The organism is Maribacter sp. 6B07 (assembly GCF_002700155.1).
Lineage (GTDB): Bacteria > Bacteroidota > Bacteroidia > Flavobacteriales > Flavobacteriaceae > Maribacter > Maribacter dokdonensis.
In genome coordinates this window covers 316,751-374,421 of the sequence record NZ_PDUT01000001.1, presented here as the reverse complement: position 1 = coordinate 374,421, position 57,671 = coordinate 316,751, and the positions used below count along the sequence as shown (strand labels likewise).

Below are 57,671 nucleotides of genomic sequence, written 5' to 3'. Positions count from 1 at the left end.
AATATACTTTCAAGATAAAATCAAGCAACAGTGATGGTTATTGGAGTAATGTAAATTCGTATAACATTATCATAAAGCCTCCTTTTTGGTTAACCTATCAAGCTTTGATCCTATTTATTGCATTTTTGGTCTTGGTAATTTATTTGATAAGAAAAGAAATGAAAAATAGGCTACGCTTAAAGCAAGAATTGGTTACCGAAAAGGTAAATAGAGAGCGTGATATTAAACTGAACAATGAAAAACTTAGATTCTTCACCAATATATCTCATGAGTTAAGAACACCGTTGACATTAATCTTAGGGCCAGCAAAACAATTGTTGGAAGAAAGTAATGAGAACAGTAGTGACTATCAAAAAAGTAGATTTAATTTAATTCATCAAAATGCCAGTAGACTTTTAAATTTAGTCAATCAGGTATTAGATTTTAGAAAAGCGCAAACAGGTGAACTAAAGCTTAAAGTTTCTAAAACGGACATATTATTGTTCACCACAAATACATTCGATTCTTTTAAAGAGTTCGCTTTTAACAAGCAAATAGATTTTAATATAATTAGCGAAGTAGAACATCTTTTTGGTTGGATAGACCGAGATAAATTTGATAAGATTTTATATAACTTATTGTCCAATGCCATCAAATTCACCAACAAATATGGTCATGTGGATTTGTTTGTTAAGCTTAAAGAGAACGATGAAAATACATTGGTAATTGAAGTAAGTGATGATGGTATAGGTATTCCACTAAAAAGTCAAGAAAAAATATTTACAAGATTTTATCAAGCCACAAATAGTAAAGAAAATAATACGGGTTCCGGTATTGGTCTTTCTCTTGTAAAATCTTTGGTTGAATTACATAAGGGTACCATAGTTGTTGAGAGTAAACCCAATGAGGGTAGTACGTTTACAGTTGAAATTCCTATACATAGAGAGAGTTATTCTAAAAAGGAAGTGTTCGAGTTTATTTCTAACAAAGAAATTAGTGAACCAGAAACGTTTGTTCCTATTAAAAGAAAGACGACCAATACTGATATTAAAGATAAAATTTTGGTCATTGAAGATAATACCGAGCTAAGAAAATATCTTATTGATTACTTATCTGCCTATTATAAGGTGTACGAGGCAGAGAATGGAGAAGAAGGCTTGCAGCTTTGTAGAAAAATAAAACCAATGTTATGTGTTGCAGATGTAATGATGCCGGTAATGGACGGATTAGAATTTTGCAATGAACTAAAGAATGATGAGTTTATTAGTCATATACCTGTAATCTTATTGACGGCATTATCTGAGAATGAAGATAAAGTCAAAGGCTATGATGTGGGTGCAGATTCATACCTGGTTAAGCCGTTTGATCCTTCGTTGTTAAAATCTGTCATTGTAAATACGATTAAAACCCGTTTAGAGCTCAAAGCAAAGTTCTCTGATGAAGTTGAAAGTGAGGTAGGTTTACTTACCCATTCTCCAATTGATAGGGAACTAATGGACCAGGTAACCAATATCATTGAAGAACATATTGATGATGTTGACTTAACTACTAATGTTTTATGTCAAGAATTAGGTATGAGCTCTTCAAAACTATACCGAAAAATAAAAGAGCTTACGGATTTGGCACCTAATGAATTTATACGAACTATTAGATTAAAGAAATCTGCTAAGCTGTTAAGATCAAAGAAATACAATGTGTCTGAAGTCACCAATTTAGTAGGGTTCAATGATCCCCTTTATTTTAGTAGGTGTTTTAAGAAGCAATTTGGTTTCCCTCCTAGTAAATTGTTGAAATAGAATCTTTTATATTTTTATTGTTTGGCATGTAATCCATATTTATGATGGTATTATCCATCTAATTATTGTATTAATATGATAAATTGCATGTAGATAGTGGTACTATCATTACAACAAATCAACTTATTCAAAAACTTTAATATCGACTTTTATGAAAAAAGCGTTGAACAACAATCAAGATCATCCTATGGATAATATTGATGATTGGGAAGATAACTTATTAGAGAGATATCCTGATCCAGAAGAAACCACAAAAGAAAAAGAGGAGTTTAGAAATTATGTAGACTCAGAAAGATTAGATACGGTCAAAGAATTTTATAGGATAAATCATCAATTTCAAACCTATGATTTTGTAGTTGAAAAGGAGAAAGAATTTTTACAGTTCAATAAGAAGGAAATGTCTATTTGGGAGGCTGTTGATTTTCTAAATACATTGGTAGACGATAGTGATCCAGATATAGATTTGGACCAACTACAGCATTTATTACAGACATCTGAAGCAATAAGGGCAGATGGGCATCCAGATTGGTTTGTGCTTACTGGTTTTATTCATGATTTAGGAAAAATTCTTTGTTTGTTCGGTGAACCACAATGGGCTGTAGTAGGTGATACCTTCCCTGTTGGGTGTGCTTATTCCTATAAAATAGTATATCCGGAATTTTTTAACGCAAATCCTGATGCTACTGATAGTAGATATAATACAAAATACGGTATCTACGAGCCAAATTGTGGCTTGGACAATGTAAAGATGAGTTGGGGACATGATGAGTATCTTTATCAAATAATGAAAGATTACTTGCCGGAACCTGCCCTTTATATGATCAGGTACCATTCTTTTTATTCTCAACATAGAGAAAATGATTACACGCACTTAATGACCGCAAAGGACATTGAAATGTTCGAGTGGGTCAAAAAATTTAATCCCTACGATCTATATTCAAAAGCGCCTGTGCCACCGGATGCTAAAAAATTACTGCCTTATTACAAAGAGTTGGTAGCAAAGTACTTACCTGAAAAGTTGAGTTTTTAATTTCATTATTATTTGAGTTTGCCAATGCTCTAGCATTTTTTACTAGAGCATTTTTTTTGCTTTCCATTTTAATTTTAAACCTAACCAAATTCATATGTACACCACTATTACTTTTATTGCCTTTACAGCTTTTGTAGCAATTTATTCATGGTATAAACTGAGAAAAGAAAAATTAGATTCTAAAGATGGTTATTTTCTCGGCGGAAGAAGTTTAACCGGTGTTGTTATTGCCGGTTCAATGTTATTGACCAATATTTCTACCGAGCATTTAATTGGTATGAACGGATCGTCTTATAAGAATGGATTTATAATTATTGCTTGGGAGGTAACTTCGGCATTGGCTTTAGTTGCTGCTGCCATCTATTTTGTTCCAAAGTATTTAAAAATGGGACTGACTACAATACCAGAATATCTTGAGAAGAGGTTTGATAGTACTACCAGAACTTTGGTTGCTTTATTTCTAATGATATCATTTGTGGTTACATTACTACCAATTGTTCTTTACACGGGAGCAATTAACATTGAGAGTATTTTTAATATATCCGAAGTTTTAGATGTATCAAAAGAAGAGGGGCTCTGGATAACTGTTGTGTGTATTGGTGTTTTAGGATCCATATATGCCATATTTGGAGGGTTGAAAGCGGTAGCTGTTTCAGATACAATTAATGGATACGGATTGTTAATTGGAGGTCTGGCAATACCAATAATAGCACTGGTAGGTATTGGTGATGGTAATCCGTTTTTAGGTTTGTCAAAGGTGTTTAACCATAGTCCAGAGAAATTCAATGTCATTGGAGCTAAAGATTCAGTTCTGCCGTTTGAGGTGCTTTTTACAGGTTTGATCATTAATCAGTTATACTTCTGGAGCATGAACCAAACGATAATTCAGCGTGCATTAGGCGCCAAGAATTTGGTCGAAGCTCAAAAAGGATTGCTTTTTACAGGGGTTTTAAAGATTTTAGTTCCCATTATCATAATTCTACCTGGAGTAATTGCCTTCTATTATTTTGGAGATTCTATGTACAATAATCAAGATATGATATATCCGGAATTAGTAAAAAAAGTACTGCCTATTGGTTTTGTTGGTGTATTTGCGGCAATAATAATGGGAGCCGTATTAAGTACTTTCAATAGTGTGTTAAATAGTGCTGCAACCATATTCAGTATAGATGTTTTTAAAAGACATTTTGGTAAAAAAAGCAGTGATAAAAAATTGGTTAGGATAGGGAAACTGACATCGACCGTTCTTGCGGTATTTGCCATCTTAGTAGCGCCAATGGTAGCAAATGCTCCAGATGGATTATATCAACTTTTACAGCAGCTTAATGGTATTTTCTTTATACCAATAGCGTCAATAATGTTGGCAGGTTTCTTTTTGAAGAAAATCTCCGCTACAGCAGCAAAAGTGGCTTTGGTCATAGGTTTGACTTTCTATATTTTAACAACCTTTATCTTAAAAGTAGATATTCATTTTGTGCATATTTGGGGAATAGAATTTGTCTTGAATATGTTGGTAATGTTCATTGTCTCCTATTTCTATCCTAATAGGCAACCATTTAAAGAAGAAGATCATGATTATGTGGAAATGAAAGAATGGCAGTACACAAGACCAATGGCAATAATATTGTGTATAATTACAGTAGTAATTTATGTGCTACTAGGTACTAATTAATATGTGCTATGGGTAAAATATGGTGTAAAGGCTTTTGTATTTTAATTGCTTTAGCTTCGTTATCTTGCAAAGAAACACCTCATGAAAAAGAAGGTATACTGCGTATATCGGCAGATTCACTCCTGCAAATTCGATATCAGAAATTTTTAGATTATGCAGTAGATTCCATTTCCATCCCAAGAAGTTATGACCCCAAAACCAAAAAAATATTCAAAGTAACTTCAAAAGACTGGACAAGTGGGTTCTACCCAGGTAATCTTTGGCAATTGTATAAATTAACCGGTAATCCAGCCTTTAAATCTAAGGCAATGGAGTCAACAGATTATATTGAACAAGAAAAATATAATGATGCTACCCATGATATGGGGTTTAAAATGTATTGTAGTTTTGGAGAAGGTTTTGAAGTAACAAAAAATGACCATTACAAATCTGTTTTAATACAAAGTGCAACTACTTTGAGCACTAGGTTTAATAAAAAAGTAGGCAGTATACGTTCATGGGATTTTAATAAGGATATTTGGGAGTATCCCGTTATTATTGATAATATGATGAACCTAGAATTGTTGTTTGAGGCTACTAAAATATCGGGTGATAGCACATTTCATAACATTGCTGTGCAGCATGCCAATACCACTTTAAAAAATCATTTTAGGGAAAACAATAGTAGTTTTCACGTAGTTGTCTATGATACGGTTACCGGTAGGGTTAAAGATAAAGTTACGCACCAAGGTTTTAATCATAATTCTTCATGGGCTAGGGGGCAGGCGTGGGGTATCTATGGTTTTACAATGTGTTATAGATATACTGGCAATTCGGTTTATTTAGAGCAGGCAAGGAAATCGGCGGAATTCTATTTAGAACATAATAGTTTACCGGAGGACGGAATTCCGTTTTGGGATTTTAATGATCCAAGTATACCAAATACTATTAAGGATGTTTCCGCTGCAACCATTGTAGCTTCTGCATTGGTAGAACTTACAAATTTCACTAATGAAAAAGCTTATTTGGAATATTCAAAAAAGGTGTTGAAAACTTTAAAAAGTGAAGCATATCTTTTGCCATCTGAAATAGAAGCTCCTTTTATCTTAAAACATAGTACGGGTAATTGGCCTAAAAAGGATGAGATGGATGTGTCTATCAACTACGCAGATTACTACTTTTTAGAATTGATGCTTAGGATTAAGAACAAAAAATAAAAAAAAGCTCCATGAGAATGGAGCTTTTTGTAGTGACCTCGACAGGATTCAAACCTAATGTTGAAAATGCCTGAATACAGAGGGTTCTGCGAAATTTTATTTTTTCTGTTGTCGATTTGTTATCGACATTATTTTTAAAAGAGGTTGAATAACTAATCTCAAGATGTAAAGATAAAGAATTCAAAGTTGAAGTACAGTAAAGTCGATTTATAAAATCATTTGTTTAGATTATGAGTGTTAAAAAATCAAATAGTTTACTTTAAAATTTTAAAACAGCTATTCTTCGATTAATAGACTGGATTAACCCACGTTTTTGTAGAGATTCCTCATTTTGTTTTATAGCTTTTTTAAAAATAATTCAACAACAATCTTTTTTTATAAGATATTAGTTGTTCTTCAATAGTAAATATAAAATCGTTCATCATAATATTCTATAAGTTATAAAAAGAATAAATAGGTTATATGGGTTTTTAATTCATAAATTTTCTTAAGAAAAATCAATACTTTTTAAGAATAGATAGTGTTAACTGAAGTCTTTTTTTAAAATCAACTTATAGTATAATATTAACTCTAATATTGCAATTTTACTTTTTTATTGTGAATATATTATTATATTAGTAATTCTCAATTTCTATTATACCTTATTCAAAAATTAATCTATATGATTTTTATGATTTAAAGAAGAGCCTTTTATAACGACAAAATGAAACTAACCTATAAGCAAACCGATAGAAAACCGGAAAATTCTTTTTTAGCAAGACAGGATACAATACCATGTATTGAACAAGACTGGCATTTTCATCCAGAAATAGAACTTATCTATTTTTTAAAAAGTTCAGGTACCCGTTATGTGGGTAATTCAATAGGAAATTTTAATGAAGGTGAATTGTATTTAATAGGTAGTAATGTTCCACACTTATTTAGAAATCATAGAGAGTATTATGAGGATATGGGTGAGAATGAAGCGGCTGATTTAATAGTGGTAAAATTTGATATTGATTTTTTAGGTGAGACCTTTAGAGAGTTGCCAGAAGCAAAAAGGTTGCAAAAGTTGTTTGAGAATGCAAATAGAGGACTTAAATTTTCAAAGGCAGCAACCTATCTAGTACATACACATATGATGGGGCTGGTGTGTTCAACCGGACTATCTAGAATTGTAGGTCTTTTAAAAATTTTAGATATTTTATCAGTGAGTGAGAACTACAGCTTTTTATGTTCTAATGGATTTGATAATTCATATAAGAAAAGTGAGAAGGAACGTATGGCGAGAATAATTTCTTATCTAAATGAAAATTTTGAGAATAAAATAGAATTGGAGACAGTTGCATCAATTGCCCATATGGCACCCAATGCGTTTTGTAGATACTTTAAAAAAAGAACACAGAAGTCTTTTGTCCAGTTTTTAAATGAAATTAGGATCGGACATGCATGCAAGCTGTTAATTGAGGGAAAACTACAGATTACGACTATTTGTTATCAATCTGGATTTAATACCATTACTAATTTTAACCGCCAATTTAAAGCACTAATGAAAATGACCCCTACAGAATACATGGAGCCATATCTTTCTGAGCAACAGGCGGAATTAGAGGAGGTTTAAAATAGAAGTAATTCTAAAATCTAGTTCCTTACTCTTTTAGTTTCATGATTTTATATATAAATGGTAAAATTGTGTTCTAACATGAAAAAATGCAACTACATTTTAAAGGCATTTTCCTTTAAGTTTGTATGGTAGCTTAACATTTTATTTACATGTTAAGTCTGGTAATTAAATGGTTCCTCCTGTGAATTAAAATACTATGACTGCTTTTTTAGTTTTAATTTTCTGTATTGTTTTACTTATAGTAGCGGTTACTGTATTTAAAATACACCCAATTCCTGCGTTATTAATTTCGGGATTAATTTTAGGTTTGGCTACAGGTAATTCTGTTCAAATGGTAACAGAAAGTCTTTTGAATGGTTTTGGAAACACTTTAAAGTGGATAGGCCTTGTAATTCTCTTTGGCACTTTATTAGGGGAAATTTTGGCAGAAACCGGTGGGGCAGATGTAATTGCAGAAAGTATTATTAAGTTTTTTGGTATTAATCGTCTACCCTTAGGAATGGCTGTTATCGGGTTTCTGGTGGGTATACCGGTTTTTATGGATGTTGCCTATTTAACTTTATTACCAACAATGGTAGCGCTTTCTAGAAAATCTGGTGTATCTGTTTTGGTTTTAGGTCTTTCTCTTGCCATGAGTTTAACAGTTGCACATGCTCTAATACCACCTACTCCTGGACCTTTGGCAGTGGCTGCCTTATTGGAAATTAATATAGGAGCTATGGTACCATATAATGTAATGGTAGCATTGGCAGCAGTAATAGGTGGTTTAATTTGGATAAAACTGAATACCAGCAAACTGGCATTGCCAAACTTTACTAAAGACGGAGATGACAACTTAAAATCTAAAAAGAAAGAATTAAAAGGGTATAAACTAATATTACCTTTTGCATCATTACTTGTTCCTTTGCTTTTAATGTCTATTGGTAATATATTTCCAGGAAATAATCCGTTACTGGAATTTATAAAAAATCCAGTATGGGCACTAATGATCGGTGTTTGTTTTGCACTTCCTCTAATTGGTAAAGATAACTTTTCTACGTATCTAAATACTTATTTTCAATCTGCGGGAGCTAAATGTGCAATAGTAATTTTAATTACTGGTACAGGAGGAGCTTTCGGTCAGGTTATAAAGGATACCGAAATTGTTGGTGCTTTATTTTCTGAAGTAGAGATGGGCGGTCTTTCAATTTTAGGTATTATAATTCCGTTTTTACTTAGCTTTTTATTTACCACAGTTACCGGTTCAATAACCGTTTCTTTGATTACAACGGCTTCTATAACAGCTCCTTTGGTAACAGGTGGTATTTTGCATCCAGAATTAACGGCAGCAGCTATAGGTGCAGGGTCTTTAGGTGTGGTTCATGTAAATAGTAGTTTCTTTTGGCTGTTTAAAGAAGTGCATAATGTTTCAGTATCTAAGCTTTTAAGATCATTTAGTGTATTGTCCGGTGTTGTGGCTATTTGTGGAGGTCTCTTTCTATGCCTCTTATTCTGGTTAATGTATTAACGAAAGTTCAGTTAAGTTGCGCTGTATCTATTAATTACGCTTAAAATTTCAATTTTATTAGAGAAAATATCTTTTTGTAGCTGTTGTTTTTGTCAAATTGATAAAATTGTGCAGTCTATAGGTAATAAATGCATGTTTGGTATTCCTAATAACCTCGATCTTTGAATTGTTAGTTGAATTAATACGATTAATAATCGTTGAGTTAGTTGTTGAATTTAAGCACGGTAATATTGGAGACATATTACCGTGCTTTGTGTAAAGGGTTTGCAATTATAAAAATTCATGAAAGAATATTTAGATGCTAACGGGTTTTTCAAATCCTCTTATAATTATATCAGAAAAATTAGGGTAATATAGTGTGTGTGCATGGTAATTTATTGCAGTTTCTATGCACGGTTATACACTTGTTTTGTATAAAGTTAAATTATGAATATTGAATTTCTTCCTTTAGTATTAGTGCTTTTGGCAAGTTTCTTTCAAGGAACTTTTGGCCTGGGTATGAAGTATATGGCTCCATTAAAATGGGAGGCATGGTGGCTGGTACACGCTTTTGTAGCTATGATTTTTGTTCCAATGTTATGGGCTTTTTTAGTTATTCCTGATTTGATAGGGGTAATATCCAGTACCGAAAGTAGTGTTTTATTCGTCGCAGCTTTCTACGGGTTCTTATGGGGTATTGGGGGGATTCTGTTTGGTGTTAGCGTTGAAAAAACGGGTATTTCAATTACTTATGGTATAGTAATGGGGCTTGCAGCTTCTATGGGCTCGATCATACCTTTATTTCAAATTGAAGGTGCTATGTCTCAGCCCACTTTTCCAATAATACTGTTAGGTGTAGCTCTTTTATTGGTAGGTGTTGCAATTACTGCGGTTGCCGGGGTTAAAAGAGATCAATTGAATATTTCTGAAAACTCTAAGAAAGGAGCTATAAAAATAGGGGTGTTAATAGCCGTAACATCGGGTGTGCTTTCTGCATTTTTGAATGTTGGTTTTGCTAATGCGGCACCTGTTGCAAGTATGGCTACCGATTTTTATGGGGTAGGTGCTCAGAATGCAAGTTTAGCATCATGGGTGGTTGTTTTGATTGGCGCCTTTGTAATGAATGGCGGGTATGCCCTTTTTAAATTATCGAGAAATAATTCTTGGTCTTCCTTTAAAACACTAAATAGTCGCAAAGCATATACTTGGGCTATTGTATCCGGTATTTTTTGGTTTTGTGCCTTAGGTGTATATGGGCAGGGTGCAGCATTAATGGGTAAGATGGGACCAGTTATTGGCTGGCCAATTTTATTGGGCTTAGCTTTAATAATCAGTAATATATGGGCATTTAGAGCTGGTGAATGGAAGAATGCGAAAAAACCTTTTTCCATCCTTCTAATAGGTTTGTTCGTTTTAATATTGGCCATTTGCATATTAGGTTATGCCAATTATTAAATAGTAGAGGTAGGATTATAATATCAATAGATTTCAAGAAGTAAATAATATATATAATGAGAATAGCGAAAATCGAACCTTATATCATAGTACATAAGTTAGACACTCCTTTCTATTTTTCTCAATGGCAATATGATACTCGTAGAATTTGTATTGTTAAAGTAATATTGGAAGATGGCACCTATGGTTGGGGAGAAGGTTATGGTCCCGCAGGTGTTATTAAGGCAGGTATAGAATTTTTCACTCCTTTTTTAATGGGAAAAGATGCTTTGGGGCATGAGATTTTATGGCAAGAGATGTATCGCCGCTCATTGGATTATGCTCGTAGCGGCAGTCTTCAGGCGGCAATAAGTGCAATAGACGTTGCTCTGTGGGATATTAAAGGCAAGTTATTGGGGCAACCTGTATCTATGTTATTGGGCGGTGTTAAAAATCCGGTCATTCAACCTTACGCCACCGGCCTTTATTTTACAAGAGTTGATAATCTTGAAGAAACATTGGTAAAAGAATCATTGCTATATAAAAGCCAGGGTTTTAAAGCTATAAAAATGAAAGTTGGGCTTGGTGTCAAAGAAGATATCAAATATATTTCTGCGATAAGAAAGGCTATAGGACCAGATATTAGATTAATGATAGACTCTAACCATGCCTATAATTTTCAAGAATCGGTTAAGCTGGCACAACAAGTGGAAAAATTTGATATTTCATGGTTTGAAGAGCCGGTTTCTCCAGAAGATTACGAGGGCTATCGTAGATTAAGGGAAAGTACTACAATTCCTATAGCAGGCGGAGAGTGTGAGTATCTAAAATTCGGGTTTAAACGCTTGTTCGAAAATGAATGTGTTGATATTGCCCAGCCAGATATTTGTGCGACAGGTGGTTTGACCGAGGCTAAGCGAATTGCTACTTTGGCCCAGGCGTATAGTAAAGATGTAGTTCCGCACACATGGGGAACTTGGATAGCCATTAGTGCTGCCGTTCATTTTGTCGGTAATTTAGATATGAACCCTGGGCGTATGTACTGTGAATTACCTACAATGGAATTAGATCGTACCGAGAATGCCCTTAGAGATGTGGTTACGAAAAGTGATATTGAGGTTGTAAATGGTTTTATAAATGTGCCAGATTCTCCTGGTCTAGGAGTGGACGTAAATATTGACGTTTTAGAAAAATTTAGCGAGAAAGAAACAAATACAGATAATGAAAGCATTGAAATTCGGTCATAAAAAATTATATATAAACGGGGAGTTAACAGATTCTTCCAATGGAAAGACCTATGAAGTTATTTGCCCTGCGGATGAAGAGACCACAGCAACTATTGCATGGGCAAGTAAAGAAGATACAAAATGGGCTTTAGAATCTGCTCAAAATGGTTTTGAAACCTGGTCAGTAATGCCCTTGGACACAAGACTTGAGTGGATAGATAAACTTAGAAATAAAATAATTGAGAATAGTGACCTTTTACGTGAAAGTATCATGTATGAAATGGGTAAGACGTGGGAAGGTTCAGAAGAAGATCTTACAAGTATAGTAAATTCTTTAAAATACTATTCTGAAGAAATTCAACTTAGAAAAGACCTGCCTATTGAGGATAAAGAAGGCAGTCATGAACATCGTATGGTTTTTCAGCCTCTTGGGGTAGCGGTCGCCTTTTTGGCATATAATTTTCCGTTGCTGAACTTAGGGTTTAAATTGGGTCCTGCTCTGGCATCTGGATCTAGTATCATTTTAAAACCATCTGAATTTTCACCATTATCAGCCTACATTATAGGTGAGCTATGTGCAGAAATTAATTTTCCGGCCGGCGTTATAAATATTCTTTGTGGTGATGTGCAAGATGTTGGAATACCATTGTGCGAAAGTAAGATTCCGCGTCTTATTACTATGATAGGTTCTACTGAAACTGCTCAAAAGCTCATTGTACAAAGTGCAGGTACTTCAATAAAGAGGTATAGTATGGAGTGTGGTGGCAACGCCCCGTTCATTGTAATGGGCGATGCCAATTTAAATGCAGCAATTGAACTGGGAGCGGCGTTAAAAATTGGTAATACAGGTCAAATCTGTGTAGCACCAAACCGTTTCTTTGTTCATGAATCTATGATTGATGAATTTACTGCAGGAATAGCAAAAATATTTGAAAATGCAAAAATAGGATTCGGTCGTGAAATCAAACCTGATATGGGACCTTTGGCTAATAAAGCCTCAGTTAAAAAGGTGCAAAAAATAGTTGATGAAGCTATACGACAAGGTGGTGAGCTTATTTATGGTGGCAGTGCCTTGCAAGGTAAGGGCTACTATTTTCAGCCTACAGCTATTCGCTTAAAGGACAATAATGCGGAAATACTTCAGCATGAAATTTTTGGTCCTGTAGCTATTATAGTTCCATTTAAAACCAAGGAAGAGGTCATTGATCTGGCAAATAATACCGATGCCGGTTTGGCTTCTTATGTCTTTTCCGAAAATGAGGATACCTTAAATTATTTTGCTGATAAGTTAGAATTTGGTGAGGTTCAGCTGAACGGGGTAAAATATGATATTTACCTGCCTCATGGGGGAGTAAAAAATAGTGGTATTGGTGCAGATTGTTCAACATATGCATTAGATGATTATTTGATTAAAAAGAGAGTCTCGCTAGCTTTGGATAAATGAAAATACCAGATTATTTTATTAGTTGCGATTGGGGTACCTCTAACTTTAGGCTTAGGTTGGTAGAAACCAAAACCTTAAATGTTTTGGTTGAACATAAAACTGATCAAGGTGTAAAAAATGTATATCAAAAATTCTTGCAGCAAAATCAAATTGATCAAACTCAATTTTTCAAGAATTATCTTGAAAACCAAATTAATAATCTTGATGAGCATCATAAAGCGGATTTAGTCTTAGCTGCAGGTATGGCTTCTTCAAATATTGGGATGAAGGAGTTGCCTTATGGTGAGATACCTTTTAATGATAAGGGAGAGGGTCTACATTGGGAAATAGTACCGTTCAAAGATAAGTTAGATATCATATTGATTTCTGGAGTGAAAACGGAAACCGGTATGATGCGTGGAGAAGAAATACAAGCATTTGGGCTCTCAAAATATTTAGAGTCTTACCTATCTGGAACTCTCATATTACCAGGTACCCATAGTAAGCATATTAACTATCAAAATGGGGAGTTCAATTCCCTAAAAAGTTTCATGACAGGTGAAGTTTTTGAGTTGTTGTCCTGCAATAGTATTCTGTCAAATAGTGTTGAAAAGTGTCATTGGATCAATAAAAGACATAGGGCATTCAAGCAAGGGCTAGAAATTGGTTTTAAGGGAGAATTAAGTGCACAATTGTTTTCTATTAGGGCTAGACATATACTCGATGATGCCAATAAAAAAGACAACTTCTACTTGTTAAGCGGTATGCTCATAGGTGATGAACTTTCATATTTGAAAAATATTGAACAAACAATCTTTCTTGCAGCGTCAGAACCATTTTATAGTATGTATAAAATGGCATTGGAAACCATTTTAGACGTTATACAGGTAGTATGTTTTGGTGATAAGGTCTTAGAAAAGGCTTTGCTGGTAGGTCAAAAAAAAATTATAGAACTGTATGCAAAATAAGACGGATTTTTCTTGGGAAAGATACAGTAGTACACCAATTGTGGGTATTATAAGAGGGTTAGGTATAGATACGGTAAGGCAGATTGTAAAGGCTTATACCGTCGCAGAATTCTATACTATAGAAGTAACTATGAATACACCCCATGTGGCAGAAATAATAACAGAGTTACGTTTAAATTACCCTGATTTAAATGTGGGTGCGGGTACGGTGTGTAATATGGCAGATTTGGATAAAGCCATTACTGCGGGAGCACAGTTTATTGTAACTCCTATTTTAGATGAAGAAGTGGTAAAGAAATGTGTGGCTAAGGAAATACCAATATTTCCAGGTGCATATACCCCAACGGAAATTTATAGGGCATGGACCTTAGGTGCTTCGGCAGTTAAGATTTTTCCAGCTACTCAACTGGGTACAAGGTTTATTAAAGATGTTTTGGCACCTTTAGATGAAATTAAGTTAATGCCTACTGGTGGTGTCTCTAGACAAAATATTAAATCTTTCTTTGAGGCAGGAGTTACTGGAGTAGGTATGGGCAGTTCATTATTTGATAAACAAATGATCAAGGATAATGATTTTGATTCTTTACAACACCATTTTACGGCTATTAAAAAAGATATAGAGCCTTTTTGTAATTAACTATTATGAAGTATACATTTAGCCATATTGGAATACCTACTACAGAGGAAAAAGATTGGGATGGTTATTATGAACCTGGTAAAATTCATTACACAGATTTTAAAACTGATGAATTTAGGGTAGAATGGGTAAAATTCGATGCCGATAGCCCTATGCCGAAAATGATGCGAACCATGCCCCATATAGCTTATATTGTAAATAACATTGAAGAAGCTTTATTGGGAAAAGATATATTGGTAGAAACGTTTTCTCCTGGCAAGGGGGTACGTGTGGCTTTTGTTTCTCATAATGGTTCCCCTGTAGAGTTTATGGAAATTTCAGAATAACCTATCTCTACTATACTACCTTCTTATTATTTCATTTTTTACCATTTTGTTCATTGCTCCTTTTTGATCATAACAAGTACTATTTTCCTATTTTACAATTCTTGATCATTTACGATTATTTCAGATAATCAATCAAAATGAATGCCTCTAACTGGCATATTCATAAAATTGAGCCTATAAAAATAGGAAATAACTAAAAAGGTTAGAATAGTGCTTGCACTAGGTAATTTTTTGGAGTTAAAACATGACTTCTTCGGCTTCTTTTGTAAAGGAATTGTTAAAAAAGAGTAAAGAGCATTAGTATCTATCTTAAACTCAATCAAGTAAACAAAATGAAAGACTTAAACTTAACTTAAAAAAACAACAGAAAGCTTTATGGAAAAAATAAAAAAAGCAATCGCTAAGAAAAACAAGCCTAAGGGAGGTGGTTTTTATTTTAAAGTACTACACGGTAGGGTGCTTTGTACTTTTCTCATTGTACTTATGGGTATTACATTTGCAAATGCCCAAGATGTAACTATCTCTGGTACGGTTTCAGATGCGCAAGGACCTTTGCCTGGGGCAAGTGTAGTAGTAAAAGGAACTACAAATGGAGCACAAACAGATTTCGATGGTAATTTTACTCTTAACGTAAGTGGTACAGATGTAACCTTGGTGGCATCTTATATTGGTTATGCTACAAAAGAAGTTTCTTTAGAGGGGCAAACCAATATAGATATTCAATTAGAGGAAGATGCTGCCAAACTAGAAGAAGTAGTAGTTCTTGGCTATACCACTAAAAAGAAAGGAGAGGTAACAGGATCGGTCAGTACTATTGATAGCAAAGCTATTGAGCAATCATCTAGTAAGGACATTGCCAAATCATTGGCAGGTAGGGCTTCTGGTTTAATTATTAGTGACCGTGGAGGAGTGCCAGGTGCCGGAAATGGCGGTGGCGGTAATACAGATGATGATGCTACTACAATTTTAATACGTGGTAAATCTACTTTGAACAATAACTCACCTTTAATATTAATTGATGGTATACAGGCTGCAACATTTTCTAACCTATCTCCACAAGATATAGCATCATTAACTGTGTTAAAAGATGGAGCTGCCGCAATTTATGGTTCAAGAGCTGCCAATGGTGTCATATTAATTACGACTAAAAGAGGTAAAGCAGGTAAACCTAAAATTAACTTTTCTTCGGCATATAATATTTCTTCTTTTACGAAGCAGCCTAACTTAATGTCTTCTGAACAGTATGCCATTTACGAGAATGAAATTGCGGCAAGGGCTGGTAGTGCATTGCCATTTACACAAGAACAGATTAACAATTATGCTTCTGGTAGTGATCCAATTAACTTTCCAAATACAGATTGGGCAGATTTAACTTTTGCCAATTCAGCACCTGAATCAAGAAATACACTTTCTGTTTCCGGTGGTGCAGAAAACGTAAAGTACTTTGTTAGTGGTGATGTGTTGGAACAAAAGGGTGTTTATAGATCAGGAGCTTTAAAATTTGGACAAAAGCAAGTAAGATCTAATCTTGATATAAACATTACAGATGATATAAAACTAGGAGTAGACTTATTGGGTAGTTTTGGTGATAGAAATAGACCTGGTGTTGATGAGGGTAATATATATAAGCAGATATACACCAACTTACCTACAGAGGTAGGTGTTTACCCTAATGGTTTACCTGGTTTTGGAGGTGAGAACGGACAGAACCCATTGGTAATGTCAAGTAATCAATCTGGGTTTATAAATCAAAAAAGTACTGATTTAAGAGGTAAGTTTTCTTTAGATATCAAACTTGATAAAATTTTAAACGGCTTAAGTCTTAACGGGTTTTTAGGTATCAGAAAAATGAACAGTGATACCAAAAACTGGTACACACCATGGACCGTGTATAACTTTCAAGAAGGTACGGGCGAATATATACCTACAGTAGGTTTCTCTCAAAGAGGACAACAAAGAATACTACGAGAATCCTTTGGTAAGTATGATGAATCGCTTATCAACGCTACATTACGTTATTCTAAATTATTTGGAGATGACCATTCTTTAAGCACCTTTGTTGGTTTGGAAAAATTAGATTCTGATACTCGCTCTTTCTATGCTGAAAGAGTAGGATTCCCATCTAGTGACAAGCCAGAGTTGTTTGCAGGAGGTTTTGATCAACAGCAGTCTTCCGGTATTAGAAGTGAATTTGCAAGAATGGACTTTTTCGGTTCTCTTTCATATGATTTTAAAAAGAAATATTTCTTGGATTTGACTGTTCGTCATGACGGTTCAAGTAATTTTGGTCCAGGTAAGAGATATGGTACGTTTCCAAGTGTTGGGGCATCTTGGGCATTGGATAAGGAGAACTTTTTAGATGATGTTTCTTGGATTAACTCCTTGAGATTAAGAGGTTCTTGGTCTAAAATGGGTAATGACCGTATAGGGCCAAATCAGTTCTTGACCCTGTATAACTATGGCGTTGCCATACAAAATGGAAATCCTAATTTTAATGTGCCACAACCAGATTATTATGTGCTGGGTAGCCCTGGAAATATAGTAAATGGTTTCAGTTCTTCAACTACTCCTAACCCAGATGTTACTTGGGAAACAGCTATAATGCAGAATATAGGTTTAAGTTTTAGTTTATTTGATAATAAGCTTAGTGGTGATGTCAATTATTTTCATCAAAATAGAAAAGACATTCTTGCACAACGCTCTGCGGCAATACCTGATTATATAGGGTTAGACTTACCTGCAGAGAACTTTGGTGAGGTTAAAAACTACGGTTACGAATTTGAATTGGCATGGAATGATAATATTGGTAACGTAACGTATAATCTAGGAATGAACTTCTCGCAGGCTAAAAATGAAGTTGTGTTCTTAGCTGAAGCTGAAGATGTTCAAGAAAGTTTAAAAAGAGAGGGAACTCCAATTGATTCTTATATAGTTTACCCAACAAATGGCATATTTAATGATCAAGCACAGGTAGATGCTACTGAAGCTAAATTGACCGGAACTCAAGAAGGTGATATTTTCTATACAGATACAAATGGTGATGGAGTAATTAATGCACAAGATAGAATAAGGGTGGGTACATCTAACATTCCTCAAATTCAATATGGTATTTTCGGTGGTATCAATTACAAAAATTTTGGTCTTAACTTCTTGTTCCAAGGTCAGGCTAAAGCAGAAACTTTGGTATTCTTTGATCAAAGTGGTGCCAAACCAGAATTTGTATTTAACCAAAGATGGACTCCTAGCAATAGAAATGCGTCATTTCCACGAGCTTTTCCACAGGGTGATGGTATTAACGGAAATCAAAATGGTAATGTTGAAGTCTTTCAAGGTGCAGATCTTTGGTTGCAAGATGCTTCTTTCGTAAGACTTAAAGAAATAGAACTAGGGTACACCTTAACTAAAGATATTACTAAAATTGGTGATATTAGGTTGTTTGTGAGAGGGTATAATCTAATAACTTTTGCATCAGACATTTACGATCTTGGGTTAGACCCAGAAGCTACCTCTTATAATAACTTTAGAGATGCTACATATACCCCGTTAAAGACATATACTTTTGGACTGAATTTTAGTTTCTAATTTAAAAAATTGCAATAAAATGAAAAATAATAAATTAATAATCATGTTGATGGCAGCAGTGTTCTGCATCAACCTCAGTTGTGAAAAAGCGTTAGAAATTGACGCGGCAGATTCATTCACCGAAGATTTTGTTTATAGTGATCCAGAGCAAGTAGAACGTATTGTTTATTCGGTCTACAACAGTACTGAAAGCTGGGGTTTGAACAAATTTGTTTGGTGGTCCCGTAGATATAATATCGAAAATGGATCTTTTGAGGCTAAATTCAATTTTAGAGATCTTGACAGACTTGGTCTTAGAAGAGGGTGGAATCCTTCTAACGTTGGTGACCTTGGCGATAAATGGCGAGATTATTGGGGATATATACGTGAAATAAATTTGTTTTTTGATAAAGTTGATGAGTCAGAAGCTAGTGAGTTGGATCCTGAAAAAATAGCTTTGCTAAAAGCGGAAATGCAATTTTTAAGAGCTAATTTGTATAGTAAGTTGATTAAATATTATGGTGGTGTTCCAATTATTTCAGAGGCAATAAGTTTAGAAAGTGAAAATTTCAATATTCCTAGAAATAGTTATGAGGAGTGTGTGGATTTTATAGTTGCAGAATTAGATGCTGCCGCTTCAGTTTTGCCAGAGACAAGACCTGATAATGAGTTTGGTAGAGCTACAAAATTAGCTGCTCTTGCGGTAAAATCAAGAACATTGTTATATGCAGCAAGTGAATTGCATGATCCTAGTACAGAACCTAGCGGTCCATTATATGATTACACAAAGTCTACCAAATGGGAAGAAGCTGCTGCTGCTGCCCAAGAATTGATTGATCTTGTGGGTGAACGCGATCTTATTGCAGTTGAAGGTGAAGAAGATTACAGAAGATTATTCTTAAGTCCAAATGAAGATATACTGTTTGCAAGACCTTACGGTTCTGATCTATATGACTTTGGTACAGATGTAAACTCTCTTTGGAACCAAACTCAGGCACCTAGTGGTTATGGTGGTTGGGCATTGTCTTCGCCAACGCTAAATTATGTTCTTCAATATAATATGGCAGATGGCACTACAACCAGTGATGGGGCTTATGACCCAATGAACCCTAATGAAAATAGGGAAATGAGATATTATGCCAATTTAAATTTTAACGGTGCTAATTATAGAGGTAGAGATGTTCAATATTATTTATCTGAAGATGTTAATGTCTTTCCTCATGGTTTAGATTCACCAGAAGGATTAGGTAATGTACTACATTCTTCTAAAACAGGTTACAATATCCGTAAATTTCAAGATGAGAGTGTAGGCTTAACAGAAACATCGGCTGATCGTCCGTTTATTCTTTATGGTTTGGCAGAAGTATATCTAAATTTAGCGGAAGCATCTTATCATTCGGGTAATGAGATAGATGCAAGAAAATATGTGAACAAGGTGTCTACCCGAGCGCTACAACCAGAGATAACCACTAGTGGTACTGAGTTATTAGATGCTATTAGAAGAGAGCGTAGAGTAGAACTAGCTTTTGAAGGTCATAGCTTTTTTGATGAACGAAGATGGATGATTCCAGAGCATTTAGGTTTTGATGTAAAAGGATTGAGATGGACCAAAAAGGTAGATGGATCAGTAGAACCTGAAGAATACACGGTAATTGAAAGACCATGGTTTGATCGTCAATATTATTTGCCGATTCCTTTATCGGAAATAGAAAAAGCTCCTGCGTTGATTCAAAACGCAGGTTACTAAAAATATAGTAATTCTTATGATAAAAATACCGGAGCATTACTCCGGTATTTTTGTCGATTATACACCTAATATATAATAGAAAAATAAAAATGAAAAAGGTATTATTTATAGCACTGTGCATTTTTGCTTTTTCCTGTACTGCACAGGAAAAACCCAATATAGTGCTGTTGTTTTCCGATGATGCAGGTTATGCTGATTTTGGTTTTCATGGTAGTAAAATAATGAAGACCCCAAATCTAGATAAACTGGCAAAACAAGGCGTACGCTTTTCACAAGCGTATGTGTCCGATCCTACATGTGGTCCGTCTAGAGCTGGGTTGATAACAGGTAAATATCAACAAAGATTTGGCTTTGAAGAGAATAATGTACCTGGTTTTATGAGTGCTGTATCTGCAGTGGACAATAGGGAAATGGGCGTACCCGTAGAAGAAGTAACCATAGCGGATTACTTGAAAAAGCAAGGGTATGCTACTTCGTTTTATGGTAAATGGCATTTAGGAGGTGATGATAGGTTTCACCCTACCAAGCGAGGTTTCGATGAATTTTATGGTTTTAGAGGAGGTGCAAGAAGTTATTTTCCGTATTCTGATGCGCCTGCGAGTGAATTGGATTTAATGGAACGTGGTTTTGGTAATTTTGTAGAACCAGAAAAATATTTGACCGATGCATTGGCAAAAGAATCTGTAGATTTTATAGAGAGAAACGCAAAAGCATCTAAACCATTTTTTACCATATTATCTTTTAATGCGGTCCATACGCCTATGGATGCCACGGAAGATGATTTAAATCAATTCCCCGATTTACAAGGTAAACGAAAGACTGTTGCCGCTATGACTTTGGCACTAGATCGTGCGTGTGGTAAGGTTCTAGATAAATTAAAAGAATTGGGTATTGAGGATAATACCATTGTCTTATTTACAAATGATAATGGTGGTCCTACCGATAAAAATGCCGGTGTAAACTATCCATTAAGTGGTACTAAATCCAGCCATTTAGAAGGTGGCATACGCGTACCCTTTTTAATGAAGTGGCCGGGTAAGTTGCAACCGAATACGGTATATGACTACCCAATAAGTACTTTAGATTTGCTACCTACATTTTACGCTGCAGCAGGTGGTAATGAAAAAGAATTAAAAGACATTGACGGTGTAAACCTTATGCCTTACATCAATGGTATAAATGAAGATAGACCGCACGAAACGTTATTTTGGAAAAAGGATGCAAGGGGTGTAATTCGTAAAGGAGATTGGAAACTCATTAGATATCCAGATAGACCAGCTGAACTTTATAATATTCCAAATGATATTTCTGAAATCAATAACGTGGTTGCGGATCACCCTGAAATGGTAAGGGAGCTGTTTAAGGAACTTTTTGCTTGGGAACTTACTTTAGAAAGACCTAGATGGATGTTAAAAAAGTCTTTTGAAAAAGTTGATATAGATCGCATGGATGAATATAGGGATCAATCTAAATATTTGAACGGGGATTCTCAAAAGTAGAAATTCAATTATATGAGCAAGAAACGCTATAACATACTTGCCTTAATTTTTGGAAGTGTAGTTATTAATTATTTGGATAGGACCAATATTTCTGTCGCCGCTCCGGCAATTAAAGAAGCTTTAGATCTTTCATCCGTACAATTGGGTTTGATTTTTTCGGCATTTGGGTGGACGTATGTTGCACTGCAAATACCGGGCGGCATCGTCGTGGATAAAGTAGGGGCTAGGTTGTTATATGGTCTTATGCTATTTTTTTGGTCAATAGCTACATTGCTACAAGGGTTTGTCAATTCATTCATTGTTTTGTTAGGTCTGCGTGCCAGTATTGGCATATTTGAGGCGCCCGCATATCCTGCAAATAACGCCATAGTTACAAAGTGGTTTCCTGAGAATGAAAGGGCATCCGCAATAGCTATATATACTTCTGGGCAATTTATTGGTTTGGCCTTTCTGTTTCCGGTTTTGACCATAATTCAAGATAATTTGGGTTGGCGGGGTTTGTTTATAGTTTCGGGAGTAATAGGTATTCTTTGGGCAATTGTTTGGTATACCTTTTATCGTGATCCAGATAAACACAAGTCTGTAAGTTCTAAGGAGATTGAACATATTAGAGAAGGTGGTGGTCTAGTGAAGTCTACAAAGGCTACAATAGAAAAAACAAAGTTTAGTTGGTTAGACTTAGCACAAGCTTTTAAACATAGAAAATTGTGGGGGGTATACCTTGGTCAGTTTTGTGTAGGTTCTGTTTCTATATTTTTCTTGACTTGGTTTCCAACTTATTTAGTAGAATATAGGGGATTGGATTTTATAAAGTCGGGTTTTTTGGCATCGTTGCCTTTTTTGGCCGCATTTGCAGGAGTATTGCTTTCTGGCTTCACTTCAGACTTTTTAATCAAGAAAGGCAAGTCTAAGGAGATTGCTAGAAAAGCACCGGTATTATGCGGTTTATTATTGTCAGTAAGTATTATAGGGGCAAATTTCACCAATGATACTTTTTATGTCATCTTATTTATGACACTTGCTTTTTTTGGTAATGGGTTAGCTTCTATCACATGGGTATTTGTTTCGTTAATGGCGCCAAAGCATTTGATCGGTTTGGTAGGTGGTGTGTTTAATTTAATAGGCGGACTTTCGGCCGTGGTAGTTCCCGTAGTTATAGGGGTACTTGTGAAGGATGGCGATTTTAGTCCGGCATTATATTTTATAGGCGCAATGACACTTCTTGGTTTTTTATCCTTTTTGTTGATAGTTGGTAAAGTAAAAAGAATTGTAGTAGTAGAACTCAAAGTATAAAATCTTAAATGAAAATTACAGCAGTAAAAACATATCCTATCAATATAGGTTTTGGCAGTCAATTGGTTATCAAAGTAGAGACCGATGCCAGTATATACGGTTGGGGAGCGTCGGGTTTATCCGGTAGAGAATTGGCGGTCATTGGTGCTATAGACCATTTTAGACCAAATATAGTAGGTAAAGACCCTCATCAAATCGGAGCCATATGGCAAGATTTATATAGAGGTCAGTATTTTGAAGGAGGTCGCGTATTGACCGCGGCCATTTCTGCCATTGACATAGCCTTGTATGATATAAAGGGAAAATCTTTGGGTGTACCGGTCTATGAACTATTAGGGGGTAAACAAAGAAACTATATAGATTGTTTTGCTTCATTACGATTCACTTCAGAAGATGAATTAATTGGAAGGGCCCAACACCTGATCAAAGAAGGTTGGAATGTGTTGCGCTTGGCACCTGCTGAATATGAAGAGAATAGTCAGGCTATTTTTGAACCTAGGGAATCTATTGCAAAGATATCAAAATGGGTTACAAGGTTACGAGAAGTTATAGGACCTGATCCGGTTGTAGGTATAGATTATCATCACCGACTCTCAGCACCGGAGACTTATTCTTTTTTGTCGAAAATGCCTAAGGGAACTTTAGATTTTATTGAAGAACCCATTAGGGATGAAACGCCCGAAGCGTATGAGAGCCTACGCAAAATGGTAGATGTACCTTTTGCAATAGGTGAGGAATTTGCAAGTAAATGGCAATTTCTGCCCTACATTGAAAGAGGCATCACCCAATTTGCCAGGGTAGATGTTTGTAATGTAGGTGGTATTACAGAGGCTATGAAAGTGGCTGCTATGGCAGAAGCGCATTATATTGACTTAATGCCACATAATCCGTTAGGTCCAATTTGTACTACGGCTTCTATTCATTTGGCAGCGGCATGCCCCAATGTTGCTTGGTTAGAGGAAATCAATACTCCGGCAGAACAGCCAGGTACCAATAATGCTGAATTTTATCCAAATCAACCGCAATTGCAAGGTGCTAAATATAGTATTCCAGATGTTCCAGGGCTAGGTGTTGATTTCAATGAAGAGTTGGCTTTGTCCAAAGAATTTATTCCTGTAGAAACACCCCGCTTAAAAAAGAGAGATGGTTCTTATACAAATTGGTAAAAGAAGTTTAATTATGAGTACTCAGCTAAAGTTTAGATTGTCAAGAATATTGATTGCGGTAACCATTATTTCTACCTGCTCCATTTTACGATCACAAGATCGCCCTAATGTTATCATTATGATGAGCGACGATCAGGGCTACGGAGATATAGGTGCTCATGGTAACCCGTATTTGGAGACACCTAATATGGAATCTATAGGAGAGCAAGGTGTAGAGATGACCCATTTTTTTGCATATCCAAATTGCTCTGCATCCCGTGCTGCTGTTTTAACTGGTAGATATCCATATAGAACTGGGGTAACAGCTGTAACTCAGGTAGATCACTTTATGAATACTTCAGAAGAGACTTTGGCTGAAATACTTCAAGATAATGGCTACAGAACTGGCATTTTTGGAAAATGGCATTTAGGCGATAATGCACCAATGAGACCCACAGATCAAGGGTTCCAAGAAGCGTTGGTACATAAAGGTGGTGGAATAGGTCAGGCTGCAGGACCTGCAGGAAATACCTATTTCGACCCTATTTTAGAACATAACAATGTGTCTAAAAAGTATGAAGGGTATTGCGATGATATTTTTACCAATGCTGCTTTAGATTTTATCGGTCAAAAGGACAAAAAGCCTTTTTTAGCATATTTAGCGACCAATTTGCCTCATTTTCCGTTACAGGTTCCAGATGAACGGGCAGAGCCTTATCGCAAAAAGGGATTGCATGAAGACAACGCACTAACTTATGGTATGATCGATAACATTGATTACAATGTTGGTCGCGTGTTAGAGAAATTAAAGGAACTGGGGATTGAAGAGAATACCATTGTAATTTTTCTTTCTGATAATGGTCCAAGAAACAGAAGAACAAAGAATGATGTTTACCCCGGTCGGTGGACAGCTAATTTAAGAGGTACTAAGACAAGTGTCTATGAATGTGGTATTAGAGTACCGTTTTTTGTAAAATGGCCCGGTCATATACAACCGGATCAGACCAAGAAAACTATGGGTACCGTAATCGATATTTTACCTACCATACTTGATGCTTGTAATATACAGGCACCAGAGAATATTAAGATTGACGGAAAATCTCTTTTACCTTTGTGGACCGGTAAAAAGACTTCTTCTGAGAATAGCTTGTTTTTCACTCAAATGCATTATGGTCCTACACCTTTTAAATACATGCATTTTGCAGTAAGAACCCAAAAATATAAATTGATTAGTCCGCATGATTTTCCACATGGCATTCTATACCAACCCAAAGATGAAGAATTACAAGAAGTACTGGCAAATTTAGAGTTATATAATGTTGAAGAAGACCCAAGTGAACGCATTAATTTAGCTAAAGACCATCCGGATGTTGTAGAAGATTTATTGGCCAAGTACGAGAATTGGTTCGATGAGGTTACGGAAGAGCGAGACGCTAAAGGTATTCAAAGAATATATTTAGGTACACCGCAACAACCAGAAGTAAACCTATCTAGATTTGATTGGGGCGGACCTCGTGTAATTTCAAAAAATGAATTGGGGCACTGGCGGGTTACTACAGAGTCCGGATTGTATACCATTAGCTTAGATCTCCCAGAGGTAAACGAAGATGGCATGGCACATATAAAATATAACCGTTTACATCTAACAAAGCCTATTGTTAAAGGACAGCGAAATGTTGTTTTTACCTACGTTTCTTTGCCAAAGGGAGAAGGTAATTTTCATGCGTATTTTAAAATTGGAAGATTGGCAACAGGACCGCTATTTGTTGATGTTAAACGGCTTAAAGACGGGCAATAACAATTTATAATCTAGTTAAAGATATGGAGAGACATAAAAACAGGGCATTTACATATGCCATTATAGTCGCCATTGGCGGTTTTATATTTGGCCTGGACGCAGCCTTAATATCTGGAACAGTAAATTTTATAACCAATGAATTTGGTTTAACGGATTTAGAACTTGGCACTGCGGTAAGTGCACCCGCTCTTGGAGTTTTGTTGGCGTTGCCATTTGCAGGGTATGCATGTAATCAATTTGGACGAAAAAGAACATTGCAGATTGTTGCGGTGCTTTATCTTTTTTCTGCAATAACTTCTGCCTTAGCTCCAAATTATTGGACTTTGGTAATAGCCCGTTTTATTGGAGGCTTGGCTTTTAGTTCAATCTCTTTGGCATCAATGTATATTGGTGAAATAGCGCCCCCAAAGCTACGTGGTAAATTAGTATCGATGACACAAATAAATATTGTAGTTGGTTTATCGACTGCCTATTTTATTAATTATATCATTTTACAAGCTGTAGGAGTTAATGGAGGATGGGCAGAAAGCTGGGGTGTTACAGAACATACATGGCGGTGGATGCTGGCATCTGAAATCTTACCAGCCTTGGTGTGGCTTGTTCTATTGTTTTTTATACCTGAAAGTCCGGCTTGGTTGGTTTATAATAGTAGAATAGCTGATGCAAAAAGAACTTTGATGAAAATTATTCCGTCTAATGAAATAGACGAATATATTCAAGAAACTCTTAATGGCTTAGGTAAAGCGGATGAAAAAAGATCGATGTGGGCTCAGCTAAGGGAAATTTTCAGTAGACCAATGCGCAATATCCTGATAATTGCAACCACTATTGCAATAGTGCAACAGTCTACAGGTATAAATGCCATATTATTTTATGCTCCTACTGTTTTTGAACAATTGGGATTGGGTACGGATGCTGCATTTGCTCAAGCTATTTGGATAGGGCTTACGAGTGTTGTTTTTACCATATTTGCCATTTTATTGATTGATAAAATTGGGCGTAAGCCAATGATTATTTTTGGTATGGTTTGGATTATTATTAGTTTGGGTATGTGTTCATACGGATTTAAAAGTGCTAGATATACTATAACCAAAGATGCTATTGCCGAAATTACTAACGTAGAAACTGGTGGAAAACTAAACGTACTTATAGGAAAAGAATTTAATAGCGATACAGATTTTAAGAATGCTATTAAGAAAGTTTTAGGTGAAGAAGAGGCTCGAAATTATACCAGTTTGCTTTTAGAAGAAGCAGCTGATCTAAACGCAACTTTAATATTGATAGGTCTATTAAGTTTCATAGCTGCATTTCATTTCTCTGTAGGTCCAATTATGTGGGTGTTATTTTCTGAAATCTTCCCTATTTCTATTAGGGGAGTAGCTATACCTTTTTTTACAATGATTACTAGTTTGACCAATTATGTGGTACAGCAGTTTTTCCCATGGCAATTGGCAACTATGGGAGGTAGTGCTATTTTTCTTTTTTATGCAACTACGGTAGCAATTGGTTTGATCATTATATGGCGATATTTAAAAGAAACCAAAAACAGAAGTATTGAAGAAATACAATTGGCGATGCTAAAAAAGTAATTTCAATTTTATCACATAATAATTTATAATCTAAACATGAGTGTTTTTAAAGTAGAGCAACAAAAAAATATTAAAAGTTCGGCTATGACCCATATTAAACTAAAAAGTATAGGTATTGGTGAATGTAACTGGACAGAAGGTTTTTGGGCAGATAAATTTAAGATGGCAGAAGAAGTAATGGTGCCTTATATGGGTGATCTACTCTGTGGTGATATAGGTCATGCTTTAAATAATTTTAAGATTGCAGCTGGTTTAAAAGAAGGAGAGCATAAAGGAATGTTTTGGCATGATGGGGATTTTTATAAATTCATTGAGGCAAAAACTTATATCTATGCATATACTAAAAATGCTAAGCTACTTTCTGAAATTGATGAATTTATTTCTATTATTTCTCAAGCTCAAGAAGAGGACGGTTATCTACAAACGCAGATTCAACTACGTGAAAATGTAGATAGATATGAGAACAGAAAGTATCACGAAATGTACAATACGGGGCATTTATTAATTAGTGCCTGTACACATCATAAAGTAACAGGTAAGGATAATTTTTTGAATATCGCTATTAAACATGCTAATCTGCTTTATACTATTTTCATGCCGGAAACAAAACATTATGCACGATTTGGGTTTAACCAAACTCAAATTATGGGTTTAGTAGAACTGTATAGGTCGGTGGGTGATGTTAAATACTTAAGGTTAGCGGAAAAATTTATCAATAATCGTGGTAAATATGAGGTGAAACATGATTCAACAACTATAGGGTACCCTATAGGTGATATGGTTCAAGAGCGAACACCTCTACGAGAATCTAAAGAAGCGGTGGGGCATGCCGTATTGGCTTTGTATTACTATGCCGGTGCTGCCGATGTGTATTCTGAAACAGGTGAAAAAGCTTTAATCAATGCTTTAGATTTACTTTGGGACAATGTTACACAGAAAAAAATGTATGTTACTGGGGCCGTAGGACAGGCACATTATGGGGCATCAACGAATTTAGATATGATTGAAGAGGGCTTCATAGATGCGTATATGATGCCTAATATGACCGCGTATAATGAGACTTGTGCCAATCTATGTAACGCCATGTTCAGTTATCGCATGTTTGGTATTCATGGAGAGTCAAAATACATGGATATTATAGAGTTGGTTCTTTACAATAGTGGGCTTTCTGGTATAAGTGTTGGCGGAAAAGAGTATTTCTATGCCAATCCTTTAAGAATGGTCAATAATACACGAAATTATAATGCTCATGAAAATGTAACTGAAACTCCAGATAGGGAACCTTATTTAGAGTGTTTTTGTTGTCCACCAAATCTTGTTAGGACAATTGCAAAGGTTTCTGGCTGGGCATATAGCATTACCAATGCCGGAGTTTCCATAAACTTATATGGCGCAAATACTTTAAAATCTAAATTATTGGATGATTCTTTAATCCAACTTACACAAGAAACCAATTATCCGTGGAACGGACATATTAGAATTAAAGTTGATAAGTGTAAAAATGAACCATTTGAAATGGCATTTCGCATTCCAAATTGGGTAAAAACAGCATCGATTAAAGTGAATGAGGAGCCTATTTCTGTAGAGATGATTTCAGGAACATTTGTCAGGATCAAGAGAGTATGGAAAAAGGGGGACATAGTTATACTGGATTTTCCAATGGAGATAAATCTAGTTGAAGGTCATTCAAGAATTGAAGAAGTTCGTAATCAAATTGCGATCAAAAGGGGGCCTATCGTTTATTGTATAGAATCTCCGGATTTACCTAAGAATACAGAAATATTAAGTGTGTATTTTAATGGTGATGCTGTGTTGGAAGAAGAGTATCAGTCAAATTTTTTAGGAGGAATATCAATTATCAAAGGGGAAGTTTTACTGCGTAAAGATAGCTCTGATGGAATGTATAACACCGTTACCAAGCCTGTATGGGAGCCTTTTAAAACTAAGTTTGTGCCTTATTTTGCCTGGAGTAATAGGGGGCAGGCAGAAATGACTGTTTTTATGCCAGTAGTTTGGAGATGATTTTAATCTGGTGCTATGTTTTTATATGATATAATAAAGGGTAAAATAGTGTAGGTCATAGTTAATAATCACATCTCACATTTTCTTGTTTATGCGTTTCTTGTAATCCTTATTTCAACTCTAAGTAAAATGAAAAAAATCACTTTGTTCAGCTTTTGTCTTTTAGCCGTTTTCTTTTCCTGTAAAGAAAATCAAGAAGTTGCATCAACAGATGTAAATCAAAAAAAAGAAATATTATCACTAGATACCAATAGAGGTATTATTAACAATACGAATAGTCCTAATGTTAAACTTAAAAGTATAGATATTGGGGATTGTCGTTGGACCGAAGGCTTTTGGGCAGATAAATGGAAAATTGCCGAGGAGGTTATGATCCCGCATATGGGAGAAATTCTTAAAGGCGATGTTGGTCATGGTTATAATAACTTTAAAATTGCGGCAGGTCTTAAAGAAGGCGAGCACAAAGGTTTTTGGTGGCATGATGGTGATTTTTACAAGTGGATGGAAGCCAATTTGTATCTATACGGAGTAAACAAGGACGAAGCTATTGTAAATGAACTAGATGAGATTATAGAGGTCATCGGCAAGGCACAACAAGATGATGGGTACCTTTCTACCCCTGCTATCATTCGTGAAGATATAGACCCGTTTACCAACAGAAGATATCATGAACTTTACAATAGTGGGCATTTATTGACCGCTGCATGTATCCATAATCGTGTAACAGGTAAAACTAACTTTTTGGATATCGCCATTAAACATGCAGATTATTTATACGAATTATTCGTACCAATAAAAGACTCATTGAAAAGGTTTGGCTTTAATCAAACCCAAATTATGGGCTTAGTTGAGCTTTATAGAACTACGAACGATAAACGTTATTTAGAGTTGGCGGAACAATTTATAAACCTTAGAGGGACCTATAAAATTGACGACGACTCTACAACAAAAGGATATCCTATAGGTGATATGGTGCAAGAAAGAGTACCACTTAGAGAGGAAACAGAAGCTGTGGGCCATGCCGTACTTGCTCTGTATTACTATGCGGGAGCTGCAGATGTATATGCTGAAACTGGTGAAAAAGCATTGATAGATGCCTTAAATAGGCTATGGGACAATGTTACTAACAAAAAAATGTATATAACCGGTGCTGTTGGGCAAACGCATTACGGTAGATCCTCTCGTTTAGATAAGATAGAAGAAGGTTTTATAGATGAATTTATGATGCCTAACATGACCGCCTATAATGAAACCTGTGCCAATATTTGTAATTCAATGTTCAATTATAGAATGTTGACCTTAAGTGGAGATTCTAAGCACGGAGATGTTATGGAATTAGTGTTGCATAATAGTGGACTTTCAGGTATTAGCTTAGAAGGAAAAGATTACTATTATTCTAATCCTTTGCGTAAGGTAGATGGTGCTTTGGATTATGATAAAATGAATGTTGAATTTCCAGAACGTCAGCCTTACTTAAAATGTTTTTGTTGCCCGCCAAACCTAGTGCGCACTATAGCTAAATCTCCTGGGTGGGCATATAGTAAATCAGAGAACGGAATTGCGGTAAACCTTTATGGCGGTAATGAGTTGAATACGACTTTATTGGATGGATCAGCAATAAAATTGAACCAAAAAAGTAATTACCCTTGGGACGGTGCAGTGCAGATTACAATAGAAGAAAGTAAAGCTGAAGCCTTTGAAATGTTGTTGAGAATTCCTGCTTGGGCAGAAGGCAGTACCATTAGTGTTAATGGTAAGGCAATTGACAATGTTGTTGCAGGTAGTTTTGCGAAAATTAATCGTGAATGGAAAGCTGGAGACGTCATTTCTTTGAATATGCCAATGGAGGTGAAATTTGTTGAAGGTCATCCTAGAATTGAGGAAGTTCGTAATCAAGTTGCGTTAAAAAGAGGCCCTGTAGTGTATTGTGTTGAGACTGCTGACTTGCCTGAAAATACTAGTATTTTTGATGTTTACGTAAAGGGTAGTAACCAATTTAAACCTACCTACAGACCAGATTATTTAGGAGGTATGGCTACTTTAGATGGTGAGGTTATGATCCGTAAAGATAAAGCTATGGGTATGTACCAGGAAGTAGGGGTGCCAAAATTCGATGCTTACCAAACCCATTTAATACCTTATTATGCTTGGAGTAATCGTGGTAATGGTGAAATGACAGTATTCATGCCAATGATATGGAATTAATGGTATTTCAAATTACTGATTTAAAAAAATTAAATAGTTATAAAACCAAGAAAAGGCTAATGAAAGGGATATACCTCTTTGTTTTATTGCAAGTTTTTCTTTTGAGCTGTAAAGGCCAAAATGAGAAATCAATTGAGAAACCTAATATTCTATTTATCGCCATAGATGATTTAAGACCTGAATTAGGCGCCTACGGTTCAGAAGTTGCAATAACGCCCAATATGGATGCACTTGCGGCAGAAGGTCTTTTGTTCAATAATGCTTACTGCCAAGAAGCCATTTGTAGCCCCTCTAGAGCAAGTGTTATGACAGGCGCCCGACCGGAGACTATTAAGGTTATCGAAAATTTTTCATATTTCAGAGACCTCAATCCAGATATAGTAACCTTGCCACAGCATTTACAAACGGCAGGGTATGAGACTGTTTATACGGGAAAGATATTTCATCCTGGTTACACTGATGAAGAACTTTCATGGAGTAGAAAAGCATATTCAGGGCCTAAAGTTGAGGAAATGCCAGATAGGGTTAGAGGATATGTACTAGCTGAAAATCAAGAGATATTTAGGAAAAACCGAGCTGAAGTCATTGCCAAATATGGTGAAAATGCACCTAGAAATGGCTTAGGTAAAGGTCCGGCTTATGAGTTTGCAGACGCTCCTGATAATAGCTATGAAGATGGTCATAATACTGAATTGGCCATTGAAACTATGAAGGAAATGGCGCAAAACGATAAACCATTTTTTTTAGGGTTGGGATTTTTAAAGCCTCATTTAGAATGGATCGCTCCTAAAAAGTATTGGGACATGTACGAGGATGTGGATTTGCAATTGACAGATCAACATGAGGGTCCGGTAAATGGTGCGGCAATGGGGCTGCATGCTTCTTTTGAATTACGTGCTAGAGCAGATATTCCTAATTATGGTGATATAAAAGAAGAACAAGCTAAAAACTTAAAACGAGCATATTTGGCCACAGTGAGTTATGTTGATGCTCAAATAGGTAAAATGCTAAAAGCTTTGGAAGAAGAAGGGTTAAGGGACAATACCATTATTATGCTGTGGAGCGATCATGGTTGGCATTTGGGCGACATGGGTATTTGGGGAAAAGCAACTAACTACGAAATAGCTACGCGAGTGCCGCTTATAGTTTCAACACCTAATATGCCAGATGCCGTAAGAGGTAGTAAAACCAATGCCCTCGTTGAACTAGTGGATATGTACCCAACGCTATGCGAATTAGCAGGAGAGTCGATTCCTGAGAGTGTTGAAGGACAAAGTTTTAAACCTTTGTTGATGAACCCTAACATGGAATGGAAAACAGCGGCATTTACTCAATTTCCAAGTCCGGCATTACGAGAATGGGCTGCCAACCCTTTGTCTAAGGGGATGAGAGAAACATCGTTCGGACCATTGTTAAAGGAGGTCGAAGATAGGATAAAGAAACAACAGGGCGATAAATGGAATAGGGACCTTTTTGAAAATAGATTAATGGGATATTCTATGCGTACATCTCAATATCGTTTTACGGTTTGGAAAGATTATACGGATACTAAGGCCAAACCTATATTTTTTGAACTTTACAATCATCAATCAGATCCAAAAGAAACTGTGAATATCGCAAATGATAATCCAAATTTAGTAGCGCAACTTTTAGTTCAATTTAATAAGGGTTGGATGGGTAATATGGCTGAGTTTAATTAATTTCTTACGGTTATGAGACAATGTTTTGTGCGCTTTGCGTTCGGTTTTTCTTTTCTATTATTAGGTGTTAGTTGTAAAGAGATGTCAAAAAATGATGTATCTCGGTTAACTGAAATAAAAAAAAGACCAAATATTATACTGATCGTAGCAGATGATTTAGGGTATGCTGATGTTGGTTTTAACGGTTCTAAAGATATTGACACCCCTCAATTAGATGAGCTGGCATTGAACGGTATAATTGCAACTTCAGGTTATGTAGCACACCCCTTCTGTGGTCCTAGTAGGGCTGCATTATTAACGGGCAGATATCCACATACAATAGGTTCTCAATTTAATTTACCTGCAAATAGTGAAGTGAATGTGGGTAAGGGTATACCGTTACAGGAAGTCTTCATGAGCAAAATGTTAAAGAACGCTGGCTATACCACCGGTGCTATTGGAAAATGGCATTTGGGCGCAGTGGCAGATTATCATCCTAATAAAAGAGGTTTTGATGATTTCTATGGATTTTTAGGCGGTGGTCATAAGTATTTTCCAGAGGAATATACTGTTATTTATAACAAGCAAAAAGCAGAAGGACGAGAGGTTATTTTCGATTATTTAAAGCCATTGGAACATAATGGCAAAAATGTGGAAAACCCTACGGAATATCTTACGGATGAGCTATCTAGAAAAGCCGTGGATTTTATAAAAGGTACAAATACAGACGAGAATCCTTTCTTCTTGTATTTGGCATATAATGCCCCTCACGTACCGTTAGAAGCAAAGGCGGAAGACCTAGAGTTATTTAAGCATATTGAAGATAAAGACAGAAGAACGTATGCTGCCATGGTATATGCAGTTGATAGAGGCGTTGGCGGGTTAGTAAAAGCGCTTAAAGCTAAAAAAGAATATGAAAATACGCTTATTGTTTTTCTTAGTGATAATGGAGGTAAACTCTCAAAAGGAGCAAATAATTACCCTTTAAGGGAAGGAAAAGGAAGCACTTGCGAAGGCGGTTACCGCGTGCCAATGTTTTTTCATTGGCCGGCAAATATTCCTTCAGGGAAAAAGTTTGATTATCCGGTTTCTACGCTAGATTTTTATCCTACGTTTGCGACATTGTCAGGGGCTTCTATCCCAAAGAGTAAAAAATTAGACGGAAAAGACATTTGGCAAGATTTAATAGAGGATAGTAACCCGAGAAAAGACGAGCCTGTATTTGTTTTAAGACATAGAGAAGGGTATAGCGATGTTGGTGTTAGACAGAATGAATGGAAAGCCTTAAAGACAAATGAAAACCCTTGGAAGCTCTTTAATATAGAAAATGATCTAGGTGAAACTAATGACCTAAGCAAAGAACACCCGGAGCAGTTGAAACAAATGGTTTTAGAAGCTCAGAACTGGAGTAATACCCATACAGAACCGCAATGGTTTGATCCAGAAGAATTACAAAAAGATTGGGTAGAACAAGAAATGGCGAAGTTCAATCAAACTTTTGACCTGAGTGGAAAGTAAGTTATTTAACACTTTTTTATAATCCAGTTTATTTTTTATTTCAGGTATATAGCTCTTTGTTAATCTAAAATTTAGCGATGTACATAGTGCTAATTCTAAATCAACAACTAATAGGGGTAATGTATTTTGCGTTTTACGCTCTTAGTAATTTCTATTTGTTTTCTATAATGATTTCTCATTCTAGCTTTATTAATTAAACCCCATCTTTTTAAATAAAATTATAGCTAATTAATTATTGATTTCGACGTGGCTTCGGTTTAGACGGCTATTTTTTTACAAAGTGTAATTTGTGTTAGTGTATCGATTTTCTGTAATCTGAGCTATTTATTCTTGGTTTTATTTCAGATTTTTCAATACAGATTTTTCCGCTATCTTGTAATTGCTAACTCAATTTTTATGAAAGTTAAACGCTGTAAAGTTTTTACTTTATTATTGCTATGCTTGTTTTCCATGATGTCCACGGCTCAAGAAAATAGCTTGGAGTATAAAAAGCATTTGACCATTTCCAATGGGCTTGCCCATAATGGTGTAACAGCTGTTTTAGAAGATTCTCAAGGGTTTTTGTGGTTTGGTACTTATGATGGTCTTAATCGTTATGACGGGCATGATTTAAAAACATTTAAGAATACCGTTAATAGTGAACTTTTTACAAGTAATAGAATAAGAGCGTTGGCCGAAGATCTAAATGGAAATATTTGGATAGGCACAGATGAGGGTATAACCCTATATTACCCTAAAACAGCTCAGTTTAAAAGTTTGTTTTCAAATAAAACTCTAAATAAAGAGAAGAAGGGCCCCGTTGTTAGAAATTTTATTTTTGACCAAAGCAAAGGTAGGATCATTGCAACAACCGAAACTGATGGGATATTGATATTCAATACTGAATATGATTTTCTAAAACAGTATAGTTTGCCTAATTCATATTCCAGTAAAATTGAAATTGTAGGTGCATTAAACCTAAAATCCAATAACTTTCTATTTGCAAGTACCGGTGGTTTATTTGAATCAAATTTAGAGGACGGCAAATTTCAACAAATACTTCCTGATGAAATACCTTTTTGTAGATCGGTAACTTCAATAGGTGAAAACTTATTTCTGGTAACTCAGCGCAATGGTGCCTCTATCGTAAGATATGAGTTTGATGGGGCTAAACTTGTATATCGTTTGATCAAAAAAGATATATTCTCGGAGTATCGCTTTAATTTTGCAGAAATAGATCCATCAAAAAAGCTATGGTTGGGTACTTTAAGTGATGGTGCACTGCGTTTTAATACCGTGTCAGATTTCATTAACGAATCTGGGTCTGGTTATGATTATTTTAAATCAAACTCGGGTTTACTTCGGGTAAGTTCTTTTAAGTCGATAGGGAATACTGATCTTTGGATGGGCACTTTTGATAAAGGAGTATACCAGTTCAATACTTCTACAAATCCTTTTAAAACATCAGATTCTAAATCAGAATTTGATTTTGGTGTTAGCGATACGCATATTAGACACATTGCCAAACTTGATGAAAACAGATTTTATCTTACTAAAAATGAAGGGGGAGTAGCTCTTTTTAATACGGTTACAAATCAGTTTGAACCAGTTGTTCTAAAATTGCCTCAGAGGTATAACAGTAAAATTTCTGCGATTTATATCGATAAAGAAAAGAATACTTTATTTAAAATCTCGGAAGAAGGATATTTTTTCTTAAGGAAAAATGAAAGCAAGCCAAAGCACTTAGACACTTCCCTGTTGCCAGAATTTGAGAATGATACGCCTTTCAAATTTTCTGAAGATAAAAGGGGGAATATTTGGATTACCTGTAAGAACGACGTCTATCGGTTAAAAATAAACGAAAATGGAGAAGTTCTAAGATTAGAAAATTTAAATGCCCATGCCTTGTTTAAAAATAACAGATTATCATTGATCAGATATGTCTACGTAGACCCTTTAAAAGACTTTGTTTGGCTTGGCACCGCAGAAGATGGTCTTATTAGAATAGATGTTAATAATGATAAGCTACTTACATCATTGAATGTAAAGCAATATAAAAAGAATGGTCAGATTAACGGCTTGCCAAGCAATTTTGTTTCGTCGATTATAAGAACAGATGGAGAACTTTGGCTAGGTACCGAAGGTGCAGGTATCTGTAAGGTGTTAAATGATGATACAACACCGGAGTTTATTACATATTCTGAAAAACAGGGACTGTCGAATAACGTAGTAAAAAGTATTTTAGTAGATAATTCCGAGAACCTTTGGATTGCGACCAATATAGGGTTGAATAAGTTTTCTACGGTAAACAAAACTTTCCGAACGTTTAAAAAAGAGGATGGTTTACCGTTTGAGGATTTTTGGTATACGGCAGATAAAATGGGTAACGGAAAACTATTGTTAACAGGTTTAGAAGGTTTTTGTTTGTTTAATACTGCAGACGTTCCTGTTGAAGAAGAGCTTCCTAAGTTACAATTTGGAGATTTTAAAGTCTCTAACCGAATAATCCAACCATTGGATACATTAAATGGTAGGATCCTTTTAACAGAGCGCCCAATTGATTCATCAGTAATTAATTTACGTTATGACGAAAATGTCTTTTCGGTAGAATTACATTCACTTCATTTTAAGGCTCCCGATAATCATAAAATAAAATATAGATTATTACCTGTAGATAAAGAATGGATAGAGGCTTCCTCTGATCAAAAGACAATAAGTTATAGTGGTTTGCAACCAAATAACTATTCTCTACAAGTTGCGGCATCTAATTCGGTTGGTGAGTGGACAGTACCTAAAACACTTTTTATAGCCATATCGCCACCATATTGGAAAACTACAAAGGCATATGTCCTATATCTTATATTAACGCTGTTGTTACTTGGGGCCATACTTTATTATATTTTGAAAATGCAAAAGCTGCGGCATAATATTCAAATCGAAAAACTTGAGAAAGATGCCGAAAAAACCATCAATGAAGCAAAGCTTAGATTTTTTGCCAATATTTCTCATGAGCTTAAGACACCATTAAACTTAATAACTAGTCCTATAAAAGTGTTGTCGGATACATTCAAAGGGAATTTGGATGTTGAAAATAAATTAAATATAGTAGAGCGACAGTCACGAAAAATAAGCCAACTTATAGATCAAGTAAATGATTTTGAGCGTGTAGACGCAAATGTTATGGAAATGGATTACTCTAGATTCTATTTTGATAGTTTTCTTAAAGAGTTGCTAGTAGATTTTAGATTTTTGGCGGAAAATACAAATCGTGAATTAGAAGTATTGGCGGATCATTCTAATATTGTCGTATCGGCAGATCGTTATAAATTAGAAAAGATATTTAATAATCTTCTCAGTAATGCTTTTAAATATTCTGATCCTGGAGATAAAATATATGTTAGCTATTCAGTATCCGAGAAAGATTTGAATGTGATAATCCGTGATACGGGCAGAGGTATCGATAAAGAAGATTTACCTCATATATTTGAACGCTTTTTTAGATCAAAAAAGAATCAGAATATTCATGCAGTAGGTTCAGGTATAGGCTTAGCGTTCTCTAAAAGATTGGTAGAAATGCATTACGGCTATATTGAAGCGGATAGTGAATTGAACAATGGTACGACTATGAAAGTACGTTTGCCAGTGGTGAAAAAAGAGTCGGCTTTAGATCAAGAGACTAGAAAGTTAGAAATACTTACTGCAGAGAATAATGCAGTTAATGAGAATCAATGGTTTCAGAATACTGAGCTAGCTCCTATAGAAATAACAAATAATTATGAGGACAAAATTGTCTACTACGTTGAAGATAACGTAGATATGCAAATTCATGTCTCCAATATTTTGTCTAAATATTTTGAAGTAAAAGTCTTTGATAATGGAGCTCAATGTATTGAGGCAATGGATGAACAATGGCCAGATATACTTATAAGTGATATTCAAATGCCCATTATGGATGGTCTAGAACTTTGTAAACGTATTAAAGTAGATATAAAAACGAGTCATATACCAGTTATTTTACTAACGGCTTTAGCAGACATTGAAAATCGTATTCAGGGCATAAAAGATGGTGCCGATGCGTATATTCAGAAACCTTTTGATGCTCGCCAATTGATTACCCGCACGGTTGCTTTGCTAGAAAATAGAAAAAGACTTAGAGAGCGTTTTGAAATTGGACTACCAATGGTTAAGGACAATAATATAAATAATAGGAACGATGACGCATTTCTAGAAAAGCTATATAATTTAATGAACGAAAACCTTTCTAACGAGAACTTGGATATGGATGAATTTGCCCGAAATTTATTCATGAATCGTACTCATTTTTATCAAAAGGTAAAAAGTTTGACAAACAAAACTCCTTTTGAATTACTAAAGTTATTTCGATTAAGAAAGGCCGCTGAATTATTGGCACAAGACCAAAAAATATCTGTCAGTGAAGTATGTGTAATGACAGGATTTAAAAGCAGAACCCATTTCAGTAAACTGTTTAAAGAAAAATACAACGTTTCCCCTGGTAAATTTGTTGCCACCCAATTGTCTAATAATTAATTAGAAATTATCCTTAACAATAATACATTTTTTACTTTGGTATTCATACTATCAGTGGTGTATGCTAAAATAGTAATACCTAAGTATTGTATTTTGGTCAACACCTTTTCAGTTGTTTTTAAAGTATGATCAAATCTTAAACTGCGCAAGTAGGCAATGGTCATTGCTCTTTAAGATAAAAAATGACCTTACCATCATCTTTTTGGTAGGTGAGATTACTAATTTACAGAGAGAGACATTAGATACACTCGCAAATACATCAAATTATGATTTTTAAACGTCATTTGAACTAGAGCAATACTTAGTTTTAAGTAGAAAGATATTGTGGTAAAAATTAAGAAAGTTGCCAATGTTAAGCTATTAAAAACAAACAACCATATGAGTAAATTTTATTTTAATGAAGAGCAAGATTCTTATGATGCCATTGTAGTAGGTACTGGTATATCTGGAGGATGGGCTGCCAAGGAATTATGTGAAAAGGGATTAAAGACTTTGATTTTAGAACGTGGACCCATGGTTGAGCATATTAAGGATTATAAAACGGCTCTTATGGACGATTGGGATTTTCCTCATGGCATGGAGCTTTCGTTAGATGAAAAAGCAAAGAGACCAAAGCAAAGCAGAACCAATAAAGGGAGGTCGGCAGATTCGTATAAATGGTTCGTTAATGATCTTGAACATCCATATAACGAGACAAAACCTTTTAATTGGATGCGTGGTTACCATGTAGGCGGTCGTTCAATAACTTGGGGAAGACAAAGCTACCGTTGGAGCGATCTTGATTTTGAGGCAAACAAAAATGATGGGCATGGTGTAGATTGGCCTGTTCGTTATAAAGATATTGCACCTTGGTATGATAAAGTAGAAACATATATTGGGGTTTCTGGAGAAAATTTAGGACTCCCTCAACTTCCCGACGGTCAATTTTTACCGATGATGCAATTGAACTGTGTAGAACAGCATTTTAGAGATGGTGTATCTAAAAATTTTGATGGTAGAGTGGTTACCGCTGGTAGAATTGCCCATATTACAGGTGATAAATCTTTTGAAGGAAGAACTAAATGTCAGTTTCGAAATCGCTGTGCAAGAGGATGCCCTTTTGGTGGGTATTTTAGTAGCAATTCTTCTACACTACCTGCTGCTGAACGAACGGGTAATTTAACTTTACGCCCAGATTCTATTGTCACAGAAGTAGTTTATGATCCCAATACAAAGAAAGCTAGTGGGGTAAAAGTAATTGATAGATTAACAAAGGAAAAATTGGTTTTTAATGCCAAAGTGATCTTTTTGTGTGCCTCGGCCGTTGCCTCGACCTCCATTCTATTACAATCAAAATCTGACCGCTTTCCCAATGGTCTGGGTAATGATTCTGACCAATTGGGAAGAAATATTATGGACCACCATTTAGGCGCCGGAGCTAATGGTAAAATAGATGGTTATGATGATAAATATTACAAAGGTCGTAGACCAAATGGAATATATATACCAAGGTTTGAAAATTTAAATGGAGCTTCAAAAGATAAAAATTATATAAGAGGATTTGGTTATCAAGGTGGCGCCAATAGAAAAGATTGGAAAACGTCCATTGCAGAATTTGGTGTAGGAGTTAAATTAAAAGAAGCAATTTTAAAACCAGGCGGATGGGTCATGGGTGTTGGTGGATTTGGTGAAATTCTTCCTTATTCGGATAATAAAATGACACTTGATTATGACAATTTGGATAGTTGGGGTCTACCTACGGTAACTTTTGACGCTGAGATAAGGGAAAATGAATTGGATATGCGTGAAGATATTGCCGTTTCTGCGGCTGAAATGCTTAAAAAAGCAGGTTTCCGTGATATTAAAATGAATAATAGCAAGTACAATATGGGGCATGGTATTCATGAAATGGGGACTGCGCGTATGGGCCGTGATCCTAAAACTTCAGTATTAAATGGGCATAACCAAGTACATACCGTACCTAATGTATATGTTACTGACGGCGCGTTCATGACTTCCTCAAGTTGTGTTAATCCTTCGTTAACCTATATGGCATTTACAGCACGTGCCGCTGACCATGCCGTTCAAGAACTTAAAAATGGAAATATCTAATGGATAGAAGAAAAGTATTAGTACAGATGGGGTTAACCATGGGATATGTTATCGCTGCCCCAACATTTACAAGTTTGTTACAAAGTTGTAAAGGTGAAAAGACAATAACTTGGGTACCCACTTTCCTTACAGAAGATGAGGGGAATTTGCTTAAAATCATTGTAGATGTGGTATTGCCCAAAACTGATACACCTTCGGCTTCTGAGTTAGATGTGCATAGGTTTATAGATTTTTTTGCTGATGAATGTTTAGATTCTGAACAGCAAAAAGCCTTAAAAATTACTTTGAAGAATTTAGCTTCAATAGCTTTGTCTAGATCTGATAAAACAGAAATGGCAACATTGTCCGTAAGTGATTTAACTCCAGTTATAAATTCAGCGGTAGTAGAAAAAAACAATGATGAATTTCCTTTTGCCCTAAAATTACGTGATTTGATTATTTGGGGCTACAAATGCAACGAGTATGTAGGTGAACAGGTGCTGGCTTATTTACCAGTTCCTGGTGAATATATACCGTGTGCAGATTTAAATGAATTGACTAATGGTAGAGCTTGGTCCGAATAATTGAGAACAAATGGAAAGAAGGAGATTTTTGAAGAAATCAGCTTTGGCAGGTAGTGCATTACCGTTGGCAGGAAGTTTCATGTCATTTAATGGCCAGCAGAACACCAATATAAAGAACAGTTTTAATTTAAAGTATGCACCTCATATTGGGATGTTTGAAAATCATGCAGGTAAAGATCCTATTGACCAATTGAATTTTATGGCTGATCTAGGCTTTACAGCTTTTGAGGATAATTCAATGCGGAAAAGGGATGTAGCCTTGCAAGAAAAGATGGCTAAAACAATGCAAGACCGCGGTATTGAAATGGGTGTTTTTGTTGCCGTATTTCTAAAGGAAGGTCATGTGGGGTCTGGTGATATAAGTAAACGAGAGGAATTTCTTGCGTATTGCAAACAGTCTGTTGAAGTAGCTAAAAGGGTTAATGCTAAATGGATGACAGTGGTACCAGGTAATGCGGCACCTAAAATACATATGGGATATCAAACGGCCAACGTAATCGAAACCTTAAAACAAGCATCGGCTATTTTTGAACCTCATAATTTAACCATGGTTTTAGAACCGCTCAATTTCTTCAACCATCCTGGTGCATTTTTAACAAGATCACCGCAGGCTTATGAAATATGTAAGGCAGTTGATTCGCCTTCCTGTAAAATATTATTCGATATCTATCATCAACAAATTCAAGAGGGTAATCTTATACCTAATATGGAAGCCTATTGGGATGAAATTGCATATATCCAAATAGGAGACAATCCTGGGAGAGCTGAACCTACCTCTGGTGAAATTAATTACAAGAATGTTTTAAAATATATAAATTCAAAAGGATATAATGGTATTCTTGGTATGGAACATAAAAATTCAAAACCGGGTAAAGAGGGTGAAAAAATGGTAATCAATGCCTATAAAGAGATAGATAATTTTAAATAGTTAAGAAGTAATGCAAAGACGAAAATTTATATCAAATACTATAAAAGCAACAAGTTTAATTTCAATGACGGGTTATTCTGCGTTAGGTATGGGCAACGTCAATTTTTTGAAAAAGGACCTGTTTTTTAAAATATCACTAGCTCAGTGGTCATTTCATAATGCATTGCGAGCCGGAAAAATGGATAATCTTGATTTTGCTGAGAAGGCAAGGAGTTTTAATTGTGAAGGGCTTGAGTATGTGAATCAATTTTTTATGGATAAGGCTAAAAACAAAAAGTATTTATCTGAAATGAATAACAGGGCGTCGTCTGAGGGTGTAGAAAATGTTTTAATTATGATCGATAGGGAAGGGCAGTTGGCAGATGTTGATTCTAATAAACGTATACAAGCTATAAATAATCACCACAAATGGATTGATGCTGCACACTTTTTGGGCTGTCATTCCATACGGGTAAATTTAGGTGGTGGAGTTGATAAGAATGAAGCAACAAAAGCTGCATTGGACTCTTTGCAGCAGTTATCGGATTACTCTAAAGGTTCAGGTATTAATATATTGGTAGAAAATCATGGTGGGTTTTCTTCTGATGGATTATGGCTATCTAACATTATGAAAAATGTAGATCGTGAAAATTGTGGTACCCTACCAGATTTTGGAAATTTCTGTACTCAAAAAAATATAGATCGCGAATGCATTGAAGAGTATGATAAGTACAAAGGGTTTGCAGAAATATTACCTTTTGCCAAAGGAATAAGTGCTAAAGCAACAGCATTTGATCAAATGGGTAATGAAACAACCATAGATTATGTAAAAATGATGAAAATGGTCAAAGATTCTGGTTATACTGGTTTCGTCGGTATCGAGTTTAGTACGGCTAGAGACAGCGAGGAAAAAGGTGTGCAGTTGACTCGAGATTTACTTGTACGTGCAGCGTCTAACTTGTAAGGCTATATTTCATTCGTTAGGCAAGGATAAAATCAATTGTGGACTCTTTAATGTTGTTGTTAAAACTCAGCATAACAAAACTTAGTCTAGTTTAGTGGTCATAGGTGTTTAATTTCTATGGCCACTAATATCCATTTCTTAGGTTTTGCTCCCATTTCCAAGAAGAAAGGGTCATATCGTCTAACGTTAATAATGCTTTCCAATTAAGGTTGGTTTGTGCTTTGTTTGGGTTTGAATATAATTGTGGTACGTCCCCATCTCTTCTTTTATCGTAAGAGTAGTTAAGACTTATGCCTGTTGTTTTTTCAAAAGAATTTATAACATCCAATACAGAGTACCCTGTACCTGTACCCAAATTGTAAACTTCAAAATTGGATTTTGATTGGTTGCTTATTAGTCTTTCAAAGGCTAAAACGTGAGCTTTAGCTAAATCTACTACATGTAGGTAATCTCTAACAGCAGTTCCATCTGGTGTGTCATAATCATTACCAAAAATTTTTAATTCACGTCTAATACCTGCCGCTGTTTGGGTAATAAAAGGCATTAAATTATTGGGAATTCCATTAGGAGCTTCTCCTATCTTTAAAGAATCGTGAGCCCCGATCGGATTAAAGTACCGCAAAGAAATAGCGTTGAGAGACTCGGAGACTTTGGTTAAGTCTTCTATAATTTCTTCAGCAACTTTTTTTGTGTTACCATATGGTGATGTGGGTCTTTTGGTTTGGTTTTCTTCGGTAATCGGAAGAACATCAGGTAAACCATACACAGTAGCTGATGAAGAAAATATTAAATTGGAAATTCCTTGGTTTTCCATGTTTTCTAGAACGTTCAATAAAATGTTTATATTATTGTGGTAATATTTAATAGGCTTTTTTACACTTTCACCTACTGCTTTCAATGCGGCAAAATTGATGACTCCACTTGCATCTTTATGAGCATTAAAAAAAGATTTTGTCCTATTGTTATCGGTTAGGTCTATTTGTTCAAACAGAGGTTTTGTTCCCGTTATTTCCTGTATTCTATCTAATACTGAAACTTCAGAATTACTTAAATCGTCAACAAGGACTACGTTAAAGCCTTTCATAATGAACTCAACTGCCGTGTGCGAACCAATATAGCCCGTGCCACCTGTAATTATGATTTTTTGTTTCATTTTAATAGTATTGAACAACTTGTTTTTTAAATTAAATCTTTTAATTTTCTGGAAGCGAATTCAGCCGTAATATCCCGTTGGGGCGTTCCAAACATCTCATAGCCTACCATAAATTTTTTAACCGTTGCACTGCGCAACAAAGGTGGGTAAAAACTCATATGCCAATGCCAATGTTCATTAGTTTTACTATTGGTAGGTGCTTGGTGAATTCCACTTGAATATGGAAAAGAACATTGAAACAACTTATCATATGCCCTTGTAATTGCAGAAATGGCATCGGCAAAGGCTACAGTTTCATTAGATGACATATGGGTAATATCAGATTGTTTTTTCTTTGGAACAATCATGGTTTCAAATGGCCATATGGCCCAGAAAGGGGTTAAAACAATGAAATCTTTATTTTGGTAAATTATACGTTCTTCAGCTTTGATCTCTTGAGCTAAATAATCAACTAATAAACTACTGTTGTTATTAATGTAGTAGTTCTTTTGCTGTTTATCCTTTTTTAATACTTCGTTTGATAATGTGGAGTGGCTCCATATTTGACCATGGGGATGTGGGTTGCTACATCCCATAACTGAGCCTTTGTTCTCAAAAATTTGAACGTATTTAATGGTGTCGATAGCACCTAATTTTAAATACTCTTTTTGCCAAACCTTAACTACTTTGTTAATCTCGTTAACCTCCATATCCGCTAAGCTCTTAGAGTGATCTGGACTAAAACATATTACTTTACAAATACCTGTTTCGCTTTGCGCTTGAAACAGGCCGTCATCTAGTTTAAAATCTTTAGACTCCTTTTGTAGTGCTGCAAAATCGTTTGTAAATACAAATACATCTTTATAATCTGGATTTCTTTCTCCATTGATTCTTTCATTTCCTGCGCATAAAAAGCAATTTTCATCATGAGAAGGTCTCTCCTCTTTTGAAATTTTTTCATTTTGTCCTTGCCATGGTCTTTTTGACCTATGTGGTGAAACTAACACCCATTCGCCTGTAAGTATATTTAAGCGTTTATGTGAATAGTCTTGTAATTCTGTCCGCATTTAGATTTTGTTTATTCAATTATTTTTGTGCCGTCTGAAAGCCTTATAGCATGAACGGTACAGTCTATGTTGAACTTTTCTTTATAACATTTAGATACTTCTATAGTAAATGACTTTGTATGTTTAGTCAATATCAAATTAATAGTACAACCGCCAAAGCCGCCGCCCATCATTCTAGCTCCCAAAACATGTTCGTTTGCACGTGCTTTACTAACCAGAAAATCTATTTCATCACAACTAACTTTATACTGATTTTGTAACCCGTTATGAGATTGGAAAAGCAGTTTCCCCAATAATTTTAAATCTCTTTCGGTAACAGCTTTAGCTGCTCTTAGCACTCTTTCATTTTCCTCTATGATATATAGTGCTTTTTGATAATTTTCAGGGGTTACCCGTTCTTGTATCTTTTTGAGGTCGTTTTTGGTAACGTCTCTCAATGCTTTTACCTTCAATTTTTTGGAAATAGTTTCACAAACAGAGCGTCTGTCATTATACGCGCTGTCAGTTAGGCTATGTTTTACATTTGAATTTATCAATATAAGTTGATAGTCTTGAAAATCAATTTTGTAAGCCTTAGATTTTATTGTTCTACAGTCTAGCAGTAATGCGTTGTTTTCAATACCGAACATACTAGCGTATTGATCCATAATCCCGCATTTTACACCTACAAAATTGTGCTCTGCTTTTTGAGAAATTAAGATCATTTCTTTTTTAGAAAGTCCTAGGTCAAAAAGTACATTTAAACCAAAGACAACACTGTTTTCTAGTGCAGCTGATGATGACATACCGGCACCGCCCGGTATATCTCCGCCAAAAACCAAATCAAAATTTTTGACTGTTTTACCACAGTTCTGTATTTCTGCTATCACACCTATAATGTAATTTGCCCAACTACCTTTTTTTAAGGGTTTTAAGTTGGCAGTTGAAATGATATGTTCCTCATCTTTATCAATGGCATAAGCTGTAGATATATTGGCATTACTTTTTTGGATTGCCAAAATAATACCCAAATCTACGGCGGCCGGAAATACAAACCCATCATTATAATCTGTATGTTCTCCAATTAGATTAACTCTACCAGGAGAAAATATCATTAAAGGGTTAGCATTAAACTTTTCAATAAAGCTTGTTTTTATCTTCTTTAGTAATTTTTTATTCATCTACATATTTTATGCTTTAACACCTATTGGTGTCTTAAAAATGCCAGCAGTATTATATTTTCTTTGCCTTATTTATGAGGTTTAATCCTAAAAAGGGAACTGCTTTGAAGCGGTTCTTGCTTCTTTCATGATTTGTTTGAACTCTGTAACTATTTCAGGATGTTGATCTGCAACATTGGTAGTTTCAGCAATATCTTTACCTAGATCGTAAAGTTCTAATTCGCCTTGCCTATCTGTATTAATATTATACCAAACCCCTTTCCAGTTTCCCTTTCTTATAGCTTTTCTACCACCTTTTATATTAAATTCCCAATATAAATACTCATGTAAATCTTGGGTTTTATTGCCTATAAGTGTTGGTAAAAATGAAATTCCGTCAATATTGTTTGGTGTTTGCGATCCCGTGATTTCTGTTAAGGTCGGTAATACGTCGTAGAAGGTTGATACATGATCGGTAATACTACCTTTTTTAATTTTATTTGGCCATACAACTAAAAACGGAGCTCTAACTCCACCTTCATATAAATCTCTTTTATAACCTCTAAACTTACTATTACTATCAAAAAAATCTGGATTTGTGCCACCTTCTGGAGATGGGCCATTGTCACTAGAAAACATAATAATCGTATTTTCAGCGAGACTTAATTCATCTATCAAGTTCATAATTTCACCTACATAGTTGTCAATTCTGGTAACCATAGAGGCGTAGGTGGCCAAAGGCTTTTCTACAGGTGCATAATAGTGTTTTACAATATTAGGTCCATAGTCAGAGGTGTAAGAATTATCAGCAGTGTATGGTGTTTCTTTAAACTTGCCATCGTATAATTTAAAAATGGAATCATTTGGAGAAATTATTTCGGCATGTGGTAACACCAATGGAATGTAGGCAAAGAAAGCTTTGTCTTTATTTTCTTTAATGAACTTTAATCTTTCGGCTTGTATTTTATTGGGAGCGTAAGTGACCTTATTTGTCCAATCATTACCTTTTAATGAATCTCTTTTTTGATTGTGATTTAGATATGCCGGGTAATAACGATGTGCTAATTTTTGATCGTTATATCCATAAAATTCATCAAAACCTTGGTTGTTAGGGTCCCCTTCGTTAAAACCTAATCCCCATTTACCGAACATACCTGTGACATAACCTTGCTCTTTTAGAATTTCAGCAATAGTTAACGCATTTGTCGGTAATGGTATTTGGCCTTCTTTATTGTCTCCGGCTTCTTTATTACCTCTTATTGGAGTGTGCCCGGTATGTTGCCCTGTCATTAGAGTTGAACGAGATGGAGCGCAAACAGCTGCCCCACTATAATGTTGTGTAAACCGCATACCATTGGCGGCCATTTTATCAAGATTGGGCGTCTTAATGTATTTTTGACCGTATGAACCCAAATCGCCGATTCCCATATCATCGGCTAAAATGTATATAATGTTTGGCTTACTATTTAATTTTTTGGTTTCTTTTATGTGGGTATCCTGTTCTTGAGCAAATGAACTTATTGCTACAGAGAATATGATAATTGATACTTTAGTTTTGAAATTCATAGCCTTACTTATCTAAATTGTACATCCTTGACATTTGAACTATAATCTTTACCTCTAATTGACTCAAAAAGTTTTAACATTTCTTCAAGTTTATTGGGGTTAGTCTCGGCTAAATTGTTTTGTTGTCCCAAATCTTCTTTTAGGTTGTATAGTTGAAATTCTGGAAAGCTTCCTACTTCAATTCCTACTTTTTCTCTATAATTTATTCCTTTATAAGGAGGTATCATTAGCCAATCTCCACTTCGTAATGCAGTTCTGGAAGTAGCTTCTATAATTAGGTTATCTCTTCCTTTTTTACTTTTTCCTAATAATACATCCATTATATCTTTACTGTCTGTAGTATTCTCTTCTATACCAACTAAATCAGCTAGAGATGCTAGCAAATCCATTTGACAAACAATAGCATCTGAGGTTGCAGGTTTTATTTTTCCCTTCCAATAGGTGATGAACGGTACCCTTGTTCCGGCTTCGAAAATGCTATATTTGCCTCCTCTTAAACCACCATTGGGATCATGTTTCCCTAGTTTTTCGACAGCGTCATCATAATAACCGTCATTTAAAACTGGTCCATTATCACTAGAGAAAACAATGAGTGTATTTTCTAATAATTTCTCTTCTTCTAGGGTTTTTATAAATTCACCTATACACCAATCCGCTTCTAGAATTACATCGCCTCTTGGCCCTAAACCAGATTTGCCCGCAAAACGTGGATGAGGTGTGCGTGGCACATGTGGTTGTTGCATTGCATAATATAAGAAGAAAGGCTTCTCTTTATGATGTTTTACATAGTCTTGTGCCCTTGCCAAAAAATGGTCTGCCATATCAGTATCGCTCCATATTGCAGCGTCTCCACCCTTCATGAAACCAATTCTTGGAATTCCGTTTACAATGCTATTATTGTGTCCATGATGCCATTTCATTTTTAACATTTCTGGATTGGTAATTGCAGTGGGCTCGCCTTCAAAATTATTTTTATAATCTACAGAAATTGGATCTTTGGGGTCTAAACCGACCACGTTTCCGTTGTCTATATATACTGTTGGGACTCTATCCTGTGTTGCAGCTAGAATATAGGATTCATCAAACCCAACTTCATTTGGTCCTGGTGATACTCTTTGGTTCCAATTTACTTTTCCGGTTCCTAATCCAAGATGCCACTTGCCAACAATTGCGGTTTGATAGCCTTGGCTTTTAAGCATTGTTGGTATGGTTTGTTGCTCAGTACTTATTAATAGGGGAGCAGTGCCCGGTAGTATTTTTGCATCTTTATTTCGCCACGGATACATACCTGTGAGTAATGCATACCTACTTGGTGTACAAGTTGCGGAAGATGCATAGCCATTTGTAAATTTCAACCCTCCTGAAGCTAAAGCATCAATATTTGGAGTTTGTAATTCTGTTGCCCCGTAAGAACTGATATCTCCATAGCCTAAATCATCTAGGTAAATGACTACTATGTTTGGTTTTAATTGCGCATTATCAATAGCTACTTGCGTAACCTTTTTGTCTTTACAGCTGACACCTAATGCCAGGCAAGCCAATAGTTGTAATACGTATGGTTTTAAGATTTTCATGTTTAAATGTGATATAAGTTTGAATAGATACTCCTCTTGTATCAAGAAAATTTTCCCACCTAAAAAAAGTAGGTGGGAAAAAACTAACTACAACAAAAATGTGAATGCTTAAATGTTCTAATAATTAGGGTTTTGGGTTAACACACCATCTGATAATGTTATTTGATTTATAGGCAATGGCATTACTTCATTTGTACCCTCCGTAAAGCCATAAGAGCTTAATAGGGCACCTGCTCTACCTGTTCTTACCAAATCGTGAAACCTTAAACCTTCACCTGCTAGTTCAACACGTCTTTCATGAAAAATAGCATCTAATAGATCTTGCCCGGTCAAAGAATTGGGTAGGTTAGGTACCACAGAAGGATCAGCTGTACCTCTAGCTCTAGTTCTTACCCTATTGACATATTCAATTGCTGTGGTAGGATCTGAAAGGTAAATAGCTTCGGCATACATTAAATATGCATCTGCTAATCTTATAATTCTAATATTATTTGCACTGTTGTTATTACCACCTATAGCAGGAAGGTCATAATTTGAATAAGGAGCCCATGCATATTTTCTAACATACCAATCAGTACCATAACTATAATCTTCAAAAAATAAGGTAGCATCAAATCTAGGGTCATTGTCCTCATATTCATTTCTAAGCCCTTCTCTTGCTTGTACAAAACCTCCACCTTTGTTACTTATCGGGTTTACACGTCTAGGAATTCCTGTCCCCAAAATACTCGCATCTGAAGAAAAGTTAATTTCAAAAAGTGACCCCGAATTCCACTCTCCTTCTGGTTGAAAAATGGTAGTATAATCTGGCGTTAATTCAAAACCCAAAGCAAACAACTGATTTCCATACGTCTCAACTTGTGACATTTTGTTTTGATATAGTGATACACGCATCATCATACCTAAAGCAGCACCTTTATCTGCACGGCCGGTATAACTTGCGTCTCTGTTCAATCTTGAAGGTAAATCAGCAATAGCAATTTTTAGATCATCTTCAATAAAGGTGTAAGTGGCCTCTTTTGTTGATCGTGGTACGTTGAATTCTCCTATTGCCAGTGGTCTGTCAATAATAGGCACACCTCCAAACGAGTTTACCAAATCAAAATAATAAAAGGCACGTAAGAAATGCGCTTCTGCTAAAATTTCCTTTTTTCTTTCTTCATCATCAAAGTCAATGTTAGGTATGTTTTCTAACACCAAATTTGCAAACAGAATACCTTTATAATTTACTTTCCACATTTGCTCTATTATTTGACTTGAGGTAGAAATTGACCAAGTATCCCTTTCAAAAAGTGGTGCATTATTTTCTGCCGTTCGTCCTCCTTTAATAAAGTCATCTGTACCTATTTCACCAAAAATGACGTCGTTGCCCATGGTGCCCCAAAAATTACTGCCCGCTATTTCACTCATAGATGAGTATGCTGCCACTAAAGCTTGTTCCGCTTGAACAGGGTTGGTGTAAAAATTTTCTAAAACAGGTTCACCATAAGCTTCAGAATCTAGTTCATCTGTACAAGATGTTACTGCAAGAATTACTGTAAGAATTACTGCAGGTAATCCATACTTTATATGTCTCTTAATGTTATCTAATAATTTCATAAGTGTTTTTTTAAAAGTTAATGTCAAGACCTACTGTTACTGTCTTTGTTGATGGGTATCTACCCCTATCAATACCTAAATCTAAAGTAGTTCTGCTACCGTTTTGTGTTTGAGTTTCATCAACGCCCAGCTCTGGATCTAAGCCATTGTAGCCTGTTATTGTAAGTAAGTTTTGACCCGCTAAGTAAATTCGGGCTTTTGTAATAAACGTTTTCTCAAGAACACTGCTGGCAAAATTGTAACCCAACTGAATGTTTTTTAGCCTTAAATAAGATCCATCTTGTACAAACCTGCTTGAGAGTCTACTATTATTGGCGAAACCGTCAAATGTTGCTCTAGGTACAGAGTTAGAAGTACCTTCACCCGTCCATCTATTTAAGTACTCTGTACTTAAATTTGAGTCTAATTTTCCATTTAATAAATATCCGGTTGCATTGAATATATCATTTCCTTGTACACCTTGAAAGAACATAGACAGATCAAATTGTTTGTAGATCATATCTACATTAATTCCATAGGTAAAGTCTGGTAATGGTGAACCAATAAATGTTCTATCATCATCGTTAATTACATTATCTCCATTTTGGTCTTTGTATTGAACGTCTCCGGGCAAATTGCCACTTAAACTTGGGTTATTATCAATATCAGATTGGTTCTGGAAAAGTCCAATCGCCTCTAAACCATAGAAAGATGCAATAGGTCTACCAGCTTCTGTTCTACTAATATTGGAATACCCATTACCTGCGTTACCGGTATTTATGGAGCTGCCTTCTGAAGCTAAGCTAACCACGTTGTTGTCAATTATTGATATATTACCACCTACGCTAAAGAAAAAATCATTGATGCTTTTCTTATAGTTGGCAGAAAATTCAAATCCCTTATTTTCAATTTCCCCGGCATTTATAGTAGGGTTTAAACCAAAACCCGATGTTTGTAGTATTGGTGATTCCAATAACATATCTGAGGTGGTTTTAATGAAGTAATCAGCTGTAAAAGTGATAGAGTTCTCTAAAAACCCTAAGTCAAGACCTACGTTTGTAGTTGTTGTTGTTTCCCATTTTAAATCAGGATTACCCGGCCTAAGAGGTGCTAAACCGACTGCTGTTGTTTCATCATTACCCAATAAATAGTTCTCACTAGTGCTTAATGTGCTGAAAATTGCAGAGTTTGGTATGTTTTGATTTCCAGTTTCTCCCCAGCCAACTCTAAATTTAAATTGATTGATCGCTTCGCTATTAAAGAATTTCTCATTTTTAATATTCCAGGCAAGTGCTAATGAAGGAAATTGGGCAAACCTATTGTTCTCTCCAAATCTTGAAGACCCATCTATTCGGTAGGTGCCAGTAAATAAATACCTTCCATCATAGCTATAGTTTAACCTTCCAAAGTAAGACAAAAGAGATGAACTTGATATACCACCTCCATTTGTAGATGTGTCAACTGCACCAGCTCCCAAAGTAGGGTTGTCAACACCTTCTGGAATATTACTTCTTGATGCTACTACATTATTAAAATCCGATTTTTGGGACTCATGACCTAACAGTGCGTTAACACTATGTTTTTCTTTAATAGTAGTTCTATAGTTCAAAGTATTGGACCAAACGCTAACCTTGTTTTCAGACCTCATTAGATTATAGCTATTTACAGGTCTGTTTTGTTCTGCAGATATAAAATATTCAGGTTGAAAGTTGTCTATTTTTCGGTTATTGATCTCTAAACCATAATTTGATTTAAATGACAAACCTTTGAATAAATCTGCCTCAATGAACACATTTCCTAAAAAACTTTCCTTTGTGAGAGGTGTTTGGTCATAAATGGTTAGTCCAACAGGGTTTCTTATTTCTGTGGAATATAAGGGTCTGGCTGGTGTGCCTTCAGCAGTGTATATTGGTGATACCGGGTCTACAACATAACCAATAAATGCTGTTTTTAAATTGGAGTTTGAGCCTGTAGAAGTTACGGAGTTTGTTTTCGATTTAGAATATTGAAGATTCTGCCCAATTTTTATTTTTGGCTTTATTTGATACGTGTTGTTGACCCTAAAATTAGTTCTATCAAAAGATGTATTTTTTAAAATACCTTTCTGGTCCAATTTACCAAAAGAAACATAATATGATATTTTTTCACTTCCTCCAGAAATAGCTAATTGATGACTTTGAATATTACCAGTTCTATAAGCAGCGTCTTTCCAATTATAGGATTCTAGTGAAGATGGGTTGGCAAAATCTGGTTCAGAAGCGGCACCGTCATTTGCTTTTCCTTCATTATACAATGTTGCCCACTGTTCGGCATTCATAACATCTAAATTGTCTATTCTGGTTTCCATACCTGTATAAGTCTTGTAAGATATAGTTGGTTTAGATGTACGTCCGGATTTTGTTGTTATCAATACCACCCCATTAGCTCCTCTAGAACCATAAATAGCTGTTGCAGATGCATCTTTTAATACTTGAATTGATTGGGCATCGTCCATATTAATATTAGAAATATCATTTATAGGTACACCATCAACTATGTATAAAGGGTCTGAATTATTAACCGTACCAACACCTCTGATTCTTACTGTAGGTGTAGATCCGGGTTGACCTGAACTTTTTGTAACGGCAACACCGGCAGCTCTACCCTGTATTGCCTGAGCTATAGAGGTTGTTTGTGTTTGTGTAATTTGTTTTGTACTTACTGAAGCTACTGAACCTGTAACATCCTTTTTGGCTACCGAACCGTATCCAATGATTACAACTTCATCAAGACTTTCTGCCTGCGAAACCAACACAATGTTCAATGTATTATTTGTTACCGCAATACTTTGGCTCTCCGTACCTATAAAGCTGAATTCTAAAGTGTCGCCAACTTTTGCATCAATTGAATAATTTCCATCAAAGTCTGATACTGTACCCGTAGTTGTTCCTTTTATGATTACCGTTGCCCCTGGTATTGGGTAACCATCTTCAGCACCTGTAATGGTACCGGTTACGGTTATCTCTTGAGCTTGAGTTTGTAGGCAAACGAACATTGTTAGTAGAAAAGTAAAGAGCAATGACCTACTCAATAGTTTATTGGTTAATAAGAGTGTTTTTAGTTTCATAGAATTAGCTTTAAGTTAGATTTAAGTTGATTTTATTAGATTAATATTTACTTGTAAATCATGAAGTTTTATTCTTCAAGATTTTAATTTGATTGATTGTTCAGTTTTAAATTAGATTTAGAACCGTCTATTGTTATCAGTGAATTTGAGTTTACTTTTCCTTGATAATTGTTTTTGTCTAGAATCAAATTTTTAGAATATGCAATTTTGATTGCAGGATTTGCTGGATGAAGCTGTGGAAATGTGCCTGAGTTGGTAATTAAGTTTCCTTTAAAAATTAGTCCGTCAACATTGGTGACTTCTAAGATTAAATTGTCAAATTGATTAAATGTATTATCAATGATTTCAATATTTTTGAAGGCTATATTCTCATTGTCATCATCTGTATCAAACCTGATCACTCCGCGGTTTTTTCCTCCGTGTTGACAGTCTTGAAATGTGTTATTTTTAATAAGGACGTTTGCGGCATTACCAGATTCGTACCAATGTCCACTTTCTACAGGTATTAAAAGGGCTTCCATTTCAGTATGGAAAAAATTGTTTTCTATAACAGTGTGTATCGGATTAGAAATCAATAAACCTCTTGCCCTATTATTTCTTATGATGCAGTTTTTTACCAGTAGATCTGGGTACCCATCAAGATTTTCAACTAAATCACCAGGTTTTAGATTCTTTGGTAACCTATCGTTCAGTGTTATTATTTGGTATCTGTTATTTATATATTCAATACTTTTAATAGTTGATTTGTTATATGGAAAAAAAGATTCACTCAATCTTACAAAGCCTAAATTGTCATTAGGCCTGCCGATCACAAAAGCTTTTTGTTGGTGATGTCCCATTCTAACTCCAATTCTGTAATCATCAAGTACGTCTACTATTTTTTGATACGTACCATGAATGTTAGAAGCGTCATCTAATTGATTTTCAAACGTGCAATTTTTCAATACCAATTTTCCTCTGCACCCAACAAAATGTGTGGCATCTGCTGTTGTAGATACCATACGGCCTTGAGATGGTGTCACATTAAAATTGTCTAGAATAATGTCGGCAGAGTTTTCGGCAATAATACCCATACCGCCAGCATGATGTACGTTTACGTTAAAAGCATTGAAACCAGTTGTGTTTTTTACGCTAAATGCGGGAGAAACCCTATTTAAACCTTGTTCACCTTTCATAGAAAGAATATGACCTATTGGGGGCATTTTCTTTTTGTGCCCGAAAACTCGCAGTAAACCTGGTTTAATTTCTTTAACCGTTATACCATTTTCCATGCCTATTTTTTTGTTGTCTACATCCCGTTTATCATATTCATATTTATATGTTATGGTGTCTATATTAAAAGTGGTTTCAGATTTTGTTTTTGTGGTAATACCCGTATACGCCTCAGTGTTAAGAGAGATTGCTTTTCTTTCTGGGTCAAATAAGATAGATTGCCCTATGGTATGTTGATAATATTCTTTAATGAAAAACAATTGACCATTTCGAATATCGTAAGGGTATTCATTTGAAATTTGCATATCAAATGTTCTATTAGTTTCATCTATTGCAACTATTACCCCTTCGCTATGAAATGATTGATGCCAGTCTATAGATAGATTTTTTACACTTATATTATTACTATTCTCTATTAAAAAAGGGATCATTACACCATGAAATATAAAGGTGGATCCTTGACCATCTATAGTGAGTTTGTCAAAATTGAATATTGGAAAAGGTGTATTGATCATTAAATCACCATGGTTTGAGATATAGCAAAATTTTTCAAAACCTTTATCTGGATAAAAATGATAGGTTCCTTTTTCAAACTTTATTTCTGATATTGGTTTTTCATCAGCTTTTAAAATTCTGGATACCAAGGCCGGTGTTGCGTCTTCAGCAATGTCTAGACCAAATAGTACTAGCTCATTTTCTGGTAGTTGTTTGCTGTAACTATAGATACTGAAAAGGAGTATCGTTATTAGATGAAATCTTGAAAAAATAGTTTTGGTTGACATTGATTGTGATTTGCTGGAGTAAATATCAATCAATTCATAAAAGTCTATGTACATACCCGTACATAAAATGTATTTAAGGGTAAATTATCGCTAAAGCCCAGTAAATATTGATGTTTTGAGAATGTTTAATTTGTCTGGAATAGAAATCACTTGTTTCTTTAATTAACTATTTTGGTGAAATCGACATAGTTTTTAAATGCAATAATTGTCTTTTATTACAATTGATAAAAATTTAAAACGGTAGTTGCTATTTTAGAACTTCTGCTTTTATATATATTTAAAATCCAACCCTTATAATAAGAGTTGGATTCTGAATATCATTTTTATTTGAGAAAGTAATACTATGGAATAGGGGTAAAGCAAGTATTTAAATATACGCTATTTTTTACTCTGGTAATCTTTGTGAATCTTCCCCCATTTTTTAAATCCAATTTCTACACCAGCCTCCATTTCTTTGCGTACATCTGGGTGTTCGTCTATGATCCACTGTACCAAATCAACCGTAGTTTGAACTGATTGAGGTTCGTAGATATCACTTACGGGTTTCATTCTATTATCAAAATCAATAGTTTTTGCTCTCATTTTAAGCAATATTGGTTCATATTCGGCATTGTTAGCTAAATTGACCAAT

Annotated in this window: 37 protein-coding genes (2 of these 37 running past the window's edge); 28 read left to right on the top strand and 9 right to left on the bottom strand. The window is 35.3% G+C overall.

The window, feature by feature from the left end; translation table 11 throughout:
• The 28 genes from CSC80_RS01575 to CSC80_RS01440 form a co-directional block, all read left to right on the top strand.
• Window positions 1-1,775 carry the end of a hybrid sensor histidine kinase/response regulator transcription factor gene (locus tag CSC80_RS01575; RefSeq protein WP_099189314.1) on the top strand. It extends 2,260 nt beyond the left edge of the window, so the window shows 1,775 of its 4,035 coding nt (coding positions 2,261-4,035); its start codon lies beyond the left edge, outside the window; its stop codon occupies window positions 1,773-1,775.
• Window positions 1,776-1,926: 151 nt separating this feature from the next.
• Window positions 1,927-2,805, top strand: coding sequence for an inositol oxygenase family protein (locus tag CSC80_RS01570; RefSeq protein ID WP_099189312.1), 879 nt, complete (start codon window positions 1,927-1,929; stop codon window positions 2,803-2,805).
• A gap of 94 nt (window positions 2,806-2,899) precedes the next feature.
• Window positions 2,900-4,477, top strand: a complete 1,578-nt coding sequence (locus CSC80_RS01565; protein ID WP_099189309.1) for a solute:sodium symporter family transporter — start codon at window positions 2,900-2,902, stop codon at window positions 4,475-4,477.
• A gap of 8 nt (window positions 4,478-4,485) precedes the next feature.
• Complete coding sequence (locus CSC80_RS01560) at window positions 4,486-5,673, top strand: glycoside hydrolase family 88 protein (RefSeq protein ID WP_099189307.1); 1,188 nt, start codon at window positions 4,486-4,488, stop codon at window positions 5,671-5,673.
• Window positions 5,674-6,376: 703 nt separating this feature from the next.
• The gene (locus CSC80_RS01555; RefSeq protein WP_099189305.1) at window positions 6,377-7,273 is read left to right on the top strand and encodes an AraC family transcriptional regulator; all 897 of its coding nucleotides are present in this window, start codon (window positions 6,377-6,379) and stop codon (window positions 7,271-7,273) included.
• Between the two features lie 199 nt (window positions 7,274-7,472).
• On the top strand, window positions 7,473-8,783 hold the full coding sequence (locus tag CSC80_RS01550; RefSeq protein WP_099189303.1) for an SLC13 family permease: 1,311 nt from the start codon (window positions 7,473-7,475) through the stop codon (window positions 8,781-8,783).
• A gap of 426 nt (window positions 8,784-9,209) precedes the next feature.
• Window positions 9,210-10,217 carry an L-rhamnose/proton symporter RhaT gene (locus CSC80_RS01545; protein ID WP_099189301.1) on the top strand — a complete coding sequence of 336 codons (1,008 nt, stop codon included), beginning with the start codon at window positions 9,210-9,212 and terminating at the stop codon, window positions 10,215-10,217.
• A gap of 56 nt (window positions 10,218-10,273) precedes the next feature.
• A complete protein-coding gene (locus CSC80_RS01540) occupies window positions 10,274-11,443 on the top strand; it encodes a mandelate racemase/muconate lactonizing enzyme family protein (protein ID WP_099189299.1) in 1,170 nt (389 codons plus the stop codon).
• On the top strand, window positions 11,418-12,866 hold the full coding sequence (locus tag CSC80_RS01535) for an aldehyde dehydrogenase family protein (protein WP_099189297.1): 1,449 nt from the start codon (window positions 11,418-11,420) through the stop codon (window positions 12,864-12,866). The genes CSC80_RS01540 and CSC80_RS01535 overlap by 26 nt, the downstream gene beginning before the upstream one ends.
• A complete protein-coding gene (locus tag CSC80_RS01530; protein ID WP_099189295.1) occupies window positions 12,863-13,813 on the top strand; it encodes a 2-dehydro-3-deoxygalactonokinase in 951 nt (316 codons plus the stop codon). Before CSC80_RS01535 ends, CSC80_RS01530 begins: the two co-directional genes overlap by 4 nt.
• Window positions 13,803-14,450 (top strand): bifunctional 4-hydroxy-2-oxoglutarate aldolase/2-dehydro-3-deoxy-phosphogluconate aldolase, encoded by a 648-nt coding sequence (locus CSC80_RS01525; protein WP_099189293.1) that lies wholly within the window; start codon window positions 13,803-13,805, stop codon window positions 14,448-14,450. Before CSC80_RS01530 ends, CSC80_RS01525 begins: the two co-directional genes overlap by 11 nt.
• Window positions 14,451-14,455: 5 nt before the next feature.
• Window positions 14,456-14,776: a hypothetical protein gene (locus CSC80_RS01520; protein WP_099189291.1), complete on the top strand. Its 321-nt coding sequence runs from the start codon at window positions 14,456-14,458 to the stop codon at window positions 14,774-14,776.
• A 375-nt stretch (window positions 14,777-15,151) separates the two neighbouring features.
• Window positions 15,152-18,358 carry a TonB-dependent receptor gene (locus tag CSC80_RS01515; RefSeq protein ID WP_099189289.1) on the top strand — a complete coding sequence of 1,069 codons (3,207 nt, stop codon included), beginning with the start codon at window positions 15,152-15,154 and terminating at the stop codon, window positions 18,356-18,358.
• A gap of 19 nt (window positions 18,359-18,377) precedes the next feature.
• On the top strand, window positions 18,378-20,084 hold the full coding sequence (locus CSC80_RS01510; protein WP_099189287.1) for a RagB/SusD family nutrient uptake outer membrane protein: 1,707 nt from the start codon (window positions 18,378-18,380) through the stop codon (window positions 20,082-20,084).
• 89 nt (window positions 20,085-20,173) lie between these two features.
• Complete coding sequence (locus tag CSC80_RS01505; protein ID WP_099189285.1) at window positions 20,174-21,583, top strand: sulfatase; 1,410 nt, start codon at window positions 20,174-20,176, stop codon at window positions 21,581-21,583.
• A gap of 12 nt (window positions 21,584-21,595) precedes the next feature.
• The gene (locus CSC80_RS01500; protein WP_099189283.1) at window positions 21,596-22,876 is read left to right on the top strand and encodes an MFS transporter; all 1,281 of its coding nucleotides are present in this window, start codon (window positions 21,596-21,598) and stop codon (window positions 22,874-22,876) included.
• 8 nt (window positions 22,877-22,884) lie between these two features.
• Complete coding sequence (locus CSC80_RS01495) at window positions 22,885-24,042, top strand: mandelate racemase/muconate lactonizing enzyme family protein (RefSeq protein WP_099189281.1); 1,158 nt, start codon at window positions 22,885-22,887, stop codon at window positions 24,040-24,042.
• A gap of 13 nt (window positions 24,043-24,055) precedes the next feature.
• The gene (locus CSC80_RS01490; RefSeq protein ID WP_099191364.1) at window positions 24,056-25,819 is read left to right on the top strand and encodes an arylsulfatase; all 1,764 of its coding nucleotides are present in this window, start codon (window positions 24,056-24,058) and stop codon (window positions 25,817-25,819) included.
• A gap of 23 nt (window positions 25,820-25,842) precedes the next feature.
• On the top strand, window positions 25,843-27,408 hold the full coding sequence (locus CSC80_RS01485; protein WP_099189279.1) for a sugar porter family MFS transporter: 1,566 nt from the start codon (window positions 25,843-25,845) through the stop codon (window positions 27,406-27,408).
• An 84-nt stretch (window positions 27,409-27,492) separates the two neighbouring features.
• A complete protein-coding gene (locus CSC80_RS01480; protein ID WP_236973301.1) occupies window positions 27,493-29,430 on the top strand; it encodes a beta-L-arabinofuranosidase domain-containing protein in 1,938 nt (645 codons plus the stop codon).
• Between the two features lie 129 nt (window positions 29,431-29,559).
• On the top strand, window positions 29,560-31,635 hold the full coding sequence (locus tag CSC80_RS01475; RefSeq protein WP_099189275.1) for a beta-L-arabinofuranosidase domain-containing protein: 2,076 nt from the start codon (window positions 29,560-29,562) through the stop codon (window positions 31,633-31,635).
• Window positions 31,636-31,694: 59 nt separating this feature from the next.
• Window positions 31,695-33,335 (top strand): sulfatase, encoded by a 1,641-nt coding sequence (locus CSC80_RS01470; protein ID WP_099191362.1) that lies wholly within the window; start codon window positions 31,695-31,697, stop codon window positions 33,333-33,335.
• Between the two features lie 12 nt (window positions 33,336-33,347).
• The gene (locus CSC80_RS01465) at window positions 33,348-34,832 is read left to right on the top strand and encodes a sulfatase-like hydrolase/transferase (RefSeq protein ID WP_236973300.1); all 1,485 of its coding nucleotides are present in this window, start codon (window positions 33,348-33,350) and stop codon (window positions 34,830-34,832) included.
• 396 nt (window positions 34,833-35,228) lie between these two features.
• The gene (locus CSC80_RS01460; RefSeq protein ID WP_099189271.1) at window positions 35,229-39,359 is read left to right on the top strand and encodes an ATP-binding protein; all 4,131 of its coding nucleotides are present in this window, start codon (window positions 35,229-35,231) and stop codon (window positions 39,357-39,359) included.
• 378 nt (window positions 39,360-39,737) lie between these two features.
• Window positions 39,738-41,450 (top strand): GMC family oxidoreductase, encoded by a 1,713-nt coding sequence (locus CSC80_RS01455; protein WP_099191360.1) that lies wholly within the window; start codon window positions 39,738-39,740, stop codon window positions 41,448-41,450.
• Window positions 41,450-42,013, top strand: a complete 564-nt coding sequence (locus CSC80_RS01450) for a gluconate 2-dehydrogenase subunit 3 family protein (RefSeq protein ID WP_099189269.1) — start codon at window positions 41,450-41,452, stop codon at window positions 42,011-42,013. The genes CSC80_RS01455 and CSC80_RS01450 overlap by 1 nt, the downstream gene beginning before the upstream one ends.
• A 10-nt stretch (window positions 42,014-42,023) precedes the next feature.
• Complete coding sequence (locus CSC80_RS01445) at window positions 42,024-42,941, top strand: TIM barrel protein (RefSeq protein WP_099189267.1); 918 nt, start codon at window positions 42,024-42,026, stop codon at window positions 42,939-42,941.
• Window positions 42,942-42,951: 10 nt separating this feature from the next.
• Window positions 42,952-43,884, top strand: coding sequence for a TIM barrel protein (locus CSC80_RS01440; RefSeq protein WP_099189265.1), 933 nt, complete (start codon window positions 42,952-42,954; stop codon window positions 43,882-43,884).
• Window positions 43,885-44,008: 124 nt separating this feature from the next.
• On the opposite strand, the gene galE is transcribed toward CSC80_RS01440, so the two are convergent.
• The 9 genes from galE to CSC80_RS01395 form a co-directional block, all read right to left on the bottom strand.
• Window positions 44,009-45,037, bottom strand: coding sequence for a UDP-glucose 4-epimerase GalE (gene galE / locus CSC80_RS01435; RefSeq protein WP_099189263.1), 1,029 nt, complete (start codon window positions 45,035-45,037; stop codon window positions 44,009-44,011).
• A gap of 26 nt (window positions 45,038-45,063) precedes the next feature.
• Complete coding sequence (locus CSC80_RS01430) at window positions 45,064-46,083, bottom strand: UDP-glucose--hexose-1-phosphate uridylyltransferase (protein ID WP_099189261.1); 1,020 nt, start codon at window positions 46,081-46,083, stop codon at window positions 45,064-45,066.
• Between the two features lie 11 nt (window positions 46,084-46,094).
• Window positions 46,095-47,243: a galactokinase gene (gene galK, locus CSC80_RS01425; protein WP_099189259.1), complete on the bottom strand. Its 1,149-nt coding sequence runs from the start codon at window positions 47,241-47,243 to the stop codon at window positions 46,095-46,097.
• Between the two features lie 87 nt (window positions 47,244-47,330).
• Window positions 47,331-48,788 (bottom strand): arylsulfatase, encoded by a 1,458-nt coding sequence (locus CSC80_RS01420; protein ID WP_099189257.1) that lies wholly within the window; start codon window positions 48,786-48,788, stop codon window positions 47,331-47,333.
• An 8-nt stretch (window positions 48,789-48,796) separates the two neighbouring features.
• Window positions 48,797-50,362: an arylsulfatase gene (locus CSC80_RS01415; protein ID WP_099189256.1), complete on the bottom strand. Its 1,566-nt coding sequence runs from the start codon at window positions 50,360-50,362 to the stop codon at window positions 48,797-48,799.
• A gap of 117 nt (window positions 50,363-50,479) precedes the next feature.
• Window positions 50,480-51,961, bottom strand: coding sequence for a RagB/SusD family nutrient uptake outer membrane protein (locus CSC80_RS01410; protein ID WP_099189254.1), 1,482 nt, complete (start codon window positions 51,959-51,961; stop codon window positions 50,480-50,482).
• Between the two features lie 10 nt (window positions 51,962-51,971).
• Complete coding sequence (locus CSC80_RS01405; RefSeq protein ID WP_099189251.1) at window positions 51,972-55,046, bottom strand: TonB-dependent receptor; 3,075 nt, start codon at window positions 55,044-55,046, stop codon at window positions 51,972-51,974.
• Between the two features lie 83 nt (window positions 55,047-55,129).
• Window positions 55,130-57,040 carry a right-handed parallel beta-helix repeat-containing protein gene (locus CSC80_RS01400; protein WP_180268568.1) on the bottom strand — a complete coding sequence of 637 codons (1,911 nt, stop codon included), beginning with the start codon at window positions 57,038-57,040 and terminating at the stop codon, window positions 55,130-55,132.
• 378 nt (window positions 57,041-57,418) lie between these two features.
• A protein-coding gene (locus CSC80_RS01395; protein WP_236973299.1) for a sulfatase crosses the window boundary here: on the bottom strand, window positions 57,419-57,671 show its 3' end. It continues 1,289 nt past the right edge of the window; the window shows 253 of its 1,542 coding nt (coding positions 1,290-1,542); its start codon lies off the right edge, out of view; the stop codon is at window positions 57,419-57,421.

Coding starts and splice junctions, on each gene's coding strand:
- CSC80_RS01495 (WP_099189281.1), top strand. CDS start 22,885: ATGAAAATTACAGCAGTAAAAACATATCCTATCAATATAGGTTTTGGC.
- CSC80_RS01525 (WP_099189293.1), top strand. CDS start 13,803: ATGCAAAATAAGACGGATTTTTCTTGGGAAAGATACAGTAGTACACCA.
- CSC80_RS01440 (WP_099189265.1), top strand. CDS start 42,952: ATGCAAAGACGAAAATTTATATCAAATACTATAAAAGCAACAAGTTTA.
- CSC80_RS01460 (WP_099189271.1), top strand. CDS start 35,229: ATGAAAGTTAAACGCTGTAAAGTTTTTACTTTATTATTGCTATGCTTG.
- CSC80_RS01455 (WP_099191360.1), top strand. CDS start 39,738: ATGAGTAAATTTTATTTTAATGAAGAGCAAGATTCTTATGATGCCATT.
- CSC80_RS01420 (WP_099189257.1), bottom strand. CDS start 48,788: ATGAATTTCAAAACTAAAGTATCAATTATCATATTCTCTGTAGCAATA.
- CSC80_RS01450 (WP_099189269.1), top strand. CDS start 41,450: ATGGATAGAAGAAAAGTATTAGTACAGATGGGGTTAACCATGGGATAT.
- CSC80_RS01545 (WP_099189301.1), top strand. CDS start 9,210: ATGAATATTGAATTTCTTCCTTTAGTATTAGTGCTTTTGGCAAGTTTC.
- CSC80_RS01410 (WP_099189254.1), bottom strand. CDS start 51,961: ATGAAATTATTAGATAACATTAAGAGACATATAAAGTATGGATTACCT.
- CSC80_RS01535 (WP_099189297.1), top strand. CDS start 11,418: ATGAAAGCATTGAAATTCGGTCATAAAAAATTATATATAAACGGGGAG.
- CSC80_RS01500 (WP_099189283.1), top strand. CDS start 21,596: ATGAGCAAGAAACGCTATAACATACTTGCCTTAATTTTTGGAAGTGTA.
- CSC80_RS01565 (WP_099189309.1), top strand. CDS start 2,900: ATGTACACCACTATTACTTTTATTGCCTTTACAGCTTTTGTAGCAATT.
- CSC80_RS01560 (WP_099189307.1), top strand. CDS start 4,486: ATGGGTAAAATATGGTGTAAAGGCTTTTGTATTTTAATTGCTTTAGCT.
- CSC80_RS01445 (WP_099189267.1), top strand. CDS start 42,024: ATGGAAAGAAGGAGATTTTTGAAGAAATCAGCTTTGGCAGGTAGTGCA.
- CSC80_RS01555 (WP_099189305.1), top strand. CDS start 6,377: ATGAAACTAACCTATAAGCAAACCGATAGAAAACCGGAAAATTCTTTT.
- CSC80_RS01505 (WP_099189285.1), top strand. CDS start 20,174: ATGAAAAAGGTATTATTTATAGCACTGTGCATTTTTGCTTTTTCCTGT.
- CSC80_RS01465 (WP_236973300.1), top strand. CDS start 33,348: ATGAGACAATGTTTTGTGCGCTTTGCGTTCGGTTTTTCTTTTCTATTA.
- CSC80_RS01530 (WP_099189295.1), top strand. CDS start 12,863: ATGAAAATACCAGATTATTTTATTAGTTGCGATTGGGGTACCTCTAAC.
- CSC80_RS01415 (WP_099189256.1), bottom strand. CDS start 50,362: ATGAAAATCTTAAAACCATACGTATTACAACTATTGGCTTGCCTGGCA.
- CSC80_RS01480 (WP_236973301.1), top strand. CDS start 27,493: ATGACCCATATTAAACTAAAAAGTATAGGTATTGGTGAATGTAACTGG.
- galE (WP_099189263.1), bottom strand. CDS start 45,037: ATGAAACAAAAAATCATAATTACAGGTGGCACGGGCTATATTGGTTCG.
- CSC80_RS01570 (WP_099189312.1), top strand. CDS start 1,927: ATGAAAAAAGCGTTGAACAACAATCAAGATCATCCTATGGATAATATT.
- CSC80_RS01490 (WP_099191364.1), top strand. CDS start 24,056: ATGAGTACTCAGCTAAAGTTTAGATTGTCAAGAATATTGATTGCGGTA.
- CSC80_RS01405 (WP_099189251.1), bottom strand. CDS start 55,046: ATGAAACTAAAAACACTCTTATTAACCAATAAACTATTGAGTAGGTCA.
- CSC80_RS01400 (WP_180268568.1), bottom strand. CDS start 57,040: ATGTCAACCAAAACTATTTTTTCAAGATTTCATCTAATAACGATACTC.
- CSC80_RS01485 (WP_099189279.1), top strand. CDS start 25,843: ATGGAGAGACATAAAAACAGGGCATTTACATATGCCATTATAGTCGCC.
- CSC80_RS01430 (WP_099189261.1), bottom strand. CDS start 46,083: ATGCGGACAGAATTACAAGACTATTCACATAAACGCTTAAATATACTT.
- CSC80_RS01475 (WP_099189275.1), top strand. CDS start 29,560: ATGAAAAAAATCACTTTGTTCAGCTTTTGTCTTTTAGCCGTTTTCTTT.
- galK (WP_099189259.1), bottom strand. CDS start 47,243: ATGAATAAAAAATTACTAAAGAAGATAAAAACAAGCTTTATTGAAAAG.
- CSC80_RS01550 (WP_099189303.1), top strand. CDS start 7,473: ATGACTGCTTTTTTAGTTTTAATTTTCTGTATTGTTTTACTTATAGTA.
- CSC80_RS01540 (WP_099189299.1), top strand. CDS start 10,274: ATGAGAATAGCGAAAATCGAACCTTATATCATAGTACATAAGTTAGAC.
- CSC80_RS01515 (WP_099189289.1), top strand. CDS start 15,152: ATGGAAAAAATAAAAAAAGCAATCGCTAAGAAAAACAAGCCTAAGGGA.
- CSC80_RS01510 (WP_099189287.1), top strand. CDS start 18,378: ATGAAAAATAATAAATTAATAATCATGTTGATGGCAGCAGTGTTCTGC.
- CSC80_RS01520 (WP_099189291.1), top strand. CDS start 14,456: ATGAAGTATACATTTAGCCATATTGGAATACCTACTACAGAGGAAAAA.
- CSC80_RS01470 (WP_099191362.1), top strand. CDS start 31,695: ATGAAAGGGATATACCTCTTTGTTTTATTGCAAGTTTTTCTTTTGAGC.